This window comes from Caballeronia udeis, from assembly GCF_044909315.1.
Taxonomy (GTDB): domain Bacteria; phylum Pseudomonadota; class Gammaproteobacteria; order Burkholderiales; family Burkholderiaceae; genus Caballeronia; species Caballeronia udeis_A.
In genome coordinates this window covers 1-56,530 of the sequence record NZ_JBIYEB010000002.1, presented here as the reverse complement: position 1 = coordinate 56,530, position 56,530 = coordinate 1, and the positions used below count along the sequence as shown (strand labels likewise).

The 56,530-nt window shown below is 62.1% G+C and carries 54 protein-coding genes (1 of these 54 cut by a window edge); 35 read left to right on the top strand and 19 right to left on the bottom strand.

Features of this window, described 5'->3' with window-relative positions:
* Together ABH944_RS03105 and ABH944_RS03100 are read left to right on the top strand one after the other, a co-directional pair.
* On the top strand, positions 1-825 hold the 3' portion of the coding sequence (locus tag ABH944_RS03105) for a helix-turn-helix domain-containing protein (RefSeq protein WP_404604630.1). The gene continues 243 nt to the left of window position 1, outside the view; only the last 825 of its 1,068 coding nucleotides appear in the window; its start codon lies beyond the left edge, outside the window; its stop codon occupies positions 823-825.
* 638 nt (positions 826-1,463) lie between these two features.
* Positions 1,464-2,318: a hypothetical protein gene (locus ABH944_RS03100; protein WP_404604631.1), complete on the top strand. Its 855-nt coding sequence runs from the start codon at positions 1,464-1,466 to the stop codon at positions 2,316-2,318.
* A 46-nt stretch (positions 2,319-2,364) separates the two neighbouring features.
* Here the strand turns inward: ABH944_RS03100 and ABH944_RS03095 are convergent, their stop codons facing one another.
* The 5 genes from ABH944_RS03095 to kaiC all read right to left on the bottom strand — a co-directional run bounded on the left by ABH944_RS03095 (position 2,365) and on the right by kaiC (position 7,022).
* The gene (locus ABH944_RS03095) at positions 2,365-2,736 is read right to left on the bottom strand and encodes a VOC family protein (RefSeq protein ID WP_404604632.1); all 372 of its coding nucleotides are present in this window, start codon (positions 2,734-2,736) and stop codon (positions 2,365-2,367) included.
* 227 nt (positions 2,737-2,963) lie between these two features.
* Positions 2,964-4,601 (bottom strand): response regulator, encoded by a 1,638-nt coding sequence (locus ABH944_RS03090; RefSeq protein WP_404604633.1) that lies wholly within the window; start codon positions 4,599-4,601, stop codon positions 2,964-2,966.
* Positions 4,602-4,606: 5 nt separating this feature from the next.
* The gene (locus tag ABH944_RS03085; RefSeq protein ID WP_404604634.1) at positions 4,607-4,981 is read right to left on the bottom strand and encodes a circadian clock KaiB family protein; all 375 of its coding nucleotides are present in this window, start codon (positions 4,979-4,981) and stop codon (positions 4,607-4,609) included.
* On the bottom strand, positions 4,978-5,343 hold the full coding sequence (locus tag ABH944_RS03080; RefSeq protein ID WP_404604635.1) for a circadian clock KaiB family protein: 366 nt from the start codon (positions 5,341-5,343) through the stop codon (positions 4,978-4,980). Before ABH944_RS03080 ends, ABH944_RS03085 begins: the two co-directional genes overlap by 4 nt.
* Positions 5,340-7,022 carry a circadian clock protein KaiC gene (gene kaiC, locus ABH944_RS03075; RefSeq protein ID WP_404604636.1) on the bottom strand — a complete coding sequence of 561 codons (1,683 nt, stop codon included), beginning with the start codon at positions 7,020-7,022 and terminating at the stop codon, positions 5,340-5,342. Before kaiC ends, ABH944_RS03080 begins: the two co-directional genes overlap by 4 nt.
* 292 nt (positions 7,023-7,314) lie before the next feature.
* Between kaiC and ABH944_RS03070 the strand changes: the two genes are divergently transcribed.
* The 7 genes from ABH944_RS03070 (at position 7,315) to ABH944_RS03040 (ending at position 15,393) form a co-directional block, all read left to right on the top strand.
* Positions 7,315-8,511: a GAF domain-containing sensor histidine kinase gene (locus tag ABH944_RS03070; RefSeq protein ID WP_404604637.1), complete on the top strand. Its 1,197-nt coding sequence runs from the start codon at positions 7,315-7,317 to the stop codon at positions 8,509-8,511.
* Between the two features lie 188 nt (positions 8,512-8,699).
* Complete coding sequence (locus ABH944_RS03065; RefSeq protein ID WP_404604638.1) at positions 8,700-10,091, top strand: GH1 family beta-glucosidase; 1,392 nt, start codon at positions 8,700-8,702, stop codon at positions 10,089-10,091.
* An 83-nt stretch (positions 10,092-10,174) separates the two neighbouring features.
* Positions 10,175-11,410 carry an ABC transporter substrate-binding protein gene (locus ABH944_RS03060; protein WP_404604639.1) on the top strand — a complete coding sequence of 412 codons (1,236 nt, stop codon included), beginning with the start codon at positions 10,175-10,177 and terminating at the stop codon, positions 11,408-11,410.
* A complete protein-coding gene (locus ABH944_RS03055) occupies positions 11,410-12,354 on the top strand; it encodes a carbohydrate ABC transporter permease (RefSeq protein WP_404604640.1) in 945 nt (314 codons plus the stop codon). Before ABH944_RS03060 ends, ABH944_RS03055 begins: the two co-directional genes overlap by 1 nt.
* A complete protein-coding gene (locus ABH944_RS03050) occupies positions 12,351-13,235 on the top strand; it encodes a carbohydrate ABC transporter permease (RefSeq protein ID WP_404604641.1) in 885 nt (294 codons plus the stop codon). Before ABH944_RS03055 ends, ABH944_RS03050 begins: the two co-directional genes overlap by 4 nt.
* Before the next feature lie 14 nt (positions 13,236-13,249).
* Positions 13,250-14,335 carry an ABC transporter ATP-binding protein gene (locus ABH944_RS03045; RefSeq protein WP_404604642.1) on the top strand — a complete coding sequence of 362 codons (1,086 nt, stop codon included), beginning with the start codon at positions 13,250-13,252 and terminating at the stop codon, positions 14,333-14,335.
* Positions 14,336-14,367: 32 nt separating this feature from the next.
* Positions 14,368-15,393, top strand: coding sequence for a LacI family DNA-binding transcriptional regulator (locus tag ABH944_RS03040; protein WP_404604643.1), 1,026 nt, complete (start codon positions 14,368-14,370; stop codon positions 15,391-15,393).
* A gap of 22 nt (positions 15,394-15,415) precedes the next feature.
* Here ABH944_RS03040 and ABH944_RS03035 read toward each other — a convergent pair whose 3' ends face one another.
* Positions 15,416-16,162 (bottom strand): FadR/GntR family transcriptional regulator, encoded by a 747-nt coding sequence (locus ABH944_RS03035; protein ID WP_404604644.1) that lies wholly within the window; start codon positions 16,160-16,162, stop codon positions 15,416-15,418.
* A gap of 172 nt (positions 16,163-16,334) precedes the next feature.
* On the opposite strand from ABH944_RS03035, the gene ABH944_RS03030 reads away from it, so the two are divergent.
* The 5 genes from ABH944_RS03030 (at position 16,335) to ABH944_RS03010 (ending at position 20,219) form a co-directional block, all read left to right on the top strand.
* Positions 16,335-17,156, top strand: a complete 822-nt coding sequence (locus ABH944_RS03030; protein WP_404604645.1) for an NAD-dependent epimerase/dehydratase family protein — start codon at positions 16,335-16,337, stop codon at positions 17,154-17,156.
* A 93-nt stretch (positions 17,157-17,249) separates the two neighbouring features.
* A complete protein-coding gene (locus tag ABH944_RS03025; protein ID WP_404604646.1) occupies positions 17,250-17,999 on the top strand; it encodes an amino acid ABC transporter permease in 750 nt (249 codons plus the stop codon).
* A complete protein-coding gene (locus ABH944_RS03020) occupies positions 17,996-18,649 on the top strand; it encodes an amino acid ABC transporter permease (RefSeq protein WP_097263269.1) in 654 nt (217 codons plus the stop codon). The genes ABH944_RS03025 and ABH944_RS03020 overlap by 4 nt, the downstream gene beginning before the upstream one ends.
* Positions 18,633-19,361, top strand: a complete 729-nt coding sequence (locus tag ABH944_RS03015) for an amino acid ABC transporter ATP-binding protein (protein WP_404604647.1) — start codon at positions 18,633-18,635, stop codon at positions 19,359-19,361. Before ABH944_RS03020 ends, ABH944_RS03015 begins: the two co-directional genes overlap by 17 nt.
* An 84-nt stretch (positions 19,362-19,445) precedes the next feature.
* Complete coding sequence (locus ABH944_RS03010) at positions 19,446-20,219, top strand: transporter substrate-binding domain-containing protein (protein WP_404604728.1); 774 nt, start codon at positions 19,446-19,448, stop codon at positions 20,217-20,219.
* 81 nt (positions 20,220-20,300) lie between these two features.
* Here ABH944_RS03010 and ABH944_RS03005 read toward each other — a convergent pair whose 3' ends face one another.
* From ABH944_RS03005 to ABH944_RS02995, 3 genes are all read right to left on the bottom strand, one after another.
* A complete protein-coding gene (locus ABH944_RS03005; RefSeq protein ID WP_404604649.1) occupies positions 20,301-21,293 on the bottom strand; it encodes a 2-hydroxy-3-oxopropionate reductase in 993 nt (330 codons plus the stop codon).
* On the bottom strand, positions 21,253-22,038 hold the full coding sequence (gene garL / locus ABH944_RS03000) for a 2-dehydro-3-deoxyglucarate aldolase (protein WP_404604650.1): 786 nt from the start codon (positions 22,036-22,038) through the stop codon (positions 21,253-21,255). The genes ABH944_RS03005 and garL overlap by 41 nt, the downstream gene beginning before the upstream one ends.
* A 185-nt stretch (positions 22,039-22,223) precedes the next feature.
* Entirely contained in the window at positions 22,224-23,135 is a 912-nt protein-coding gene (locus ABH944_RS02995) for a LysR substrate-binding domain-containing protein (RefSeq protein WP_404604652.1), read from the bottom strand.
* Between the two features lie 100 nt (positions 23,136-23,235).
* Between ABH944_RS02995 and ABH944_RS02990 the strand changes: the two genes are divergently transcribed.
* Both ABH944_RS02990 and ABH944_RS02985 read left to right on the top strand, forming a co-directional pair.
* Positions 23,236-24,171, top strand: coding sequence for a DMT family transporter (locus ABH944_RS02990; RefSeq protein ID WP_404604653.1), 936 nt, complete (start codon positions 23,236-23,238; stop codon positions 24,169-24,171).
* 265 nt (positions 24,172-24,436) lie between these two features.
* Positions 24,437-25,987, top strand: a complete 1,551-nt coding sequence (locus tag ABH944_RS02985) for a methyl-accepting chemotaxis protein (RefSeq protein WP_404604654.1) — start codon at positions 24,437-24,439, stop codon at positions 25,985-25,987.
* Positions 25,988-26,003: 16 nt separating this feature from the next.
* Here the strand turns inward: ABH944_RS02985 and bluB are convergent, their stop codons facing one another.
* The gene (gene bluB, locus ABH944_RS02980; RefSeq protein WP_404604655.1) at positions 26,004-26,678 is read right to left on the bottom strand and encodes a 5,6-dimethylbenzimidazole synthase; all 675 of its coding nucleotides are present in this window, start codon (positions 26,676-26,678) and stop codon (positions 26,004-26,006) included.
* A gap of 319 nt (positions 26,679-26,997) precedes the next feature.
* Here bluB and ABH944_RS02975 point away from each other — a divergent pair, with 319 nt between their 5' ends.
* A complete protein-coding gene (locus tag ABH944_RS02975) occupies positions 26,998-28,557 on the top strand; it encodes a methyl-accepting chemotaxis protein (RefSeq protein WP_404604656.1) in 1,560 nt (519 codons plus the stop codon).
* 61 nt (positions 28,558-28,618) lie between these two features.
* On the opposite strand, the gene ABH944_RS02970 is transcribed toward ABH944_RS02975, so the two are convergent.
* From ABH944_RS02970 to ABH944_RS02945, 6 genes are all read right to left on the bottom strand, one after another.
* Positions 28,619-30,964, bottom strand: coding sequence for an EAL domain-containing protein (locus ABH944_RS02970; protein ID WP_404604657.1), 2,346 nt, complete (start codon positions 30,962-30,964; stop codon positions 28,619-28,621).
* A gap of 322 nt (positions 30,965-31,286) precedes the next feature.
* Entirely contained in the window at positions 31,287-32,291 is a 1,005-nt protein-coding gene (locus ABH944_RS02965; RefSeq protein ID WP_404604659.1) for a lysylphosphatidylglycerol synthase domain-containing protein, read from the bottom strand.
* Positions 32,288-33,169, bottom strand: a complete 882-nt coding sequence (gene hpnK, locus ABH944_RS02960; protein ID WP_404604660.1) for a hopanoid biosynthesis-associated protein HpnK — start codon at positions 33,167-33,169, stop codon at positions 32,288-32,290. The genes ABH944_RS02965 and hpnK overlap by 4 nt, the downstream gene beginning before the upstream one ends.
* Positions 33,166-34,587 carry a hopanoid biosynthesis associated radical SAM protein HpnJ gene (hpnJ, locus tag ABH944_RS02955; RefSeq protein WP_404604662.1) on the bottom strand — a complete coding sequence of 474 codons (1,422 nt, stop codon included), beginning with the start codon at positions 34,585-34,587 and terminating at the stop codon, positions 33,166-33,168. The genes hpnK and hpnJ overlap by 4 nt, the downstream gene beginning before the upstream one ends.
* 40 nt (positions 34,588-34,627) lie before the next feature.
* Complete coding sequence (hpnI, locus tag ABH944_RS02950) at positions 34,628-35,896, bottom strand: bacteriohopanetetrol glucosamine biosynthesis glycosyltransferase HpnI (protein ID WP_404604663.1); 1,269 nt, start codon at positions 35,894-35,896, stop codon at positions 34,628-34,630.
* Between the two features lie 424 nt (positions 35,897-36,320).
* Positions 36,321-36,488, bottom strand: a complete 168-nt coding sequence (locus ABH944_RS02945) for a hypothetical protein (RefSeq protein WP_404604664.1) — start codon at positions 36,486-36,488, stop codon at positions 36,321-36,323.
* Between the two features lie 54 nt (positions 36,489-36,542).
* Here ABH944_RS02945 and ABH944_RS02940 point away from each other — a divergent pair, with 54 nt between their 5' ends.
* From ABH944_RS02940 to phnE, 3 genes are all read left to right on the top strand, one after another.
* Complete coding sequence (locus ABH944_RS02940; RefSeq protein ID WP_404604665.1) at positions 36,543-37,418, top strand: phosphonate ABC transporter ATP-binding protein; 876 nt, start codon at positions 36,543-36,545, stop codon at positions 37,416-37,418.
* Positions 37,419-37,480: 62 nt separating this feature from the next.
* On the top strand, positions 37,481-38,452 hold the full coding sequence (gene phnD / locus ABH944_RS02935) for a phosphonate ABC transporter substrate-binding protein (RefSeq protein WP_404604666.1): 972 nt from the start codon (positions 37,481-37,483) through the stop codon (positions 38,450-38,452).
* A gap of 95 nt (positions 38,453-38,547) precedes the next feature.
* Positions 38,548-39,282, top strand: coding sequence for a phosphonate ABC transporter, permease protein PhnE (gene phnE, locus ABH944_RS02930; RefSeq protein WP_404604729.1), 735 nt, complete (start codon positions 38,548-38,550; stop codon positions 39,280-39,282).
* Positions 39,283-39,341: 59 nt separating this feature from the next.
* Here the strand turns inward: phnE and phnN are convergent, their stop codons facing one another.
* From phnN to phnF, 3 genes are read right to left on the bottom strand one after another with little or no spacing between them, the layout of a single operon-like run.
* On the bottom strand, positions 39,342-39,896 hold the full coding sequence (gene phnN / locus ABH944_RS02925) for a phosphonate metabolism protein/1,5-bisphosphokinase (PRPP-forming) PhnN (RefSeq protein WP_404604668.1): 555 nt from the start codon (positions 39,894-39,896) through the stop codon (positions 39,342-39,344).
* Positions 39,893-40,654: a DUF1045 domain-containing protein gene (locus tag ABH944_RS02920; protein ID WP_404604670.1), complete on the bottom strand. Its 762-nt coding sequence runs from the start codon at positions 40,652-40,654 to the stop codon at positions 39,893-39,895. The genes phnN and ABH944_RS02920 overlap by 4 nt, the downstream gene beginning before the upstream one ends.
* Positions 40,651-41,409: a phosphonate metabolism transcriptional regulator PhnF gene (phnF, locus tag ABH944_RS02915; protein WP_404604672.1), complete on the bottom strand. Its 759-nt coding sequence runs from the start codon at positions 41,407-41,409 to the stop codon at positions 40,651-40,653. The genes ABH944_RS02920 and phnF overlap by 4 nt, the downstream gene beginning before the upstream one ends.
* Positions 41,410-41,630: 221 nt before the next feature.
* On the opposite strand from phnF, the gene phnG reads away from it, so the two are divergent.
* From phnG to ABH944_RS02840, 15 genes are all read left to right on the top strand, one after another.
* The gene (gene phnG, locus ABH944_RS02910; protein WP_404604674.1) at positions 41,631-42,122 is read left to right on the top strand and encodes a phosphonate C-P lyase system protein PhnG; all 492 of its coding nucleotides are present in this window, start codon (positions 41,631-41,633) and stop codon (positions 42,120-42,122) included.
* Entirely contained in the window at positions 42,122-42,787 is a 666-nt protein-coding gene (gene phnH, locus ABH944_RS02905) for a phosphonate C-P lyase system protein PhnH (RefSeq protein WP_404604675.1), read from the top strand. The genes phnG and phnH overlap by 1 nt, the downstream gene beginning before the upstream one ends.
* On the top strand, positions 42,787-43,977 hold the full coding sequence (locus tag ABH944_RS02900; protein WP_404604676.1) for a carbon-phosphorus lyase complex subunit: 1,191 nt from the start codon (positions 42,787-42,789) through the stop codon (positions 43,975-43,977). The genes phnH and ABH944_RS02900 overlap by 1 nt, the downstream gene beginning before the upstream one ends.
* On the top strand, positions 43,974-44,843 hold the full coding sequence (locus ABH944_RS02895) for an alpha-D-ribose 1-methylphosphonate 5-phosphate C-P-lyase PhnJ (RefSeq protein ID WP_404604678.1): 870 nt from the start codon (positions 43,974-43,976) through the stop codon (positions 44,841-44,843). Before ABH944_RS02900 ends, ABH944_RS02895 begins: the two co-directional genes overlap by 4 nt.
* Entirely contained in the window at positions 44,840-45,628 is a 789-nt protein-coding gene (gene phnK, locus ABH944_RS02890) for a phosphonate C-P lyase system protein PhnK (protein WP_404604680.1), read from the top strand. The genes ABH944_RS02895 and phnK overlap by 4 nt, the downstream gene beginning before the upstream one ends.
* Before the next feature lie 9 nt (positions 45,629-45,637).
* On the top strand, positions 45,638-46,423 hold the full coding sequence (gene phnL, locus ABH944_RS02885) for a phosphonate C-P lyase system protein PhnL (RefSeq protein ID WP_404604682.1): 786 nt from the start codon (positions 45,638-45,640) through the stop codon (positions 46,421-46,423).
* Positions 46,417-47,550 carry an alpha-D-ribose 1-methylphosphonate 5-triphosphate diphosphatase gene (locus tag ABH944_RS02880; RefSeq protein ID WP_404604683.1) on the top strand — a complete coding sequence of 378 codons (1,134 nt, stop codon included), beginning with the start codon at positions 46,417-46,419 and terminating at the stop codon, positions 47,548-47,550. The genes phnL and ABH944_RS02880 overlap by 7 nt, the downstream gene beginning before the upstream one ends.
* A 330-nt stretch (positions 47,551-47,880) precedes the next feature.
* On the top strand, positions 47,881-49,434 hold the full coding sequence (locus ABH944_RS02875; protein WP_404604685.1) for a class I adenylate-forming enzyme family protein: 1,554 nt from the start codon (positions 47,881-47,883) through the stop codon (positions 49,432-49,434).
* Positions 49,435-49,500: 66 nt separating this feature from the next.
* Entirely contained in the window at positions 49,501-50,667 is a 1,167-nt protein-coding gene (locus ABH944_RS02870) for an ABC transporter substrate-binding protein (RefSeq protein ID WP_404604687.1), read from the top strand.
* A gap of 31 nt (positions 50,668-50,698) precedes the next feature.
* Positions 50,699-51,856, top strand: a complete 1,158-nt coding sequence (locus ABH944_RS02865) for an acyl-CoA dehydrogenase family protein (protein WP_404604689.1) — start codon at positions 50,699-50,701, stop codon at positions 51,854-51,856.
* A 17-nt stretch (positions 51,857-51,873) separates the two neighbouring features.
* A complete protein-coding gene (locus tag ABH944_RS02860) occupies positions 51,874-53,046 on the top strand; it encodes an ABC transporter substrate-binding protein (RefSeq protein ID WP_404604691.1) in 1,173 nt (390 codons plus the stop codon).
* A 51-nt stretch (positions 53,047-53,097) separates the two neighbouring features.
* Positions 53,098-53,970, top strand: coding sequence for a branched-chain amino acid ABC transporter permease (locus ABH944_RS02855; RefSeq protein ID WP_404604693.1), 873 nt, complete (start codon positions 53,098-53,100; stop codon positions 53,968-53,970).
* Positions 53,967-54,926 carry a branched-chain amino acid ABC transporter permease gene (locus ABH944_RS02850; protein WP_404604695.1) on the top strand — a complete coding sequence of 320 codons (960 nt, stop codon included), beginning with the start codon at positions 53,967-53,969 and terminating at the stop codon, positions 54,924-54,926. Before ABH944_RS02855 ends, ABH944_RS02850 begins: the two co-directional genes overlap by 4 nt.
* Complete coding sequence (locus ABH944_RS02845; RefSeq protein WP_404604696.1) at positions 54,913-55,641, top strand: ABC transporter ATP-binding protein; 729 nt, start codon at positions 54,913-54,915, stop codon at positions 55,639-55,641. The genes ABH944_RS02850 and ABH944_RS02845 overlap by 14 nt, the downstream gene beginning before the upstream one ends.
* The gene (locus ABH944_RS02840; protein ID WP_404604698.1) at positions 55,634-56,335 is read left to right on the top strand and encodes an ABC transporter ATP-binding protein; all 702 of its coding nucleotides are present in this window, start codon (positions 55,634-55,636) and stop codon (positions 56,333-56,335) included. Before ABH944_RS02845 ends, ABH944_RS02840 begins: the two co-directional genes overlap by 8 nt.
* Positions 56,336-56,530: the final 195 nt, after the last annotated feature.

Here is a 56,530-nt window from a genome sequence, read left to right as displayed (position 1 = left end):
CTGGTGCATTGCCTGCTTGACGGCGCGTTGGTGTCGACCTTCGGCCGCGACACCCAGCAGGTGTCGCTCGGCTCGGTAATCGTGCGGGACCTCGTGGTTGAAAATATCGGGTTCACCCGCGACGCCCCTATGGTGACACTCACCATCCCGCGCCATGCCATCGACGCGCGCACGGGCGGAGCGCTGCGCATGCATGGATTGTCCTGGGAGGCCACCGACCCTATCGGCCTGCTGATCGCTTCGCATATGCGCAGCCTGGTGAGCGTCGCGAGTTCGATGGACGAAGAGCAGGCTTTGGTGGCCGGCGAGGCTACGCTGGATTTCGTCGCGGCTTGCGTCCTCAGGCGTGCCGAACGCTGGGCGCAATCCGGCGACCCGCGCCTGACTCCGGTGATCCGCGCGCAGGCGCTGAGTTTTATCGAAGGCAATCTGGCGGACATGAGCCTTGGCCCGGCGAGACTGCGTGAAATCCTGAAGGTGTCGCGCACGGCACTCTATGAACTCTTTGAACCGATGGGCGGAGTCGCGGAGTATGTGCGGGCGCGCCGGCTCGACGAAGCCATGCGCCGGCTTGAATCGCCGCTGCATGCGCGCGAACTCATTGGCGCGATTGCCTGTGCGGTCGGCTTCATGAGCGAATCGACGTTCAACCGCGCTTTCAAGGAGCGTTTCGGCTGCACGCCGACAGAAGCCCGCAGACGCCGCGCCGCGGGGGTATCGACGGGCGGTGGCGCCACCGCTGCGGCCAACGCCGCGAGCCGCCAGGGCGAAGCGCGCGGCGTTGGCATCAGGACGGCTGCGACGATCCGCAGCCTGGGTAGTTGACGGGTAGCTGACCGGTAGCCGAGCGCGCGTAAGGAGGGCGTAAGAGCACGTAAACAATTCCTCGACGGCCGAACGAAATGGGCGGAAAGAGTGGACGGAATGAGAGGGAGGCTACGCGCGTCGAGGGCATCATTGCCGGGCTTTCAAGCTGGCGTCGCGGATGGTATCGGCCCCAAGTCGAAGCTGTGAAAAAGGGGCCGGTCAGGTCGCGAATCGTTGGCGGCTCTCGGCGAAAGACCACGCGCTCCCGGTGCGTGTTGCGGGGGTGGCGGACACCTTCGCATGGAACGGACACCAGGGCTCGTCACCCCTTGGGTGTTCACGACGAGCACCACCGCGGCGACTCCGACAGACCCCAACGGCTACGACAGCGCCCCGACCTGCACGGCGCACGGGGTGTGACTACGCCGGGTCGTTCAGCGGCGGCTCGGCAGCGGACGGCGGGGGAAGCGGCGCCCGTCTTCGCGAGTTCAGGCCGACCACGCCTGAACGCTGGAAAGCACAGGAATCGCCGGCTGAGAGAGAAAGCGTCACGAAGACGCTTCCAGGCGAAACACGCGTTGCGGGAGATGCCGGCGACTTGAAACCCGCTGCGTGTTCGACCCTAAACCAAGAATAACGTGACCCCGGGGAAACTCATGTGGCTGTTTGCTTTGTTCCAGGCTGAAACCTTGTTTGGTCGTATCTTCAAGATGGGCGTGTGCGGCGCGGCGGTTGTCGCGGTTTATGCCGGCCTTGCTTCCACACCGCAGTCGAGTGTCCAGATTGCACTATCGCTTGCCGTGATCGCGGCGCTGTGGGTGCATGGTTATCGTGAGAGCAGGCGGTTGTCGTATGCATCGGCGCAATGCGATGCCGAGATCCGCGAGGACGAGGGCCGGATCCGGGTGGCGGGCGGCGGTGTCGATCTCGCATTTCATCTCAGGTCGCGAACGCTGACGGTGAACAAGGTGGCGAAGCGGATTGTCTCGACCGAAGCCCCCGGCGAGTTTCAACGTCTGCGCTCCGGCCGTTTCGAATGGCCGTTCCGGGTGGTGGCGGGCGAGCCCGAGTCAGGGGGGGCGAGCGTTGGCGCCGTGTCCGCGGCTTCAGAACGATGGGTGGGCGAGGCGCAGGCTTCCGCTTCAGGCACAGGTGCCAATACAGCCGCCGGCGCAACTGCGGCGGCGCACGGCGAACGCAAGGTCGACGTGTACTGGATGCACCCGGGTCAGGGTGATCGCCGGCTGTTTTCGGTGACTGGCCCGGCAGGAAAATACGAAGCGGTGGAACGCGCTTTTTCGATCTTCGCGGCATGGATCGATCACGAGGACGAAGCACGGCGCGCGATCGAACGCCGCAACAAAGCCGAGGCGTGGCAACGCGACTGGGAAGCGAAACGGCTGGCGGAAGAACTGGAGCACTCGCGGCGCAGGGGGGACGGCGCCTTCGACGAAACCGATCCGCACCTGCGTGTCGCCGTCACGGCGACAGCGTCGTCGAGAAGGTGGTAACCGAGCCGTCCGTCCGCTTGAAACGCGGACGTCGTGCCGTGTCGTCTTATTGCCCGGAAAGGGCAAAAACGCGCAGACGATGACCGTCCGGGTCCAGCGCGACGAAGGTAAAACCAAAATCCATTTCCGTCGGCCGCTGGATGATTTCCAGGCCGCGTTCCACCCAGTCGGCGAAGAGATCGTGCACGGTGTCGCTGTTGCTCACCGAGAGTGCGAGTTCGCCGCCGCCACCTGCCGCAGCCGCCGCCGGTTCGACCGTATGCTTTGACCACAACCCCAGCTTGAGACCCGACTCCATGATGAACATGGCGAACGTCGGGGAAGATTCGACGGGCGTTTTGCGAAGCAAGCCCTCATAAAAATGGGCGCTGGCGGAAGGATTGTCCACGTACAGGATGATGAAGTCGGGTTCGGTCATGGTGTTCGCTCGCGATGGGTCGGGGGAGGCCGCCGGGATGTGTGGCCGGGAAGTGTGGCCGGGAAGTGTGGCCGGGAAGTGTGGCCGGGAATCCAGCAGGGCCGGCGATTGCCTACCGGTGCTGAAGTTGAACCCATCGTAAGCATTGCTGCTGCCAGTTTTTGTCAGTAGTGCGGGGATAGTTGCCGTGCCTGCCGACCCGCGTGCACGTCGATCCTTTACGAACCTCACGCCAGTGCCGCCGCAACGGCCGCGGACAAATTGCCGATTGAAAAAGGCTTTCGAAGCAGCGAGATATTGTTGCCCATCGCGGCGTCCAGGGCGGAGGTGTCGGCGTAACCGCTCGCGAAAACAATGGGCATCTGCAGACCCTGGGACCGCGCCAGTTTTGCCACCGTAGCGCCATCCAGGTGCGGCATCGCGAAGTCCAGCACCAGCAGGTCGGGCGGATCGCTTGCCATCATGTGGAGCGCGGCGCGCCCGCCCGCCGCCGAGTCCACGCGGTACCCCAGCGCGATCAGCGTTTCGACCATGAAGGCACGAACATCCGGATCGTCGTCGACGACCAGGATCCGCGGCGCACTCCGGTCACTCGCATTGACGATAGCCACCGCCGACCCGTCCGGTGCGGCATCTGCACCCGGCGAACGCCGCAGGAACAAAGACACCCGCGTGCCACGCGGACTGCTCTCGATCTGCGCATGGCCGCCCGCCTGCTGGCAGATTCCATACACTTGGGCGAGACCGAGACCGGTCCCCGCGCCCAGTTCCTTGGTCGTAAAAAACGGCTCGAACGCCCGGGCCGCGACATCGGCGGACATGCCCGTGCCTGTATCGGCGACGCTCAGTTCCACGTAGTTGCCATCGGCGAGATCGGCGTCGTCCACGACCGTCTTCGACACCGTGCTGATGCGCAACACTCCGCCCGAGGGCATCGCGTCGCGTGCGTTGATCGCGAGGTTGAGCAGGGCGAGCTCGAGCTGGGTCGCGTCCGCCACGACCCGCGCGTCGTCGTCGCCGAGTTCCAGCCGCAGGTCGATTCCGGCGCCCAGCGTGCGGTCGAACAGGTCGGCCATGCCGTGCACGAGCTGCGCCAGCACGACCGGTTTCAGTTCGAGTTTCTGCGAGCGCGAAAACGCCAGCAATTGGGAGGTGAGCTTGGCGCCACGGTTGACTGCCCGCATTGCGTTGTCGGTGCAGCGCAGGACACGCTCGGGATCGGACGGCGAGCGCTTCACGAGTTCCAGGTTGCCGTGAATGGCCTGCAGCAGGTTGTTGAAATCATGGGCCAGGCCGCCGGTCAACTGACCGACCGCCTCCATTTTCTGCGCCTGGTGCAGGCGCGCTTCCATCTGCCGTTGCTGCGAGAGATCGGAGATGACCCCGCAGATCAGGCGATCCTGGTCGCGCTCGGCTTCGAGCGCCTTGAAGCTGCAATAGACGGGTGTTTCCCCGTTGGCCGACAGCACCGTGAGTTCGTCGCGGGCAATCCCGGTAGCGCTTTCGCGGATCAGCTGCTGCAGCCGCGCGTGCTGGCCGTCGAGCACAAACGCGCTGAACGCGTGGCCGACTACATGCTCTACCTCGCGGTCAAGCAACTGCACGGCGCGTTCGTTCGCGTAGAGAAGGATGCCGTCGCTGGAGAGCATCACCGCCCCTTCCTGCATCTGCTCCACAAGCACGCGATACGGCCGGTCCGCGCTCTCCAGCGTATAGATGCGGCGGTCGTCGTCGCTGCCGACCACCACGGCGTCCACCGCGCCGCTGCGGATGGCGTCAAGGGTATCTTCCGCTTCCCGCAGCCGCTCGCGCAGCTCCTCGATGGATGCGGTTTCCAGTGAAGCGGAGCGGGATTGATCGGACATACGCGTCAGGGTTTGATGGACACGCCCGAAGGCGCGCTGCCGGCCACGTTCGACACCATTACGCCGAGCGCGGCCAGAACCTTGTTCGAATCCGACAGGTCGCCGATCACCCTTCGCAGCGGCCCCGGACGCAGCTTCACCAGCGTCGGCGCGGCGATGATCTGAGCCGCGATCGCGGCTTCCGGATGCAGGTAGATGTCGATCACTTCAAGCTCGAAGCGGCCCGCCGCATGCGTTTCCAGCAAGCGCCGCGCGTTGTCCACGGCTCGCGTCGAGCGCAGCGTGTTGCCCGTCACGTACAGCCGCAGCACGAGCATGTCCGTTGGCGGCGGGGGTGGGGCGCCGCCTCCGCCGCCCGCTTCGACGGGCAAGGCGTTCACAACCGGACCCTCGGCCGGATATCGAGGCCGACGAGCACGCGCTCGGTATCGGACAAATCGCCGATCACTTTCCTAAGCGGCGCCGGCAGGCGCCGCACGACGGTTGGTATCGCGAGAATCTGGTCCGCGGCTGCAAGTTGCGGGTTCACGCGCAGATCGATGACTTCGATCGAATATTCGCCGGCCAGGTGCGTCGCGCAGAGCAGACGCAGGTTGCGGATGGCCGCCATGGATTTGGGCGTTTCCCCGGCTACATACAAGCGCAATGAGTACGCCGCTGCCACGGGCGTTTGCGCAGCGGGTTGCGTTCGTGCCATGTCCGGGTCGTGTTGCGCCGGCGTGGACGAGTCTTGTTCGGTCATTCTTTCGATCGCCGCAGTTGCGCCATCCGGGTGCGGTCGGCCTCCCGCAGGCGATTGTGTTCTTCGCTTTGCCCGATGAGCGCATCGAGTTCCGACGCTTCAGCGTCGAGCGCCGACTGCAACTCCGCGACCTGCTGCTCGACCGCCTTGCGGCGCCGCGCGAGCTCGCGCTTCTTTTGCGCCACGAGTTCGTCGCGCGCGGCGGATTCGTCGCGTTCCTGCGCTTCCTGTGCGAGCCGTGCGGACCCTGTCAGCACGCCGCCTGCGCCTATATACGCCGGCACCATGGCGATTCCCCCATTGCTGATCTGATACTCGCGAACCTGGTTCGAGTGGTCCATGCCGCGCGATTTCAGCACGTAGACAAGCCGGTTACGCTCGCCATTTGTTTCAATGTGCGATAACGAAATCCAGGTATCCATTAGCGATGAAATGCTGCGGTCGTTTATGCTGGACGCCTGGTCGGTACTGCTAAGACTTGTAAAAACTGCCGTAATGCCACGGGACTTGAGGAGATCGACGAGTCGCAGCAGCGTTGCGTGCACTTCGGATTCCACGCCGCGCAGCGACGAAATCGGGTCGATCACCACGGCAGTGGGCTTGAACAGGTCGATGTCGCGGAACATCCGCGCCAAATGCATTTCCAGCCCGAAAAAACTGGGCCGCGCCGACTCGATCCTGAGCGTGCCGCCCAGGTAGTGCGCAAGATCCACGCCCACTGAGCGCATGTTGCGCAGGATCTGTTCAGGCGACTCTTCGAAGGCAAACCACAGCGTGCGTTCGCCGAGTTTGCAGCGGGCTTCGACGAATTTTGCGGCGAAGGTGGTCTTGCCGGTACCCGCGAGTCCCGACACGAGCACGCTTGCGCCCACGAAATACCCGCCCACGCCGAGCATGGCGTCAAGGTCCGCGATGCCTGTGGAGATCACCTCGCTCGATGTAACGTGCGCCAGCCCGGCCGATGTAATCGGGAGGACGCTGATGCCGGTCGTATCGATGAGAAACGGGTATTCGTTGGTCCCATGTGCCGAGCCCCGGTATTTGACGATCCGCAGGCGCCGTGTAGTGACCTGGTTTTCGACCCGGTTGTCGAGCAGGATCACGCAGTCGGACACATATTCCTCAATACCGTGCCGGGTCAGCTGGCTCGGGTCGCCGGTTCCGCGCTCGGCAGTCACGATAGCGGTGACGCCGCGTTCCTTCAGCCAGTCGAACAGACGCCGCAATTCGGCGCGCAGCAAGATGGCGTCGGGAAAACTGGCAAACAGCGCTTCGAGCGTATCGAGTACGACGCGTTTTGCGTTCACGCTCCTGATCGCATAGTCGAGCCGCACGAACAGGCCTTCGAGGTCGTATTCGCCGGTGTCCTCGACTCCCGCCGGGTCGATCTTGACGTGATCGATGGCGAGCTTTTTCTGATCGATCAGCGACATCACGTCGTAGCCCAGCGACGCCACGTTCGCAGCCAGGTCTTGCGCCGACTCCTCGAAGCTCACCAGCACGCCGGGTTCACCGTACTTCAGTACGCCTTCCACCAGGAAGGTCATGGCGAAAAGGGTCTTGCCGCATCCCGCCGCGCCGCACATCAGGGTGGGGCGGCCCGTGGGCAAACCGCCGAGGGTGACATCGTCGAAGCCGGAAATGCCCGTTGGTGATTTAGGTAACGCTGTTCCGGTCATTGTTTTTCTTCGTAAAGTTGAACGGGAAGAGGACGGGAAAGGCACCAGCCGGTCCAGGCTCGATACCTGCGCCGGTGAGCCGATGGCGACAGCGCATCTTGGCATCGCGATGCGCACTGCGCAATCCAGAAGATCACGGTGGAACAGCTCGCCGGTGCCTCGCGACAGGCGGACATTTTTAGACCCTGGCGCGAGCAACCTGACCCGTACAATTGGGCGCGTTACCGAACCAGGATGCAGAGCACCGAGAGGTAGAATTTTGAACCCTGTTTATGGAGCTTTGCCGCTCACCATGGATGACAGCGACGAAGCCATTGCCCGCGACGTGGCCACCATCGGCCGGATCGGCGCCGTCCCCTCCATGCTGCGGGTGATCTGCAAAAACACCGGCCTCGGTTTTGCGGCGGTGGCGCGTGTCACCGAGGGAACCTGGACCGCCTGCGCCGTGCAGGACAACATTCAGTTCGGGCTGTTGCCCGGCGGCCAGCTCGACGTCCACACCACGCTGTGCAGCGAGTCGCGCGCCACGCGCCAGCCTGTTGTTGTCGACCATGCGAGCACTGATCCGGTTTACCGCGAACACCATACGCCCCGCATCTACAACATCGAGAGTTATATCTCGGTGCCGATCATCCTCCCGAACGGCGACTATTTCGGCAACCTGTGCGCAATCGATCCGCGTCCCGCGCTCGTGTCGGACGCACGCACGCTCACCATGTTCACGCTCTTCGCAGAACTGATCGCCCTGCAACTGGAGAGCGAGACCGAACGCTCGGCGACCGAAGCCGCACTGCTCGACGAGCGGACGACCGCCGAGTTGCGCGAGCAGTTCATTGCCGTGCTTGGCCACGATCTGCGCAATCCGCTGGCTGCCGTGGGCGCAACCGCGGAATGGCTGGCGCGACGCAGCAGCGAACCGGAACTGGTGAGCATCGGCACGCGCTTGCGGGCGACTACGCGGCGCATGTCGCGCCTGATAGACGACGTGCTTGATTTCGCACGCGGCCGGCTGGGTACGGGTATTGGCGTGTCGCTTGCTCCGGCCGACGATCTCGCCGACTTGCTGCGCCATGTGGTCTCGGAACTGCGCGATGCAAATCCGGGACGCGTTGTCCTGGAGCAGATCGCGGTGGACGGCCGCGTCTGCTGCGACCGTGGGCGCATCCAGCAACTGCTGTCGAACCTGCTGGCCAATGCGTTGACACACGGCTCGCCGGACCAGCCGGTGCGGGTGGTGGTGACAGTGGATGCCGGCGCGCTCGCGATCTCCGTTTCCAACGACGGTGCGCCGATCGCGCCCCAAGACCTGGAGAAAGTCTTCGAGCCTTACTGGCGGCCGGCCAGCAGTCAGCCGGGTGGCGGGCTGGGGTTGGGACTCTATATTTGCTCGCAGATCGTCAAGGCGCACGGCGGCACGTTGTCCGTGGGTTCGTCGGCGCAGACGGGGACTTGTTTTGTGGCACGGATTCCGGCGGGTGAGGCGGCGTGAGCGCCAGCCACCAGCGTAAACATCCGCCATTGGGGCCGTAGCGCCCCCTCTCCCTTGCGACGATCGCGTCGTTCAGTCCCCCCAAACCCTCTCCATACAAACCCGTATTGTCCGTGCCAATTCGGCGCTGCTATCGTTCGCAAGCGCTTGTGGAAGCGCTTCCACTCCACCGCTCAAAAGGAGTCCTCGTGGCACTCGACGCATCCATTGTCTCCAGCGATCCGTTTTCTCCTCCTTCCGATTCGGCCCTCTGGCGACGAGACTTTCTGCTCGGCGCGGCCACCGCCTCTTATCAGATCGAAGGCGCCGTCAACGAAGACGGCCGGCTTCTGTCGATCTGGGACACGTTCTCGGCCACACCCGGCAATGTGCTGGCCGGCGACACCGGTGAGGTCGCTTGCGATCACTATCATCGGTGGGAGTCGGACCTCGACCTGCTCTCTACGCTTAACGTGGACGCTTATCGTCTGTCCATTGCGTGGCCGCGCGTGATGGACGAAGCGGGGCGCCCGAATCAAAAGGGCATCGACTTCTACAAGCGCCTGATCGGGCGCCTGAAAGAGAAGGGCCTCAAGACGTTTGTCACGCTCTATCACTGGGACCTGCCGCAATATCTGGAAGACCGCGGCGGCTGGCTGAATCGCGACACGGCGTATCGCTTCGCCGATTACGCCGACCTGATGAGCCGCGAACTCAGCGGTCAGGTCGATGCCTGGGCCACGCTCAACGAACCCTGGTGCTCCGCGTACCTCGGCTATGGCAACGGCCATCATGCGCCGGGCCTCGCGAACGACCGCTATGCGACCCAGGCCATGCATCACCTGCTGCTCGCGCACGGCACTGCCGTGCCGGTCCTGCGGGCCAACGATCCCGCGTCGCTGAAGGGCATTGTCGCGAATGTGGGCCGCGGCACCCCTGACTCCAACAGCGAAGCCGATGTCCGCGCCGCGCATCTCTTCGAAGTCCAGCACAACGCATGGATACTCGATCCGCTGTTGAAAAAGGCCTACCCCAAGGACCTTTTCGAACTATGGCCGGGCACCGAGCCGCTCGTGCTCGACGGCGATATGGAAACCATCGGCGCGCCGCTCGATTTCCTCGGCATCAACTATTACTTCCGTACCAATGTGAAGAGCGATGGCGCGCATGGTTTCACGGAAGTGCCGTTGCCGGGTGTCGAGCGCACGCAGATGGGCTGGGAGATTCATCCCGATGGCCTGCGCGACCTGCTGATCGGATTCAACAAGACCTATGCGTCGCTGCCGCCGATCTATATCACCGAGAACGGGATGGCATCGGACGACAAAGTGGTCGATGGACGTGTCGATGATTCGCAGCGCATCTCGTTCCTCAAGCGGCATCTCGCGGCCGTGGATAGCGCGATCAAAGCCGGCGTCGACATACGCGGATATTTCATCTGGTCGCTGCTGGATAACTTCGAATGGGCCTTCGGTTACGAACGCCGTTTTGGCGTGTTTCATGTCGACTACAAGACCCAGAAACGCACCATGAAACGCAGCGCCGAACTGGTTGCGAAGTTTCTTGAAGAACGTAACACCAAGGCAACCGCCCCCGCCTGACCCGCAGTTCGATTTCAATGCCGAAGCCGTTGGACCAAATGGACTACAGGGCCAAATGGAAGACATAGCCCGGAGGAGACTCAATGAACAGCATGAAGAAACTGGTCGTCAGTGTCATCGCAGCCGTTGCGGCGAGCGGTGCAGCGCACGCGGATCCGTTGAAGGCTACCGTGATCCACTGGTGGACATCGGGTGGCGAATCAGCCGCCATCAAGCAGTTCGCCGATGCCTATAACAAGGCCGGCGGCTTGTGGATCGACCAGGCCGTGGCCGGTGCGGACCAGGCGCGCTCGACTGCAATCAACCGCATCATGGGCGGCGATCCGCCGACCGCCGCGCAGTTCAATACATCGAAGCAATTCCACGACATCATCGACCAGGGGCTGCTGAATAACGTGGACGATGTGGCGGCCAAGGAAAACTGGGACAAGATCTTCCCGCCGTCGATCATTGATAGCATCAAGTCGAACGGGCACTACTACGCAGCGCCCGTGGATATCCACATGCCGGCCTGGTTCTTCTATTCGAAGCCCGCGTTCCAGAAAGCAGGGATCACGAAAGAGCCGGCCACCTACGATGAATTCATCGCGGATCTGGACAAGCTGAAAGCGGCCGGCGTGATCCCGCTCGCGCTCGGCGGTCAGGCGTGGCAGGAGAAGATCACCTTCGACGCCGTGTTTGCCGACGTCGGCGGCCCGGACCTGTATCTGAAGGTATACCGCGATCGCGATGTGAACGCGGTCAAGTCCGATGCGTTCAAGAAGGTGCTGACGCAGTTCAAGCGCCTGCACAACTATATTGATCCGGGCTCACCGGGCCGCAACTGGAACGACGCCACCGCGCTGGTGATTTCCGGCAAGGCCGGCGTGCAGATCATGGGCGACTGGGCGAAGGGCGAGTTCTCCGCAGCCAACCAAACCGCGGGCAAGGACTTCGGCTGCTTCCCGGGCTTTGGTCCGCATTCGCCGTATCTTGTCGCGGGCGATGCGTTCGTCTTCCCGAAGACCGACGACCCCAACGTCGTCAAGGCGCAAAAATTGCTGGCGACGGTCATGACGTCACCGGCTGCGCAGGTTGCGTTCAGTGCGAAGAAGGGCTCGATTCCGATTCGCTCGGACATCGACGATTCGAGTCTCGACATGTGCGCGAAGGAGGGCATTGCGATCATGAAGGACAAGTCGCGGCAATTGCCGAATCCGGAAATGCTGACGCCGCCTGACATCAATGGTGCGTTGCAGGACGTCATCACCAACTTCTGGAACAAGAACCAGTCGGTGGAGGATGCACAAAAGGCCTTCGCCAGCGGGCTGAAAAGCTGATGGCGTCCACGCCCGCGGGCAAGACCCTGCGTGCTCCGGTCAGTCACGCGAAGCGCAAGCCGCTGAGGAAGCGGTTTTCGCTGGCAGCTTATATCGCGTTGTTGCCGATGGTGCTCACCGTGGTGTTCGCCTATCTCGGCACGATGTTATGGAGCTTGCGCACGTCGTTCACCAACTCGCGCACGTTTGCATCGAACAGCTTCGCGGGCGTGTCGCAATACGTACGGCTTTTCAATAACGACAGGTGGATGCTGTCGCTGCAAAACATCGTGGTCTACGGGATTTTGTTTATCGTCCTGTGCCTCGCGATCGGTTTGCTGCTGGCGGTGTTCATCGACCAGAAGGTGATGGCGGAGGGTGCGCTGCGAACGGTGTTCCTGTATCCGTACGCGATGTCCTTCGTTGCAACGGGTCTGGTGTGGCAGTGGATCCTGAATCCGGAACTGGGTATCCAGGAAGTGCTGCACAGGATCGGTTTTACGCACGCGCGTTTCGACTGGATCGTCGATCAGGATCGCGTGATCTATACGCTCGTGATCGCAACGGTCTGGCAGGCGTCGGGACTCGTGATGGCTTTGTTGCTCGCAGGATTGCGCGGCATTGACGAAGAGATCTGGAAGGCCGCGCGCATAGACGGCATTCCACGCTGGCGTGTGTATGTCAGCATTGTCATCCCCATGTTGGGGGCGTCCATTTCAACGGCCTTCATCCTGTTGTTCGTGATGGTCATCAAACTCTACGACGCGGTTGTCGCCATGACGCAAGGCGGCCCCGGCACGGCAAGCGAAGTGCCCGCGAAGTTCATCATGGACTACCTGTTCGGACGCGCGAATCTCGGGCTGGCATCGGCGGCTTCCATCGTTCTTCTCGTTACCGTGCTCGCGATTCTCGCGCCGGTCTTCTATATTCGCAGCCGCGCGCTGCGGCTCAGGGATTCCCGATGAACGCGCCACGCCAGCCGTTAAAACGCAGGTCGCGCTTTACGCCCGCGCGCTTGGGCGTATATGCGTTCCTGCTGACTTCAGCCTTGTTTTTCCTGCTGCCGCTGTATGTGATGCTCGTCACGTCAGTCAAGCCGATGACCGAAATCCGGCTAGGCAATATCCTGTCGCTGCCGGTGCATTTCACCCTGGATGCATGGCGTGTCGCGTGGCAATCGGCCTGTACGGGACTGGATTGCCAGGGCATCCAGGTGGGCTTCTGGAACTCGGTGCGCATTGTCGTGCCGAGTACGGTCCTGTCCATCCTGGTCGGCGCGGTGAACGGCTACGCGTTGTCGTTCTGGAAACCGCGTGGGGCCACGGCGCTGTTCGCCATCCTGTTGGTGGGCGCATTCATCCCGGTGCAGGTAATGGTCTATCCGCTCGTCCGGGTGCTTGCAACGGTGCATTTGTTCAGCTCGTTGCCCGGCATTGTGCTGATCCACACCATCTTCGGCATGCCCGTGATGACCCTGCTGTTCCGCAACTACTACGCGGCTCTGCCGCATGAACTCTTCCAGGCAGCGCGCGTGGACGGCGGCGGTTTCTGGCGCATCTTCCTGCAGCTCATGGTGCCCATGTCCACGCCGATCATCGTGGTCGCCATCATCATGCAGGTCACCGGGATCTGGAACGACTTTATCCTGGGTCTCGTTTTTGCAGGAACCCGGAACCTGCCGATGACAGTACAACTGAACAACATCATCAATACCACGACAGGCGAACGCCTCTACAACGTCAACATGGCGGCGACCATCCTCACGTCCATGGTGCCGCTTGCCATCTATTTCGTTTCGGGTCGCTGGTTCGTCCGCGGCATTGCCTCCGGTGCGGTCAAGGGTTAGTCCAGGACTCATTCATGTCTACAGTCATGTCGAACGTTTCAATCCGCGACCTGGAGATCCAGCTTGGCTCCCATACGATCATCGAGTCGCTCGACCTTGAGGTTGAACCGGGCGAGTTTCTCGTCTTGCTCGGGCCTTCGGGTTGCGGTAAATCCACCTTGCTGCACAGCATTGCGGGGTTGATCGATGTGAGCGGCGGCAGCATCGAAATAGGTGGCCAGGATATGACCTGGGCCGATCCGAAAGATCGGGGTATCGCGCTCGTGTTCCAGTCTTACGCGCTCTATCCGACCATGAACGTCGAGCGCAATCTCTCGTTCGGCTTGCGTATTGCCGGCACGCCCAAGGCGGAGATCGAGCGGCGCGTCACGCGTGCGGCCGAGATGTTGCAGCTTGGCCCGTTGCTCAAGCGCAGGCCCGCGCAACTGTCGGGCGGGCAGCGCCAGCGCGTGGCGATCGGCCGGGCGATCGTGCGTGAAGCGGACGTGTTCCTGTTCGACGAACCGCTGTCGAACCTCGACGCAAAACTGCGCACGGAGCTCAGGCGTGAGCTGAAGCAACTGCATAAGCGTCTGGGCGCCACGATGATCTACGTGACGCACGACCAGGTCGAAGCAATGACACTCGCAACCCGCATGGCCGTCATGCGCGGTGGTGTGATCCAGCAGATCGGCACGCCTGCTCAGGTCTATGCGCATCCGGATAACCTGTTTGTTGCCACGTTTCTCGGCTCGCCCGGCATGAACCTGCTGAAAGGGACGCTGCGTCGCGAGGGCGGTGCCGTGCGGTTTCGCAATGAGCACGTCGACATTGACGTTTCCGCCTATCCGTTTCTGCAGTCACCGCCGGAGAATCAACCGTGCGTGCTCGGCGCGCGCCCGGAGGATGTCTCCATCGATCCGGCGTTCGGATATCGCGGCACGGTGTCGCTGGTTGAACCCATGGGCAATCACCGGGTAATTTGGCTCGATTATCATGGCGCCCAAATCGCGTCGATCGTGCAGGACACGGCGACGGCGGCGGTTGACGAGACCACGGGCTTTTCCATCGACAGCAAGCGTATTTCGCTCTTCGACGAAACCAGCGGTGACCGGCTCTAAGCCAGCATGAAGCCCTTATTCACGGAGTAACAGTGGCAACCCTGAAGGACGTCGCGGTTCTTGCCGGCGTGGGCATGTCCACGGCATCGCGTGCAATTTCCGGCCGCGGACCTGTTTCAGCCGATGCGCTCGCGCGCGTGCAGGCCGCGATTGCCGAATTGAATTTCCGGCCTTCATCGATCGGGCGGGCGCTGTCAACGCAATCGCTCGGCATGATCGGCATCTTCGTGCCGACGTTCTTCGGCCCGTACTACGGCACGATCCTCAAGCAGACCGACATGGAGTTGCGCAAGGTGCATCGCCATGTGGTGGTGGCGACGGGCTGCGGCGACGACCCGCCGCGCGACCAGGCAATTGAAGCGGTGCAGTTCCTGATTGGCCGCGATTGCGATGGCGTAGTGGTGACGAGCCATGACCTGCATGACGACGACCTCGTCAAGATGCATCGCATGCATCCGAAAATGGTGTTCCTCAATCGCGACTTCGCGCAGATGCCGGAGGCGTCGTTTTGCGCGGATCATCACCGGGGCGGGGTACTGGCGGCGCAGACGCTGCTGGCGCACAAACACAAGAAAATCGCCGTGATTTCAGGGCCTTTCCAGGCTTCCGACAATTACGCGCGGATCGCAGGATTCTTCGAAGAGCTCGCGCGCAACGGCATTGACCGGACCGAGGTCCAGTTGATCGAATCGGACTTTTCGCCCGACGGCGGATATGACTCGGCGAAGCAACTGCTGGCGTCGAAGAAAAGGTTTACCGGGCTGTTCTGCGCCAACGACACCATGGCGATCGGCGCCTTGTCGTGTTTGCAGCAAGCGGGCATTTCGGTGCCGGACGAGATGTCGGTAGTCGGTTACGACGATGACTACTCGGCTGCATTCTCCGCACCGGGCCTGACCTCGGTCCACATACCGACCGCCGACCTCACGCAGAACGCCGTTCGATGGTTGCTCAACGAGTGTTACGGGACGGACTACACGATTTATCGCAAGTTTCCCGTGACCGTGACGAACCGTGCGTCGGTCGCCGCTCCAGCCAAACGACTGCGTACGACCTGACGCAACGTGCGTAGCGTAGCGTTCAGATGCCTTCTTGCGCCCGCCGCAGCCGTTCGCGGCTGTTGATCAGATGGAGCCGCATGGCGGTACGCGCCGAGTCGGCGTCACCCCGCTCGATGGCATCGCAGATCTGCTCGTGCTCGCGATTCACGCGGGTCAGATAGTCCGCGTACCGGGCGGGCGGAATCTGCGTGGCGGTGAGGCGGGTGCGGGGGATCATGTGAGTGCCGAGGTGGGTCATGATGTCCACGAAATAGCGGTTGCCCGTGGCATGCGCGATTTCCAGGTGAAAGCGGATATCGGGCGAGATGGTCCCGTTTGCCTCGCCCAGGTTGCGCTCGAAATCATTCAGCGCGCGCCGCATGGCAGCGATCTGCGTTTTATCGCATCGCGCAGCAGCCAGGCCCGCGCTCTCCGTCTCCAGGCTGATGCGCAACTCAAGCACGGCGAGGGCGTCGATGGAACCCGCCACGTCCGCCGGATCGAGCTGAAAGAGCCCTCTGCCCGGCGCCTCGCAGACGAAGGTGCCAATGCCGTGCCGCGTCTCCACCAATCCCGCAGCCTGCAGCTTCGACAGCGCCTCGCGTACAACCGTGCGGCTCACGCTGAAGCGCTGGACCATTTCGGCTTCGGTCGCGAGCCGGTCGCCAACTTTGAGTTCGTCGGTTTCGATCTGCTGGCGCAGCGCATCGACCACTTCGGTCGTCAGGCTGCGCCGTACCGAGTGGTACGCCGGGGTTTCGAAGAGAGCACGAGTCGGTCTCTGCACGGCTACCTCGATTGGGATAATGTTTCGCCAAAGTTGACAAACGAATGTGCGAATGATTATATGCACGCTGTAGTCATATGACAACGTACAATAAAAGCCGGATCAAGCGGCCTATTCGACCGAAAGGAGCATGAAAACTCCCGGTAGCCGCGCTTATTGGAGACAGGCTTACATGGCCAATCAAGAACACGCAGTCCCGTTTAAACGCCTGTTGCTGACCGGCGCTGCCGGCGGCGTAGGCAAGGTCATCCGTTCGCGCGTGGCCTCGTTCGCGGACAAGATCAGGGTCTCGGACCTGTCGGCGGCATTGCCCCCGGACGCGGCGCCGCATGAGGAAGTCATCCCTTGCGATCTCTCGGACAAGCAGGCGGTCGACGCGCTCGTGGCCGGCTGCGACGCGGTCATCCATCTCGGCGGGGTATCGGTGGAACGGCCCTTCGAGGAGGTGCTGGAAGCCAATATCAAAGGGGTTTACAACCTCTACGAAGGGGCTCGGCGGCACGGCGTCAAGCGCATCATCTTCGCCAGTTCCAATCACGTGACCGGGTTTTACCGGCAGGACGAGAAGATCGACGCGCATGCGTTGCGACGTCCCGACGGCTATTACGGCCTGTCCAAATCGTTCGGTGAAGACGTGGCGCAGTTCTATTTCGACCGCTACGGAATCGAGACGGTGAGCATTCGTATCGGCTCGGCGTTTCCGGAGCCGAAGGACCGCCGGATGATGGCGAGCTGGCTCAGCTACGACGATTTGCTCGACCTCCTGCAACGCAGCCTGTTTACGGCGGATGTCGGTCATACCGTGGTCTACGGGATGTCAGACAACGCTGTCACATGGTGGGACAACCGGTTTGCATCGAAGCTGGGGTTCGTGCCGCGTGATTCGTCGGAGCCCTTCCGGGCGAAGATCGACGCGCAGCCGGCGCCCGAGCCCGGCAGTGCCGTAGCGGTGTTGCAGGGCGGGGCGTTCACCACGACCGGACCGTTCGAATAACGTCCGGCTCATGTTCGGCTCATGCTTGAGTAAGCCCGCAAGACTGACTCCAGGCACGCCCCCCGTGCCTGCAACAACCCCGGCATTGCTGCGATGACTTTCTCTCTCGATTTCAGCCCGCTGCTTCCGTACTGGCCCGTCTTCCTGAAAGGCGCCTGGCTGACGTTGAAGATGACGACCGTAGCGGTGTTCTTTGGTGTGATCCTGGGGACGCTGGTGGCGTTCGCCAAGCGCGGCAAGAACCGCCTCTTGTCGCGGCTCTGCTCGATCTATATCGAGGCCGTGCGCAACACGCCGTTTCTCGTGCAGATCTTCCTGCTGTACTTCGGGCTGGCCAGCTTCGGCGTGCGCATGCCGACGTTCGCCGCCGCCGCGCTCGCGATGGTGATCAACATCGGCGCTTATGCGGCGGAGATCATTCGCGCCGGTCTCGAATCGGTGCCGCGCGGGCAGATAGAGGCGGCCGAATGCCTCGGGTTGTCGCGCTGGCGGATCGGCTGGCACGTGATGCTTCAGCCATCCATTGAAAAGGTGTATCCCGCGCTGACCAGCCAGTTCCTGCTGATGATGCAGGCCTCGGCTATTGCGTCGCAGATCTCGGCGGAAGAACTCACGGCAACCGCGAACACCGTGCAATCCGATACCTTCCGTTCGCTCGAAACATACATTGTCGTGGCGCTGCTTTATCTCGCGCTGTCGCTGTTGATCAAGCTGATTGCGTGGGGCGTAGGCGAGATCGCATTCAAGCGCCGGCGGGTCATCCGCCAGGCCGCGGAGCGGGCCGGCAAACCGGTGCCCGATCAAGGACGCATTGATACCGTGATTCCCGGGGGTGCGGCATGACCGGCGGTTTCACTGCGGCACATCTGTTTTATCTCGTGCACTCGATCTGGTGGACGCTCGTGCTCTCTGCGCTGGCGTTCGTGCTGGGCAGCATCGGCGGCTTCGGCGTGATGCTCGCGCGCATTTCGCCGCGCCGCTGGCTGAGCCGTCCGGCGATGGTCTACATAGAAGCCATTCAGGGCATTCCGCTGCTGATCCTGTTGTTCATCGTCTACTTCGGTTTGTCCGTGTATGGCTTCCAGGTGCCCGCACTGGTCGCCGCGGGCCTTGCGCTGATGGTGTACACCAGCGCGTATCTCGGGGACATCTGGCGCGGGTGTATAGACGCCATGCCGAAGCCCCAATGGGAAGCGGCCGAATGCCTGTCACTGACGCGCTGGCAGACCTTGCGCCTCGTGATCATTCCACAGGCGCTGCGTCTTGCGCTGCCGCCAACGGTGGGTTTCCTGGTGCAGGTCATCAAGATGACGTCGCTTGCTTCGGTGATTGGTTTCGTCGAATTGACCCGCGCCGGTCAGATCATCAACAACTCGATTTTTCAGCCGTTCCTTGTGTTCGGGCTTGTCGGGGTTTTCTATTTCGTGCTGTGTTATCCGCTCTCGCGCTGGAGCCAATCGATGGAGAAAAAGCTCAATGTCGGCAATCGTTAAGCTCGCGGAGGTCTATAAGAGCTTCGGCTCGAACCAGGTGCTCAAGGGCGTGTCGCTGGAGGTGGCCAAGGGCGAAATGATCGCCGTGATCGGCGCGAGCGGTTCAGGGAAAAGCACGGCGCTTCGTTGTATCGATCGGCTGGAAACCATCGACCGGGGCACGATCGAGGTATGCGGTATTCGTGTCGATGACCCGAAGGTGGACCTGCACCAGTTGCGCCGCGAAGTCGGCATCGTGTTTCAAAGCTACAACCTGTTCGCCCACCTGACCGTAGAAGAAAACATCATGCTGGCGCTGCGCCACGTGAAGAAACTCGGACGCGACGAAGCGCGCCGCGTGGCAATGGGCGTGCTCGATCAGGTCGGCCTCGCGCAGAAAGCCGATGCGTACCCGGAGCAGCTTTCAGGCGGACAGCAGCAGCGCGTGGCGATAGCGCGCTCGCTCGCGATGTCGCCGAAGGTCATGTTGTTCGACGAAGTGACCTCCGCGCTCGATCCGCAACTGACCGGCGAAGTGCTGCGCGTGATGGAGGATCTGGCGAAGGACGGCATGACCATGCTGCTGGTCACGCACGAGATGGCGTTCGCCAAGCGCATGGCGGACCGGATCATTTATATGCACCAGGGAAAGGTGTGGGAGGTCGGCAGCGGCGGCATGCTTGACGCGCCGCAGACACCTGAATTGCGTACGTTCCTGAACAACGGGCTGTAGTGTGCAAGCCGGGCGCGAAAGAAATCTTTTGAACTGACCATAAGAATGGAGACTGCTTTGAAGACCAACGGATCCAGATTCATCATGCGCGGCTGCGTCGCCGCTTTGTTGCTGGCAGGCGTAGCGCACAGCGCAATGGCCGACCAGCTCGACGACATCAAGAAGGCGGGCAAGATCCGGGTGGCGATTGCAATGGGCACGCCGCTCTTCAGCTACGCCGACGCCAACCTTCAGCCCGCGGGATCGGATGTGGATACGGCTGCGGCGCTTGCAAAAGACCTGGGCGTGAAGCTCGAGCTCGTGCAGATCACGAATGCGGCACGGGTGCCGACCTTGCAGGCCAAGCGCGCGGATCTGGTGATAGCGGATCTGTCGATCACGCCAGAGCGTGCGAAGGTCGTCGACTTCTCGATTCCCTATGCGGTCATCACGATCATTGTGGGCGGGACGAAAAATGAGACCGTCAAGAATTACGAGGACCTGAACGGCAAGACAATCGGTCTTACGCGTGCCACCGTCAACGACACCATCACGACGCAAATGGCGAAGGGCGCGCAGATCCAGCGCTATGAAGACGATGCCACGCTGATCACATCGGTCGTAACCGGGCAGGTCGATATCTTCTCCAGCACGCCGTCGAACCTGGCCGAGATGGTCAAGCGCGCGCCGAATCGCAATCTGGAATTGAAGTTTCCGCAGAAGGATTTCGACCTGGGGATTGCGATGAACAAGGACGAGCCGAAGCTCAAGGAGTGGGTCAATAACTGGGTGAGCACGAACCAGAAAAACGGCACGCTCAATGCGATCTACAAGAAGTATCACGGCCGTGATTTGCCGGCGAGCGTGACGAAGGGTTAAGCCTGCATCGTATGAAAAAAGGCATCGCGGTGTCGATCGCGATGCCCATTGATTTCGTCAACTTATTCAGACGAACGCAGATCAGGCCGCCGGTGTCTGACCAATCTCGTGATTGGCCAGGTACTCCAGCGCGCGGACCATGCCGGAGTGGTCCCATGCCTTGCCGCCATGCGCGGCGCATGCATTGAACAGCGCCTGGCAAGTCGCGGTGTTGGGCAGCGACACGCCAAGCGACTGCGCCGTCGAGAGCGCGAGATTCAAATCCTTCTGATGCAACTCAATGCGAAAGCCCGGATTGAACGTGCGTTTGGTCATGCGCTCGCCATGCACTTCCAGAATGCGCGAGGAGGCGAAACCGCCCATCAATGCGGTGCGCACTTTCTCCGCATCCACACCGGCCTTGGACGCCAGCAACAACGCTTCGCCCACCGCTTCGATCGTCGCCGCGACGATCACCTGGTTCGCCAGCTTGCAGATCTGTCCCGCGCCAACTTCTCCGATCAGCGAGACGTTTTTCCCCATCATGTCGAAGAGGGGTTTCACGCTGTCGAAGGTGGCTTGTGAACCGCCGACCATGATCGTCAGCGACGCAGCTTTTGCGCCGACTTCGCCGCCCGAGACCGGCGCGTCCAGATAGTCCGCGCCGCGCTCGCGTACCTTCGCCGCGAACTCGCGGGTCGCGATTGGCGAGATCGAGCTCATGTCCACCACGACCTGGCCTTCGCGCAACGCGGCGACCACGCCGTTCTCGCCGAACAGCACGCGCTCCACGTCCGGCGTATCCGGCACCATGACGAAGATGACGTCGGCTTGGCGCACGACCGCGGCCGGGCTGTCGCACGCGGTCGCGCCGGCCTGGGTCAACGTCTCCGGTACGCCGCTGCGGGTGAATGCCGCCAGCGCCACGCCGTTCTTGATGAGGTTCTCGGCCATGGGTTTGCCCATGATGCCAAGACCGATGAAGCCTGCTTTCTGCATGTCAATCTCCACAAGTTGTCCGGGTGCGTCCTGCTGCCTTGCTGCTTCTGTCTTGCTACTTCTGCATGAAATGTTTCTGCACGGCTTGGGCGGCATTCCTGAGCAGGCCCATGTCGGCACACACCGCGATCACCTGGCAGCCCATTGCCAGATATCGTTCGGCGTCGGCCTGCACGGGCGCCAGTGTGCCGCTGGCTTTACCCGCTGCACGGGCGCGCTCGAAGACGTGGGCAATGGCCTGCTGCACGTCCGGGTGATTCGGATTGCCGATGTGTCCATAAGACGCCGCCAGATCCGACGGACCGAGGAACACGGCGTCAACGCCTTCGACGGCAAGGATCTCATCGATTGCATCAACCGCCGTCCGGCTTTCGATCTGGACCACGACGCAAATGTTGTCGTTCGCGGTGCTTAGATAGTCGCTTACGGTTCCGTAGCGATTCCCGCGATGACCCACCGACACCCCGCGAATCCCCTGGGGCGGATAGCGTGTGGCCGCGACGGCGCGGGCGGCGTCGGCGGCGCTGTCAACGAAGGGGATCAGGAAGTTGAAGAAGCCGCTATCAAGCAGCCGCTTGATTACCACGCTGTCATTAGCCGGCGGCCTGACCACCGGGGCGCTGCGGCTGTCCTTGAGGGCCATGAGCTGCGGGATGAGGGTGAGGACGTCGTTGGGCGCGTGCTCGGCGTCGAGCAGGATCCAGTCGAAGCCCAGCATGCCGAGCAGTTCGGTCGTGATCGGGCTGCCGAGCGAGGCCCAGCATCCGATCCGGGTTTCGCTCTTCAGGACTGACTGGCGAAACGTGTTGGGTAAAGGCTGGTAAGGCAAAGACGGTGTCATGGCTAGGTTTCCTCCGGCTTGACGCCTTGAGTTGGACGGTGAAGTATCCCGGCAATCTCATACGTTATCAGACGTCATATTACATCGAGGCTTTTCGGAACTGCAAGTGCCTTGGCGGGTTGAGGATCCCACTCACGCGTATTCCCCTACCCGCCTGCCATGAGCGCCGTTCTTCCGCCGTTGCTCTAGCGGCCCACACGACCCTGCGCGGGCGGCACCTCAGCCTCGGCGAGCAGCCAGTCCCTGAACAGGCGCACCGGTTCACGTAGCTTGGCGCCACCCGCGTGCACGATATAAAACGCCTTCTCCAGCGGAAGATGGGCGTCGAAGGGTTCGATCAACGTACCCGCTGCAATCTCCGCTTCAACGAGCAGGGCGCTCGTGATCAAGACCCCCTGACCGTGGACGGCGGCCTCGACCGCCAGCAAGGTCTGATCGACATGAACGCTCGTAATGGCCGCTATGTGACCGTGATCGAGTCCGGCGAATGTGGTCAGCCAGGCGTCCCAGTTCGGGTGGAACGTGTCGCGCAGCAAGGTCGCACGGGTCAGGTCAGCGGGGCGCTGCAGCGCAAGGCGTTGCGCGTACTCCGGGCTGCAATACATATGCGATGCATCGGCGCAAAGCAGCCGGGCTTCCAGGCCCGGCGCTTTGCCGTCGAAATGCCGGATAGCGAGATCGAATGGTTCGGACTCGAAAGCTGCCAGCGCCGTGGACGAACTCACGTGCAGGGCAACCGACGGATAGCGTGTCAGAAAGCGCGCCATGCGCGGGGCAAACCACTTTGCCGCGAAGCCCGGCGGCATGGTCACCCGGACCCCCTGGCTATGACGTTCACGCAGACCAACGCTGGCCCGCACAATTTCGCGCAGGGGAGGCAACACGCTTGCCGCGTATGCAAGGCCGTCCGCGGTGGGCTGGATTCGCCGGATGTGCCGGGTGAACAGCGCAACCCCCAGCCATTCCTCGAGATGCCTGATCTGCTGGGCGACGGCGCCCGGCGTGACGGAAAGCTCATCGGCTGCACGAGAAAAACTATTCAATCTCATAGCAGCTTCGAAGGCACGCAATGCATTCAAAGGAGGGTTGACGTTCATGGCGTAGTTTTTCTATTTCATGGAGAAGATAAGATCAGTTGTAGCGGTTTTGGTCGATGGAGACAATAGCCTCCCCAATCGACCTCTTCACACAACCGCCATGAAATATGCCGCCTACGTTGCTTTCGCCCTGCTCGGCGTGATCTGGGGCACCAGCTTCATCTTCACCAAATGGGCCGCCGTCTGGATTACCACGGGCCAGATCGTGCTGCTGCGTGTGCTGTTCGGTTTTGTGCCGGTTCTCGTCGCCGCGCTTGCAAGCCGCTCGCTACGATGGTGGCATCTGCGTCACGCGCATCATTTTCTCGTGATGGCCCTGCTTGCCACAATCGTCTATTACTTCGCGTTTGCGCAGGGGACCGCGTTGCTGCTCTCGAGCGTTGCGGGCATGCTCAGCGGCGCCATTCCGCTATTTTCGTTTCTTGCCGCATTGATATTTTTACGCGAGGAGCCGCTGAACAGCCGCTGCGTGGCAGGGATGCTCATGGGTTTCGTGGGTGTGCTGCTGGCTGCCCGGCCGTGGACCAGCGGGGCATCGCAGGTCAGTTTGCCGGGTGTGCTCTATATGCTCGGGGGCGCGTTCAGCGTGGGCTGCTCGTTCGTGTATGCGCGCAAGTTCCTCAGCCCCCTGAGCATCCCGCCGGTTGCGCTGTGCTGCTATCAGATCGGCACCGCGCTTGTCATCTTGCTGCTGGTCACGGACATGCACGGCGCCATGCGCATCCTGAACGACGGGCGGGCATCGCTCGGACTTGCGCTCGGCCTTGGTCTCACGGGCACCGGGATTGCCTACATCCTCTATTACTTCATCGTGCAGCGTATGGGCGCAATGGCCGCTGCCGGCGTGACCTACATCCCGCCGGTGGTCGCGTTGTTCATCGGCTGTGTGCTGGCAAGCGAGCCATTGCGTTTGCTCGATGTGATCGCAATCGCGGCGATCCTGCTGGGCGTGTTCATCCTGCAATCGGCCCGGTCCGGACGTCAGGCACAGACGCCCGCGATTGCGCGGCCAATACGCTGCGGGAAACAAGCGTAGCGGGAAACGCGCGACTGCGGCGATGACGGGCCAGTCGCCTTACGGCGAGCCAAGCGTGTTGCCACGCTTATAGCGAGTATTTTTCGAAGCGTCGTCCGGCGCCGTCTTGCTCCCGTCCGAGCCTTATAAAACAAGGCTTTCCGACACCTTGCCGCCATTTTCTCCACCCGGCTGCCTGCCTAAATTTATCCGCCCGTGGGCCGTAAGGAGAGGGTCGGCACGGGCCGATGTCCTCGCGCGCAGCGGCGCATCGTATGGAGATTCGATGAAAACAGCGGTAAGCATCAAGGCATGGCTCAGTATCCTGGTGGCGGCATTCGCCACCATGTTGGCCGCGACGGGCGGCTACAGCATTTATGCCGCGCGCACGGCCGACGCTTCCATGCGCGCCCTCTACATGCAGGACACCCACGGACTGGACCTGCTCGCCAAGGACACGATCCGCTTGCTGATCGCGCGCACGGCGTTGCAGGACTACGACCCGCGCGCAGGCAGTGCGGAGTCGGCGGCGTTGCTGCGTGACGCCCAGGGCGCTATCAACGGTGCGAACGACGCATGGAAAGCGTTTGCGGCACTTGCCGGCGGCCATGAAGAACAAACGCTCGTGCAGACCGCGAACCATGCACGTGAGCAGCTCGTCCAGCAGACGCTTCTGCCGGCAGTGGACGCGCTGGAATCGAAGCGTGTGAGCGATATCCGCGAGTTCAACGAGAACCAGATCAAGGATGCGTTCAACGCCTACGATGCCGCGTTGCAACCGCTTGTCGCCATGGAGTTCGAGCACGGCAAGGCGCGTTTCGAGGCCTCGCAGCAACGCACGGACACGGTCATGTGGATCTCCGCGGCGCTGCTTGCGGCCGGGCTCCTGCTGGCGTTCCTCTCGCGTGTCGCATTGGAGCGGATCGTGATCGTGCCGTTGCGGGCAGCAGTGGCGGCTTGCACGGAGATAGCCGGAGGCAACCTGGCGACCCGGCTCATCGCGCGCCGACGGGATGAAATCGGCTGCCTGATACAGGGGTTATCGACGATGCAACAAGGCTTGAGCGCGATAGTCGGCGGCGTACGAGACGGCACGGAACAGATGGCCGTGGGGACACGCGAGATTGCATCAGGGAACATGGACCTGTCGCAGCGGACCGAGGAGCAAGCGGCTTCGCTGCGGGAAACGTCAGCCAGCATCGGGCAACTGACGAGTACGGTACGCCAGAACGCCGACAGCGCGCGGCAAGCAAGCGGACTTGCGCAAACCGCGTCGAAAACCGCCAGTCACGGCGGTCAGGTCGTAGCCGACGTGGTGTCGACCATGGACGGCATCAATAGTAGTTCGAAGCAAATTTCGGAGATCATCGGGGTGATCGAAGGCATTGCGTTCCAGACCAATATTCTTGCATTGAACGCGGCGGTTGAAGCCGCGCGCGCAGGCGAGCAAGGGCGGGGATTCGCCGTGGTGGCAAGCGAAGTGCGCGCGTTGGCGCAGCGTTCAGCCGGGGCCGCGAAGGAGATTCGCGATCTGATCACCACGTCGGCGGAGCGTGTCGGCAACGGCTCGGCGCTGGTCAGGAACGCGGGCAGTGCCATGGGCCACATCATCGTCGCGGTGGGCCGCGTCACGGACATCATGCGGGAGATCACGGCGGCGTCCGAGGAACAGACCACCGGCATTGAGCAGGTCAACATCGCTATTGCGCAGATGGATCAGGTGACGCAGCAAAACGCCGCGCTGGTCGAACAGGCCGCCGCCGCGGCGGCAACGCTTGAAACGCAGGCGGCGCAGATGAACGCGGCCGTCGCGCTGTTCACGCTCACAGAGAGGTAGCGGTACCTGAAACCGCTCACGCTTCCCGGCCGGGAAGCGTGTCCGGCCAACGGTTCTCCTCCACGCAATTCGATGTGGGTACGCGCCTGGCCCAGCCTTCTGCCTGCAGCATCGGTTCGTCGTAGAAATGCTCTACATGGCCGATGCACAGAATGGCGACCGGCTTCGCGTCCGCAGGCATATGCAACAGCCGTTGAACCGCGCTTACGTCGAACAGCGACACCCAGCCCATCCCGAGGCCTTCGGCGCGCGCGGCCAGCCAGATGTTCTGGATAGCGCACGCGACCGACGCCAGGTCCATTTCGGGCAGCGTCCGGCGGCCGAAGATGTGGCGCTCGCGATTCTCCATCAGGCCCACGACCACGACCTCGCCGCAGTCCAGGATGCCCTGGACCTTGAGCCGCATGAATTCGTCGCTGCGCTCGTTGAGCGCCTCGGCGGTGGCGCGCCGCTCGGTTTCCACGACGTCGTGCAGCGCAGTGCGCAGGTTCCGGTCCGTCACGCGGACGAAGCGCCAGGGCTGCATGAAACCGACGCTCGGCGCATGATGCGCGGCGTCGATCAGCCGCGCCATCTGATCGGCGGCAACGGGGACGTTGGTGAAGTGCCGCATGTCGCGGCGTTCGTGGATCGCGCGGTACACCGCGGCAATCTCGGGCTCGGAAAAACGCTTGAAGGTCGAATCAGTCATACATCCATGCTTAAAAAAAGTGCCCCAGGGGCGAACGAGCAGGTGAAGGAAGTCGCGGCGCGCTGGTGTCTATCGTCAGGAAACGGCGTTTTCCCAACCCGCGTCCGCCGCCGCATGACTCACGCACCACGAACGCGCACCGATGTCGTTATTCACCACATCCGCGTCGTCTTCCGATAAATCTTCGCATCGCAGGTTGCCGTTATCTGGTCAATCGACGCTTGATTCCAGTGGTTCCCTTCACGGTTCGCCCCAGATATCCGGAGGATACAGACCTGTTGCGCCGCGTACTACCGCGATGCAGTGGGGACTAGCCCTTATGCGCAAACACATGACTATTCGCGGCGGCCTGGTCGCGACAATCGCCATTTACACCGTCTTGCTCATCTCGGTCATCCTGGTGGGCATCCTGGGTCTGTACGGCAGCAATTCGGCGCTGAGGGAGATGTATCGCGACGATACCGCGTCGGTGCTGCACCTCAAGACCAGCTCGGAGCGCTTGCTGTTGCTGCGCGCCGGATTCGGCGAAGTCGAGCAACTGATCAGCGCCGGCAAGCCCGCCCAGCCCGAAATCGCCCGGCAGCATGCGCTGCTGAACGAGAGTAACAAGGAGCTGGAAGCTTTCCGGAAGCTTCACGAGCCGGTGCCGGCGGAGAAGGTGCTGATCGATGCGATGCAGGCGCGGCGGGATCAACTGCTGGCCCAGGTGTTCCAGAAGGCGCTGACCGAGCTCGACCAGGATAACCTGGTCGATTTCCTCACGACCCAGCGAGAAGCGCCGCCCGCGCTTTTCTCCGATTATCAAAGCGCGCTGACCGCGCTGGAAAATTTCCAGGTCGAACGGCAGAAAGCCCGCTTCGACACCACCGATGCGCGTTTCGAAACCATGCTCTGGACGCTGGGCGCCGCCGCGGTCGTCGCGCTTTTCATCGGCTTCTTCGCGCAGAGAATATTGACCCGGGCGATCGTGCGGCCGATCGACATGGCCGTCGATTATTTCGGCCGGATCTCCGCCGGCGACCTGACCAGCACCGTGACGGTCCAGCGCAACAACGAGATGGGCTACATGCTTAACGCGTTGAAGGGCATGCAGGAAGGGCTCGCGCAGACGGTGCGGAAAGTGCGGTCGAGCGCGGAAACGATCGTGCGCGACGCCCATGCAATCTCGGGCGGCAATCTCGATCTCTCGGCGCGCACGGAGCAGCAGGCGGCGTCGCTTCAGGAAGCTGCATCGAGCATGGAGCAGTTGACCGCGACGGTCAGGCAGAACGCCGACAACGCGCGCAACGCCAGTGAGCTCGCTGCGGGCGCGTCGGATATTGCGTTGCGCGGCGGGGACGTGGTGAACCGCGTGGTCGCGACCATGGACGCGATCTCGGGCAGTTCGAACAAGATCGTGGGCATTGTCGGCGTGATTGAAGGGATCGCGTTCCAGACCAACATCCTCGCGCTGAATGCGGCGGTGGAAGCTGCCAGGGCAGGCGAGCAGGGCCGGGGGTTCGCGGTCGTTGCAAGCGAGGTGCGAAGCCTTGCGCAACGTTCGGCATCGGCGGCAAAGGAGATCAAGGAACTGATCGGCACTTCGGCGCTCAGCGTGAAGGACGGCAGCCAGCTCGTGGCGCATGCCGGCGCGACCATGGTCGAGGTCGTGGAAGCGGTCAGGCGCGTCAGCGCGATCATGGCGGAGATCAGCCTGGCTTCGGGCGAGCAGACCACGGGCATCGAACAGGTCAATGTGACGGTGGCGCAAATGGAAGAGATGACGCAGCAGAACTCGGCGCTGGTGGAAGAGGCGTCGGCGGCTGCGGTGTCGCTGGAAGAACAGAGCCGGCAGTTGAATGATGCGGTAGCGCTGTTCCGGTTGAAAGCCACCGCGTGAAAGGGCGGTTTTATATCCGGTACGCCGGGTCTGCCTTATAGGGCTACTCCATCATAGAGGGCTACTCCATCATCGGCCACGCCAGATGCGGCGACGCCCAGTCCAGCTCGCTGCCGACGACCATCACGCGTTCGTCGCACATGAACGCCATGGTCACGCCGACCGACGCGCGCCCGCTGGTCAACGACAAATACGGCTGGCAGAACACGGCCGTTCCCATGTTCGCCACCGCCTTCCAGTAATACTGCCGATGATCCCATCGCCCTGATTGCGCAGCGAACAACGGTCCAAGCCGAACGTCCGCGGCCGACCCCGCGCGGCCGATAATCTCCTGGCCCAGGATGCGGCCGGTATTGTCGAGAACAAAGCAGCGCTTGCACAGTTCCAGCTTCGCCATGGGGGCAATGGCGTCGCTGATGCTCGCGCCGTTCATCAACGCCGCGGCCGCCGTATCGAGCATCGCGAGATAAGGCGCCAACTGAGCTTCGAAGCGCGCAGTGCGCACGATCCGGCCTTCGGCAATCACATCGAATGCGTGATCGATGCGCCGCGTGACTGCCGCCGACGAGGGCAGCGTGGCGCTCGGTCGGCCCAGCAGGAATCCTTGCGCGAAATCGACGTTGGATTCAACCGCCAATATGAGCTCCTCGGTCGTCTCGATCCCTTCCACGACCACCAGCATGTCCGCCCGATGCAGCAGCGAAACAATGGTGGGGAGGAGAGGCTGATCAGAGGCACGGCTCTTCGCGCGGATCAACTCGCCATCCAGTTTGACGAAGTCCGGCTGGATGCGCAGCAGGCGGTCGAGGTTGGAGTGGCCCGTGCCGAAGTCATCGACTGCAATCAGGAAACCGCAGCCGCGATACCGCCACGCCGCCAGCGCAAGCTCCTCCACATCCACGCCCTCGGACTCGAGAATCTCGAGCACGACGCCGCGGGGATCCAGCCCCGCTTCGAACACGATGGCCGCCAGCGTCTGCTCATAACCTGCCTGGATGAAAGTGGACGGCGCGACGTTCAGGAACAGCCAGCAGTCGAGCGGCAAGCGTTTGCGCGCGTTCGCGAGATGAAGGTGATGGGTCAGCGAGTCCAGGTCCGTGATGCCGGGATTCGACTGCGGCGCGAACAGCTTGTCCGGCTGCAGCGGCGTGCCGTTCCGGTCGAAGCCGCGCAACAGGGCTTCGAAACCGACCTGCTTCTGGTGCGACAGACTGTAGACCGGCTGATAGTGCGTGAAGAGATCGAACGCACCCCAACGCGTGACCACGACCGGCTCCTCGTCCACGCGCGTCTCGTTGTCTTCATCAAGAGCAGTCGCGCGCACGCGCTCGACCCGTCTTGCCTGCTCGACGAATACCCGGTTATGGCCCGCGTGTTTTGCGCGCAACAATGCTTCGTCCGCGCGGTCGAGCAGTTGGGTGACGTTCTCATTCGGCCGGCGATGAGCCACGCCGAAACTGGCGGTGAGAAAACCGTCGGGCCGCAGGATCGTCGCTATGAGAATGCGCAGCGTGTCGGCCAGCGCGGACGCCCGATCGGGCACGGACGCTTTGATAAGCACCGCGAACTCCTCGCCTCCAAGCCTTCCGATCACCGCGTCCGCAGGCACGGCGTCATTCAGCACCCTGGTGACTTCCAGCAGTGCTTCGTCGCCTCGTGCGTGGCCATACTGATCGTTCAGGGACTTGAAGCGGTCGATGTCCAGGAAGATCACGCTGACCACTTCATCGTGAGCTTTCGTCTCGCTCAGCATCTGTTCCGCACGCTCGAGAAAGGTGCGGCGATTCAGGAGTTGGGTCAATGGATCGGTCGCGGCGAGTGCCAGCAATTTCTCTTCGAGCAGGAAGTGGTTGAGCCGGAACCAGTAGAAGCAGAAATGAAACGTGGTTGCCGTCGGGATGCCGATAGCGACCCACATGGCGCACAAGACGTAGTCGTCATGCGTGAAGGGCACCGCCATGACAAAGGGCAGTCCGGCGAGATAAAACGCGATCGTTCCCAGGATGAAATGCCGCGGCGTCAGCCACAGCGGCGCCGCGCAGATCGGAATGACCATGCCGGCCGGCAACATCCAGAAGAGCGGTTTTTCGACGCCTTCGACGTTGATCACGATGCCGATCTGCAGCACCACGACGTAAAGCACGCCGATCAGGCCGAATATGAACGTGGACGGCGCCTTCGGGATTGCCGCGACGAGCAGCAACATGGCCAGCGCGCATGTCAGGCGCGGCCAGAGCGGCAGGTAGGTACCGGTTACGTGCGAGCGGGCGGTGACGAAGATCAGGAACGCCACCACGGTAAAGGCCATGGTGACGGTTGATAACGGCCGTTGCTGGTCCATCGAACGGCGGTGGAAACAGACCCTGAGCGCGGGGGTGATAGTTGGCGGAAGCAGGGAAGTGAGCATGTTCTCGGGTATGTTTTAGCAGCCTTATTAATTAATGAGGCTGTCGGCTGTGCCGGGCCGAGTTGTATGAGCTACCGCGGGTGTCAAATCACATGATCCGATTATCGTCGGATGAAATGGATTGTCTTACCTTGCGCGGCTGCGCTCAAGAGAATGTTTACCCAAACGTATTCTTTCGGAGACTAAGGCGCCTGCGTGGAAGAGAGAAAGCCCTATTCGTGCGCTATGCGATTACCGCAGGCAAAGCGATGCCACGGTTGTCCGGTATTGCAGACAGTTCGGCAATCAGGCCGCCCCGTTCGATAAATTCGCTTTCAATTATTCAGGTCAGTCGTGAGCGGCTATTGCGGCCGTTGCGGCCGTTGCGGCGCATTTCGGCGACTTGCCAGCCGGCGAGCGCGATGCAGCCAAACAGCACTTCACGCATCCGTTTCACCAGCGCGAGCGCGATGGCCGCTTGCCGGTCCACGCCGGCCATGTGGGCGAGCACCATGATCGCGGCCTCCTGCACGCCCAGCCCCGCCGGCATGAAAAACGCCGCGTGACGGACTGCTTGAGTGAGCGCTTCCACGGCAAGCGCGCTGGCAATCGATACCGGATGGCCGAAGAATGCGAGTGCCCAGTACACCTCGAGTGAACCGAGCATATAACCGCCCAACTGCCACGCGAACGCGCAGGCAAGCAAGCCCGGGCGCTGCATCAGCGCGTCTATTTCGCGGTCGAGCCGCGCGCCGTCCAGCTTCGACAGGAACCGGCGAGACGGTCCGAGCCAGCGGGCCGCGTGCCTTTCGAGTGCCTGAAACAAGCCGCCGCGCCTGACCAGGATGAAAAACACAATGGGAACCGGCAACGAGAGCAGCAACGCAAGGCCGATTAGCCGCGTGCCCGCAAACGCATGAGTGGTCGCCACGAGCAGCAACAAGCCCAGTGCCGAGAACGCATATTGGACGACCACCGTCACCAGCACTTCCACGATCACCGATGCACTGACGCGATTCACGTCGGCGACATACCAGTGCGCAAGCCGGATTCCCACCAGCTCGCCGCCAACGCCCGCTGCCGGCAGCAGGCGGCTGACCGACTCGCGCACCGTGGCTATCCACCACAGGACGGGCAGCGGCGCGAGGCGGCCGAGAAGAACCCGCCATCCGCATGCATCGAGTAACAAGGGCAGTGCGTGGAACGGGACGAGCCAGAGCATGGTGATGCCGGCTTGGCGGATTCCCCGCAGCACGTCGGCGAAACCCTCATGCACGGCGAAAGCGCTCAGCACGCCGATGGCGAGAGGCCAGCGCGCCCACGCGAGCCAGCGCAGCGCAGCGGTCATAGGACGCGCAACGCCGGCTTGACGGCCGACGTAGTGACCGGGAACACGTCGCGAAAGCCGCCGCGCGGCAGGCCCATGGCGTCCATTGCGGCAGCCACGCGTGGCGAGACCAGTGCAGCAAGCTCGTCGCCGTGCCGGTAGTCCGTCATGGAAGGCGTGAGCGCGTCGTCACCCGGCATGGCGGGATGGCAGTAGATCTCGGTCACGCCATCGGGGAGTGTGCCCAGCGCCTTGATGAAGGCTGCTTCGTCCATTCGTCCGCTCTGCGCGAGACCCGCTACGTGATCGTTATGAGCAATCCGGCGCCGGTCCAGGCGGGCCCGCACCAGCGAAATCCAGGGCCGCAATAGAAGCGGTCCGCCCGCCTCATAAGGCAGGCGCATTGCCGTCATGCCGTACTCGCTGCCTATCTCGAGCAGGAGCGACAGCACCGTCGGATGAAGATGGAAATGCTTGTGCGTATTGACGTGATCGAGCGGCAGCCCGGTCGCGGCAAACGCTTCGAACTGCGCGCGAATTTCATGAGCCAGCTGAGCCCGTACGCGGGGGAGAAAGAAAAAGCGCACACCGTCGCGCACCATCGCATTGCCGAAACGTCCCTGCTCATCAACGAGCTGCGCAATCTCGCTGCGCGGCGAGCTCGCCCGGCCATCGGCGAGGACAACATGCAAACCCACGCGTAAAGTCGGCAGCCGCCGCGCGCGCTCGACGGCGTCGGCAGCGGCGTCACCCGCGACCATCAGGCTGGCCGAGGTCAGCACGCCGTTTCGATGAGCACGCTCGACCGCGTCGTTCACGCGTGGGTGCAGTCCGAAGTCATCCGCGGTCACAATCAATGCACGTCGGGCCGGCCCGGTCGCCGCTTGCGACCGGCTCATGCTTCGTGGGTGCGCAGGAAACGGAAGAACTCGACCCCTTCACGCAAGCGCCGCTTCATCATCTCCCAGCTCATCAGCATTTCGCGCACGATCTCCCAGATTTTCGACGGCCGGAAATAGAACTGTTTGTAGAACCTTTCCAGCCCGTGATAGATCTCTTCACGCGATAAATGCGGATAGCCGATAGCAGCCAGTTGCACGCCTTCCGCACTGACCAGATTGATGACCTTGTTCTCCTCCAGCCAGCCGTTGTCCACCGCTTGCTTGTAAAGCGTGGTGCCCGGATAGGGCGCGGCGAGCGACACCTGGATGGTATGCGGGTTGATTTCCTTCGCATAACGAATGGTATTCTCAATCGTCTCCCGGGTTTCGCCGGGCAGGCCGAGAATGAAGGTGCCGTGAACCTTGATGCCGAGCTTGCGGCAATCTTCGCTGAAGCGCCGCGCCATGTCCGTGCGCAGCCCCTTCTTGATGTTCAGCAGGATCTGGTCGTCGCCGGATTCATAGCCCACCAGCAACAAACGCAGCCCGTTCTCCTTCATGATCTTGAGCGTTGAATATGGCACGTTCGCCTTCGCGTTGCAGGACCACGTGACGCCGAGCTTGCCCAGCCCCCGCGCGATCTCTTCCACGCGCGGCTTGAAGTCGGTGAAGGTGTCGTCGTCGAACATGATCTCCTTCACCTCGGGCATGTTGTCCCTGATCCACTTCACTTCTTCCAGCACGTTCTCGACTGAACGCGTCCGGTAACGGTGACCTCCCACGGTCTGGGGCCACAGGCAGAAGGTGCAGCGTGAGCGGCAACCGCGGCCCGTATAGATCGACACATAAGGGTGCGACAGGTAGCCGATGAAATAGTTGTCGATCTTGAGATCGCGCTTGTAGACCGGCGCGACGAAAGGCAACGCGTCCATGTCCTCGAGAATGGGACGCGCCTCGTTGTGCTCGATCGAACCGTCGGCAAGGCGGTAGCTCAGGCCCTTGATCTGTGCGAAGGGTTTGCCTTCGGACACTTCAAGGCAGGTGAAGTCGAATTCCTCGCGACAGACGAAATCGATTGCATCGCTTGCGAGCAGCGAATTGAGTGGATCCACCGCTACTTTCGCACCCACCATGCCGATCAGGAGCGACGGTTTATGCTCCTTCAGCTTCTCGGCGAACAACGCATCGCTTGGGAACGAAGGTGTGCTCGTATGGATGATCACCAGCTCGTAAGCCTCGGCGATCCGGAGAGTCGCGTCCACCGTCAAGCCGTCGGCGGGGGCATCGAGTACCCGGCTGCCCGGCACGAGCGCGGCGGGCTGGGCGAGCCAGGTCGGGTACCAGAACGAACGGATCTCGCGCTTCGCCTGGTAGCGCGAACCCGCGCCGCCGTCGAAACCATCGAACGAAGGGGCCTGCAAGAACAGCGTTTTCATAAGTTGCTCCTGAAACTTGGACTTGCCGTATGGAATGCCTTTATTGGTTTGCTTCGCGATTCGCAACACGCCCCGGCCCGGGGGAGGTGTCGTAACGCTTGTCGGACACGTCCGTCAGATTGACCTCCGGTGTGACAACCTGCGGCACGATCCGGATGCGGGCTCCCCGCCAGATGACGTACGAGCCGAACGCCGCCGCGATCCATTCGGCGGACAACAGCAGGTCGCGCAACGGAATGAGCGGCAGGTCGCGCCAGAACGAGCGCCAGTCGCGGGTAGTTCTCCAGTGCAGGAGCAGCCGTGCGCTGAGGCCGAACGACGTGCTCAGGTCGACGATCATGTCGGCGGTGGAGTCGGCAATCGCGCCGCCGCTCCAGTCGAAACCGAGGCCCAGCAGCCAGCTGGTCAGCAGCCACGGCGACGTGAACGTGATGAAGAGAAACGCGAACCCCAGCGGGTTGATCGAGCGGATGGTGCGCAGCCAGCGGGTCTCGCGCAGCCAGAGCGAGGGCAGGTCGCGCTCGGTCACATCCGTCGTGACGGTGAGCTCGGACACGTGCGTGCGCAAGCCGAGCTCGCGCACGTATTCGGCCAGCCAGAAATCGTCCGCAACGCAATCCTTTAGTTCATGAAAACCGCCGATTGCGTCGAGGGTTTCGCGGCGCAGCGCGAGCGTTGCGCCGAAACCGAAGCGGCGCGCGCCGGCCGCACGCGCCACATGCACCGACGGCACGAACCATTCGTCGATGAAAAGCGCACCGAGCCGCGCCCACACTTCGCCCACCCGCCGCGCGCGATAAAGGCAGGTGACCAGGCCTACCTGGCCGCAGAGCGGAGCGGCGACGGTGTGCAGATAATCCGGTGGGACCGCAATGTCGCTGTCCGCGATCACGATGACTTCGTGGCGCGCGTGCTGCAGAAGATTGATCAGGTTACTGACCTTGAGGTTGACGCCGTGCACGGAGTCGTTGACGACGAGCGTGATGTCGAGCGTCGGGTACGCCTCACGCAGCCGGCTCACTACCCCGACGGCAGGGTCGGCCGCCGATGACACGCCAAAGAGCAGTTGAAAGTGCGGATGCGTCTGCTTGCAGAACGTTTCCAGGTTGGCGTAAAGACGTGGCTCGAGCCCGCATAAAGGCTTGAGCACGCTGATGGTGGCGGGCCTCGCCGGCTGGCCTGCCGCGCGCGTCATGCCCCAGGGCCGGGAGCCGTGACGCATGAGTGCTGCGACCGTTATGTAGACGGATGAGAGGCAGCAGAGGCCAATCAGCATCCATTCGATAACGGGTAGCGGCGTCCAGGTCATGCTATTCCCCTGCATCTATCGGTGGCCGGTCACGCTCAGGCAAGACAGGCCGGTTAGCGGGATAGTGGACCGAGCTGTCTGATTCGAGGATCACCTCCCGCTGCGGTCGATGTTCGAGCGTAGTTGTGTGCCGGTGTGGTTCCGGCGGATGGGGCGCTGTCATCCCGCGGTCATTCTGGCGTCACCCCGCAGTCATCCCGCAGTCATCCCTAACGCTGTCGTCCGTAAATATATCTTGCACTGATTCGAGTCATCAAATGAAATCTGTCACGGCATTACTGACAAAATCATGGGTGAATGATTTCACTTCGCTTGCGCAAAAGAAGGCACTGTTGACACAATTGCGAGGAAGGCGCTAGGCGCAACAATCAGGCTAAGGCGATGCAACAGGCGATACATCGTGCCCTTTTCACTGCACGCGTCTTCAGCCATAGAGGGTGGTTTCTTCATAAGCATGTTCCACGCTGCGCAAGATCGGCTCGTACCCGCAATTCCGGTCGAACCCGGCGGTGTTACCGTTGCTGTTTCGATCGCTTTGATTCGTGTATTCATCTAGACGTCTTGCAAGCGTCACTGCTACGTCATGTTGCATTCCTAGAATCCGTCGCGAAAGATGTAAGGTTTGAAATGCGATTGTGAGGAAACCATGGATGCAATTCACATTGAACGTCTCAGCAAGACGTTCGGCAATGGCCGCAAGGCACTCGACTCCATCGACCTGAAAGTGGGCGAAGGAGAAATGATCGCGTTGATCGGTGCATCGGGCTCAGGAAAGTCCACACTGCTGCGGCACATTGCCGGCTTTACAGCATCCGACCCGGCGCCCTCGCACATCACGCTGCTCGGCCGGCCCATCCAGCAGAACGGCAAGGTCGCGAGCGAGGTTCGTCGGATTCGCCGCGATGTCGCCTTTGTTTTTCAGCAGTTCAATCTCGTAGGACGCCTTACCGTGCGTACCAACGTCCTGCTTGGCGCGTTGTCGCGGGTGCCGTTGTGGCGGCGTCTCGTCGGCCGGTTTCCTCGGGTCGAGCATGATCTGGCGGCGGCGTCGCTCAGTGCAATGGGCATTGGCGACCACATCAGCGAGCGCGCCAGCACCTTGTCCGGCGGCCAGCAACAGCGCGCCGCGCTGGCGCAGCGAGCCCGCATTGTCCTCGCCGACGAGCCTATCGCGTCGCTTGATCCGGAGTCGTCGCGGCGTGTCATGGAACTTCTCCAGTCACTGAACAAGGACCACGGGTTGACCGTGGTGGTGTCCTTGCATCAGATCGAAGTCGCGATGAAATACTGCGCGCGAACCGTGGCGCTGCGTGATGGCCGCGTGGTCTACGACGGCCCGTCGGCCAGTCTCACACCCGCTCTGCTGCGCGATCTTTATGGCGCGGCGGCCGAAGAACTGCTGCCCGACACGGAGATCGCACGGCGCGATGCGGCCAAGCCAGCCGACCTTGCCGCGGCGCGCCTGGAAGGTGCGTCGGCCCGCTCGGCCGCGTTCGCATCGGCGTCCGCTGCCAGGTCCTGAACCTGCGCCCTGATTGTATTTTGCCCCCCGTTTCAGAATTTCCCTAAACCTGGACTCATTCGATGAAATCAGCCCGTTTTCTTCTGGCCGGCGTGGCCCTTGCCGCCTGCTTTGTCACGCAGTCGGTGCACGCCGAAACGCTTGACTTCGGCATTATCTCGACCGATAACTCGTCCGCGCTCAAAGAGCGCTGGCAGCCGCTGATAGACGACCTCAACAAGCAGACCGCCCTCGACGTCAAGCCGTTCTTCGCAACCGACTATGCCGGCATTATTGAAGGCATGCGTTTCAACAAGGTGCAGATAGGCTATTTCGGCAATGCTTCCGCCATTGAAGCGGTGGATCGTGGCAACGGCGAGGTGTTCGCGAAGGTGAAGTACAAGAGCGGCGAAGCGGGCTATTACTCGGTGCTGATCACGAATGTGAACAGCAAGTGGAAGACCATCGATCAGGTATTGAAAAACACCCGCGAGATCAACCTTGGTTTTGGGGACCCGAACTCGACCTCGGGCACGCTCGTGCCATCGTATTACCTGTTTTCGAAGAACGGTATTTCAGTGCGCAACGACTTCAAGAACGTGCTGCCGTCGAATCATGAAGCCAACATGCTTGCTGTGGTGAACAACCGGGTGGACGTGGCGACCAATAACACCACCACCATGGCGACGTTGAAGAAGGAGCATCCCGAGCGCTTCGCACAACTGCGGGTGTTGTGGACGTCCCCGCTGATTCCGTCGGACCCGCTGGTATGGCGTCGCGACTTGCCGCAGGCCACGAAGGACAAGCTGCGCAATTTCTTCGATCACTACGCGCAGAGCGATCCGCGCGAGAAGGCGATCATGGACGCGATCACGGGCTACGCAGGCTTCGAGCCTTCCTCCGATGCGCAGCTCGTGCCGATCCGTCAAATGGCGTTGTTCCAGAAAAAGCAACAGGTGCAGAACGACGCGCATATCTCGGACGCGGACAAAAAAACGCAACTCGCGGCGCTTGACCAGAAGCTCGCGCAACTGGATAGCGTGGCGGCGAAGTGAAGCACGACGCTGACGCGCATTCCCTCGACCGCGCGCGGGGTGGGCCGGTGCCGCTGAAGCTGGAACCGCGGCAACCGAAGCGAAGCTGGTTGTCCATGTTCGGATGGCTCGTGGTGGTGGCGGCGCTAGGACTTTCCTGGCCGCGCGCCGACATGCGCCCGCTTGATCTCTTCAGCGACTCCGGCAACATGGTGCAGTTCGGCAAGGACTTCTTTCCGCCGGACTTTTCCGACTGGCGCACCTGCATTCACGAGGTGATCGTCACGCTGGCGGTGGCGGTGTGGGGTACGGCGCTTTCGCTGGTGTGCGCCGTGCCGTGCGGGCTGCTGTCGGCCTGCAACATTGCGCCGGTATGGATAGCGCAGCCGGTGCGCCGCCTGATGGACTCATGCCGCGCGATCAACGAGATGGTCTTCGCGATGCTGTTCATTGTCGCGGTGGGACTTGGGCCGTTCGCCGGCGTGCTCGCGCTTTGGGTGCATACGACCGGCGTGCTGGCGAAGCTGTTCGCTGAAGCCGTTGAAGCGATTGATCCACGGCCCGTTGAAGGCGTGCGTGCGACGGGTGCGGGCAGTCTGGATGAAGTCCTTTATGGCGTGCTGCCGCAAGTCCTGCCGCTGTGGATCTCGTACGCGCTGTACCGGTTCGAGTCGAATGTACGCTCGGCGATGGTGGTCGGCATGGTCGGCGCGGGCGGGATTGGTGTTGTGTTGTACGAAGCGATCCGCTCGTTCAACTATGCGAAAACGTCGGCCGTGCTGCTGATGGTGATTGTGATCGTGACACTGATCGATCTGGGGTCGGCGTGGCTTCGTGAACGCGTGATCTGAACTCTGAACTATTGGCCGGCTGGCTGCTGGCGGGCAATGGTGCGCCGGCCAATAGTTCATCAGCGCTGCTGCTGACTGATTGCGGCCAGCAACTGCTGACCTGCTTCGGACAGCAAACCCGAATTGTCGATGGTGATGAGCCGCGCGTGCTCGGGGAGCAAAAGCGAAGGACGGCGCGCAAGCCGCGCTTCCATCTGCCTTGAATCTTCGCGGCCGCGCCGCTCGAGCCGAGCCGCAAGCACCGCGGGGCTTGCGTGAATGTGGACGAACTGCGTGAACGGATAACGCTCGAGCGCAGCCGGCGCATGTTGGCGCGATCCGTTAACCACGACCGGCAATCCGCGCGCGAGCCACGCGTCGATCTCGACGCCGATGCCGTAGTGCAGTCCGTGACTTTCCCAATGCAGCGAGAACACGCCGCTGGCCAGACGTGCGGCGAATTCCTCGCGGCTCAGCGCCACATGGTTCTCGCCGTCGGAAACAGGGCGCGTGATGTAGCGATGCGCGAACATCACCTGTGCGCCAATGCGTTCACGAACGAAGCCGAGCAGCGAGTCCTTGCCGGCGCCTGACGGCCCCATCACGTAGATCAATCGACTGGTTTCCGTGCTCATTCAAGGGCCTCGGAGCGAGCATGGGTGAAGGGCAGGCGCTGCCAGAGCGTGAACGGCGCACCCGGGCGCGGCTGGACAAAAAGCGCCGCGCCGTGAAAGGGCAGCGGTCCGAGCGCAGCAGCGCGGCTTTGCCACAGAGAGACAATGGCCGCACGCGCTGAAGCTGAATCGAGTGCGTCGGATAGCGTCATGTGGAAGCGGAATTCATCGAGCACATACGGGTAACCCCATTCATGCAACAGGGTCTGCTGCCGTTCGCTCAAGCCGGATGCAAGGCGCCGCTCGGCGTCCTCCGCCGAAGGACGTGCGCGCAGCGAGGCAAGCGCATACAAAGCGCTTGCGGCGATCCGGCGGATTGCCTCGTCGTCATCGGGCTGTCCGGCTCGCAACGCGACGAAGCGGCCCATCTCGACGGCAGATAAAGGGGCATCGAAGGGAGCAATGTGACTCGCCCATTCGCGAGCTACGGACAAGACCTGCTGCGGCGTTACCCCTTCGGCCGTATGGAAAGGCGCGACGAGCGTTCCATGCCAGCCATACCGGCGCGGAGATCCGGTGAGCCCCGCAACGGTCTGTCCGAGCGCGGCAATTGCTGGCTCCAACGGTGCTTCGATCAGGCTTCCGGTCTCGGCATCGCGCCCCAGCCATTCGGAGCCCGCGCGCCACCATGCGGAAGAGGCGGGCGGTGCGTAGTAAAGTGCGATGCGCGCATCGGGTGTCCAGTCATTGGGTGCGGCGTCGTTGGTTTCGCCGCTCATACGCCGTCCTCGACCAGCAGTTGCACGCGGTCGGCAGCGAAGTGGGTAATGCCATATTTAACCGGCACGCCGGCTTCGTCGACATCCACGCTTTCAACCCACATTACCGGTTGCGCGCGATTGACCTGCAAGCGCCGGGCGACTTCGGAGCTAGGCAGGACGCAGCCGATACGGCTCCATTTGCGGGTGTAATCGACTACGCCGAATTCCGCCAGCGCCGCGCTGACGCCTTGCACGCCCGCCAGCACGCCGGGCAAGTCGGTGAAACGCATGGCGGGAAACCAGCTGCGTGCATAGGTCAGCGGCACATCGTCGGAATCATGCCGGGTCTCGATCTCGTACACGAACGTCCCGGCACGAATGGAGAGCGCTTTCGCGGTGACCGGGTCGGCCTTCACCTTCTCGCTGGAGAGAACCACGCCCACGGATGCCTGGTTGTTGCGCCGAAGGTTTTCTGTAAAGCGCGTGCGACGGCCGATCTGATAGTCGATCGCACCCGGCTGCACGAATGTGCCGCGGCCCTGTTCGACGCTCACCAGCCCCGTGGCGGCCAGCCGCAACATGGCCCGGCGCACCGTGTGCCGGTTGACGTCGAAACGCCGGGCGAGTTCGGCCTCGCTGGGCAGGCGGCCATCTTCGCCGAAGCTCTTCGCCGTGATCTCCGCCGAGAGAATCTGTTCGATCTGACGCCATACCGCGATGCCCGCACCGCGTTCCACGGCCAGGCCCGGCGTGCCAGTTTCGTTAGATGTCATGTCGCTGTCATTCCTGTCGGTTTGAATATCGTTTTCGGCATTGTAGTGCGCCGCCGATGGCGAAAATGTGAAAGCAGGGCGCCTGGGAAGAATATTTATCCGGTTGCACAAACGTCTAGACGACCGGATGACTATTCTAGTACCGTTCAGGCTGAACAGGACGACGAAATCACGGACGCGGCTTGGGTCTCAAGCGCGCCCTTTATTGACGAGGAAAGACCATGAGTACATCTGAGCCGACGCCTGCGCCATCCGGCCCCGCGACGCGGCGGGAGTGGCTGGCCATCCTGGCGCGCACGCCGCGAGCCTGCATGAAGGACGCACTTGATACGGCACTGGACGGCACGCCGCCGCCCGAATTCGACTGGCTGCGCGCACCTGATATCGGCCTTGCAATGGTGCGGGGACGGGTTGGCGGCAGCGGGGACGCGTTCAACCTGGGCGAAGTGACCGTGACGCGTGCGACGCTGCGCTTGCGGGTTCGCGAGGGACGCGCCGCGGTGGGTATTGCGGTTCACATGGGACGCGACAAGGAGCGGGCAACGCTTGCGGCGCTCGCCGACGCATTGCTGCAGACGCCTGCTTTCGAAGCCCGGATGCATGAGCACTTGCTGGCGCCGCTCGCTGCGCGCATTGCGGAAAGTCGGGAGCAAAAGCGAGCCCGGGCGGCGGGTACGAAGGTGGAATTCTTTACGATGGTAAGGGGCGACTGATGTTACCTGACAAGCTTTCAAGCAACTTTCGTGGCGCGGACGCCGCGGGCATCGACCTCGCGACCTTGACCCCCGGTTTCAACGACACCGTCCATGATTCCCAGGGCGTGTTCCGCGCATTGCTCAACGCGCTTTCGCGGCCCGGCAAGATCGTCTCGATCGACGCGGTACTGCCCGGTCTGGATCAGGACGGCAGCACGGCTGCGGCCTATGTGCCAATGGCCGCGTTCGCTGCGCTGCTCGCCCTGGCTGACTACTCGACGCCGGTGCTGCTGCAGCATGAACATCGCGGTTTGAGCGACGCACTGCGTTTTCACACGGGCGCACCGCTGACGCATGATCATGCACAAGCGGTTTTTGCCTATCTGCACGACGCACAATCCATGCCGCCGCTGGACGCATTTTCCCTCGGTGACCCCGAGACACCGGAGAGCGCCGTCATGCTGTTCATCCGCGTGGACTCGCTTGATGACGGCACGCCGATGACCTGGCGCGGCCCCGGTATCCGCGATACGCAGACGGTCCATATCGCGGGCGTGCCGGCTTCGTTCTGGCATGAGCGCGCGTCATTGGCGAACCAGTTTCCTTGCGGTATCGACTGTTATTTCGTGCACGGCGGCTCGGTGATCGGCCTGCCGCGTACAACACGCGTGGAGGTGGCCTGATGTACGTTGCAGTCAAAGGCGGAGAACGCGCTATCGAACGTTCATGGGACCTGCTTGCCGCCAACCGGCGCGGTGATGAATCGATCGCTGAACTGGGTGTCGACCAGATTCGCGAGCAGCTCCAGCTGGCGGTTGCCCGCGTGATGACCGAAGGTTCGGTCTACGATGAAGAACTGGCCGCGCTCGCGATCAAGCAGGCAGCGGGCGATCTTGTGGAAGCCATTTTCCTGCTGCGGGCGTATCGCACGACGCTGCCGCGCTTCGGTTATACGGTGCCGCTCGATACGGAAGCCATGCTTGTGGAGCGGCGTATTTCGGCTGCGTTCAAGGACATTCCGGGCGGACAGGTGCTGGGCGGTACATACGATTACACCCAGCGTCTGCTCGACTTCAGCTTGCTGGCCGAAGGTGGTCCACGCACGCCCAATGTCAGCCTTCCAGGCGCGCCCGCACCGCAACAGGAGGCAATGCCGCGCGTGCTCGCGCTGCTCGACAAGGAAGGGTTGATCGAGCAGGAAAAGAAGCACGCTGACGCGCCCGAACCCGGCGATCTTTCGCGCGAGCCTCTGATGTTCCCCGTCGAGCGTCCGGTCCGTTTGCAGAATCTGGCCCGCGCCGATGAGGGTTTCCTGCTGGCTGTCGGCTACGCCACGCAGCGCGGTTATGCAAACTCGCATCCGTTCGCCGGCGAGATTCGTTACGGAGAGGTTGCCGTCGAACTGGAGCTTGAAGAGTTGGGATTCGCGGTCGAGATAGGCGATATCGACATCACCGAGTGCCAGATGATCAACCAGTTCGCGGGCAGCGGCGACGTGCCGCCGACGTTCACGCAGGGGTATGGCCTTGCATTCGGCCACTCGGAACGCAAGACCATGGCCATGGCGCTGGTCGACCGCGCTCTGCGCGCACAGGAACTGGGCGAGACCGTTTCGTCGCCGACGCAGGACGCGGAATTCGTGCTTTATCACAGCGACAACGTGGAAGCATCGGGCTTCGTGCAGCACTTGAAATTGCCGCACTACGTCGACTTCCAGTCCGAACTCGAGTTGCTGCGGCGTCTGCGTGCGGGCATCGAGAAAGAAGCGCAGCGCGAACGTGTTGCTCAGGAAGAGTATCAGGCTCAGCAAGCGCAACGAGGGCAGCAGGCGCAACAAGCGCAAGCCGAGCCCAGCGAGGAGAACGCAGCATGAATGCGCGTATCGAAGAAAGTGCCATGGCTGAAGGCTATAACTTCGCCTACCTCGATGAACAGACCAAACGCATGATCCGTCGAGCGCTGTTGAAAGCGGTTGCCGTGCCGGGTCATCAGGTGCCGTTTGCATCGCGGGAAATGCCCTTGCCGTATGGCTGGGGAACGGGCGGCCTGCAGGTGACGTCCGCGATCATCGGACGCAGCGACACGCTGAAGGTGATCGACCAGGGCTCCGATGAAACCACCAACGCCGTGAATATCCGCCGCTTCTTTGCGCGCACGGCCGGCGTGGCGACCACCACGCGGACGGTGGAAGCATCAATTGTCCAGACCCGTCACCGGATTCCCGAAACGCCGCTGACCGAAGCGCAGATCCTGGTGTATCAGGTGCCGATGCCCGAGCCGCTGTTCCGGCTCGAACCTCGCGTGACCGAGAGCCGCAAGCTCCATGCGCTGGCGGACTACGGGCTGATCAACGTGAAGTACTACGAGGACATCGTGCAGCACGGCAGCATTGCGACCACCTACGATTACCCGGTGCTCGTGAACGATCGTTATCTCACTTCACCGTCACCCATTCCCAAGTTCGACAACCCGAAGATGCACATGAACCCGGCGCTGCAACTGTTTGGCGCGGGCCGCGAACGCCGCATTTATGCGATCCCGCCTTATACGAAGGTACGGAGTCTCGACTTCGAGGATCATCCGTTCACCATTCAGCACTGGGACCATGAGTGCGCGTTATGCGGTTCGCGTGAGAGTTTCCTCGACGAAATGATTGTGGACGACGCCGGCGCGCGCATGTTCGTGTGTTCGGACAGCGACTACTGCCAGGAACGTCGCGCAGCACAGGAGGACGCATGAATCTTTCAACACCCGCACTTCCTCTGCTCACCGGCCGCGGACTCACGAAGCTCTATGACGGCCGCGGCGGATGCGTCGATGTGGACATCGACATTTACCCGGGCGAAGTGCTTTGCATCGTCGGCGAATCCGGTTCAGGGAAATCCACCTTGCTGAACGCACTGGCGCTGCGAACCCCCGTGAACGAAGGTGCGTTGCACTATCGCACCGTGGAGCATGATGTGCTCGACCTGTTTGCGTTGCCCATGCCGCGCCGCAGGATGCTCGCTCGTACGGACTGGGGTTTTGTGCACCAGAATGCGCGTGACGGGCTGCGTCACGGTGTGTCGGCCGGGGCGAATATCGGCGAGCCGTTGATGGCGAACGGGGCCCGCCACTACGGGCGCCTTCGTGAAACAGCCTCCGACTGGATGAGCCAGGTCGAACTGGATGCCGCGCGTATTGACGAATTGCCTTCCGCGTTTTCGGGCGGCATGCAGCAGCGGCTTCAGATTGCGCGCAATCTTGTTACGAAACCGCGCCTCGTATTCATGGACGAGCCTACCGCGGGGCTGGATGTCTCCGTGCAGGCACGGCTGCTGGACCTGCTTCGCACATTGACGGCCAAGCTTCATCTTGCTGCCCTGATTGTCACGCATGATATTGGGGTTGCGCGTTTGCTCGCGCATCGCCTGATGGTGATGAAGGACGGGCGAGTGGTGGAGAGCGGACTGACCGACCAGGTGCTCGATGACCCGCAACATCCCTATACACAGACGTTGGTTGCGTCCGTGCTGCCAGTTTGAGGTACGAGAATGAATGCCAATGCCGATCTTTCCAATGAGCTTGCGTTTGCCGAACGCGCGGCGCTGATGCTGCGTGCGCGAGCGGTGGAGAAGACCTTTACGCTGCATCAGCAGGGTGGCGTGCGCATCGCTGCGCTGGGCGGTGTGTCGCTCGATGTTGAACGAGGCGAGTGTGTCGTGTTGTCGGGGCCTTCGGGTGCCGGCAAGAGCACGTTGCTGCGCTGCATGTACGGTAACTATCTGCTCACGCGCGGCACCGTTGCCATCCGTGATGAAAGCCGCACGTCGAAATACCTGTCGTTGTCCGATGCGCTGCCGCACGACGTGATTCGCTTGCGCCGTACCACCATGGGTTATGTGAGCCAGTTTTTGCGCGCTATCCCGCGCGTGTCGTCGCTCGATCTGGTCAGCGAGCCGCTGATCTCCCGCGGCATGAATGAAGAAGAAGCACGGGCACGCGCCGGCGCGCTGCTCGAACGCCTCAACGTGGCGCGGCGTCTGTGGACGCTGGCACCGGCCACGTTCTCCGGCGGCGAACAACAACGCATCAATATCGCGCGCGGGCTGATTGCTGAACAGCCGCTGCTCCTGCTCGACGAACCCACGGCGTCGCTCGATGCCGAGAACCGGCAGGTGGTGGCGGACCTGATCGTGGAGGCACGCGAGCGAGGCGCGGCAATCGTCGGCATTTTTCATGACGAGGACACGCGCGAACGAGTTGCAACCCGACTGATTCAACTCAACGCTCCCGCCGGGCAGGCGGCAACGACTACGGAAACCTTGCAGACATGTTGATCAAAAACGCGCGCATCGTCACTCGCGATGAAGAGTTCACAGGCGTAATACGAGTAGCCGAGGGCCGTATCACCGAGGTGGCTCCCGGTACGACGTCGGTTGCGGAAGCGGAGGACTGGGGCGGTGATTACCTGTTGCCCGGACTTGTCGAACTGCATACCGACAACATCGAAAAGCATATCGCGCCGCGGCCGGGTGTATTGTGGAACCACGACGCCGCCATCCTCGTGCACGACGCCCAGGTCGCAACAGCCGGTATCACGACCGTTTTCGATGCGCTCGGGATCGGTTCGCGTGGAGGCGTGGGCGTACGCGGCAAGGAAATACAGACCAATTGCGCGCGCTCGATCGAGCGGCTGTCGGGAAGCGGCATGCTGCGCGTCGAGCACTTCCTGCATCTGCGATGCGAAGTGGCGGCAGCGGACGTGCTTGAAGTATTCAACGGGCTGGTTTCGCATCCGCTGTTGCGCCTCGTCTCCGTGATGGACCATACGCCGGGGCAGCGCCAATGGCACGATCCGGTCCAGTGGCGCCGGTATCAGGAGCGTCACGGCAAATGGACCGACGAACACGCGAGCACGGTGCTCAATGAACTGACCGACGACCAGCAGAGGTACGCGCGGGTTCATCGCAGCGAGATCGTTGCGCGTTGCAAGACGCTGGGTCTGCCGCTTGCGAGCCACGACGACACGTCGGTCGAGCACGTGCTGGAAGCAGTAGAGGACGGCGTCGCCCTCGCCGAATTTCCGACGACGCTGGCTGCGGCACAGGCGGCAAGGGATCACGACATTGCGACGATCATGGGCGCACCGAACGTCGTGCGCGGCGGCTCGCACTCGGGCAACGTATCCGCGCTCGAGATGGCACGTGCCGGGTTGCTCGACATCCTGTCGTCGGACTATGTACCGTCAAGCTTGCTGACCGCCACGTTCGATCTCGTCGACAAGGCCGGCTGGTCGCTGCCGCAAGCCATTCGCACGGTATCGTGGGCTCCCGCCAAGGCGGCCGGCCTGACGGATCGTGGTGCGATCGGCCTGGGGCTGAGGGCCGATTTCGTGCGGGTCGCCATGGCGGATCGCTTGCCGGTGCCGCGCGCCACGTTCCTTGAAGGCAGACGCGTAGCGTGATTGCCGGTGCAGGACCGTTGTATTGATTGCTGACTCCGGCTCTGCGCCGGTGCCTTTGGGCAACCAGAGGCAGCTACAGGCAGTTCGTTCGGGCAGCATGACGGCGCGATGTTTGCGCCGCCATGCTGCCCGAATCTCGTCCTCCTTCCTGAGTCACACTGCATGCTCAAGAATAAGAAAGGGCAAACCCTTCCGTAAAAACACCAACTTCAGCCGCGCCGAACCCCAGCTTCATCGAAAACTAATTGTTGGCTCCGCACGCCTGAACCACACTGGCATCCATTCCAGCCGGGCGTTTTCTGCCGGGCACAGCAACAGGGGCAAGGGACAATGACAGCAGGCGGGCAAGAGGCGCGCGGGCAGGGCTTGGGCATTCACCAGAAGATCAGCGACATCCCACGTCAATGGGCACAGGCTACGCCAAGCGGGATCGCCATTCGTGAAGACACGGACTTCGTCACCTTCGGGCGGCTGTGGACCAATATAGGAGCGGCCATGCATTTCCTGCGCGAGCAGGGCGTGGGTACGGGCGACCGCGTGATGATCGTTGCCGAGAATTGCACGGCGGTGATCACGCTGTTGTTCGCGTTGTCCGAACTCGGTGCGTGGCCGGCCATTGTGAACGCCCGGCTTTCGGAGCGAGAGATAGAGTCGATCCGCGCGCACTGCACTCCGCGGCTGATGCTGTTCATGCATTCGACCTCGCCCGACGCGGTGCGCCACGGTGTTCGTTATCGCGCGCGGGAAATCTCGCCGCCGGGACTCGGCCCCCTGATGATGGGCGCATCCGACGAAACGAGCGTCCGCGAGGAAGCATCGCTCGCCCGTGAAATCGCCTTGCTGATCTATACGTCGGGCACGACCGGCATGCCCAAGGGCGTGATGGCGACACACCGCGGCTTGCTGCACTTCGCACGGGTATCGGCCAACTCGCGCAACATGAGCACCAGCGATTGCGCGTATGCGGTCATGCCGATGTCGCACATCTTCGGCCTCGCCACGCTCCTGCTTGCGACCTTCCAGGCCGGTGCGAGCCTGCATCTCTCCGCGCGCTTCAAAGCTGAGGAAGTGCTTGCGGCTCTTGCCGCCGGCGAGATCTCCATCCTGCAGGGCGTGCCGACCATGTTCACGCGCATCGTCGCTTATGTGCGCGAGCATGCGGTCGAGGTGAGTGCACCTGCGCTGCGTTACCTGTACACCGGCGGCGGCCCGCTCGATCCGACCTTGAAACGCGATGTGGAGGCGCTGTTTGGACAGCCGTTGCATCACGGCTACGGCATGACCGAATACGCGGGTTCTCTTTTCATCACGCGGATGGACCGTCCGCGGCAGGATTGTTCATCGGGGGAGATCGTCGAGGGGGCCGAACTTCGCGTTGTCGATCCTCAAGGCGAGGACATGCCGGCGGGCGAGCCCGGGGAGCTCTGGGTGCGCGGCCCGGGCGTGATGCATGGCTATTATCGCGCGCCGGAGCAGACCGCCGAAGCATTGCGCGAGGGCGGCTGGCTGAACACCGGCGACATCGGCCGGTTGGACCCGGACGGTGCGCTCTTCATTGTCGGCCGCACCCGCGACCTGATCATTCGTTCGGGCTTCAACGTGTACCCGATCGAAGTGGAGTCGGTGATCAACACCTATCCTTCGATCCGGCAGTCCGCGGTTGTGGGCCGTGCGGCTGCCGATGGTAACGAGGAAGTCGTCGCGTTCGTGGAGATAAAAGACGGCACGACCTTCGACGCCGATGAACTCCGGCGGTATGTCGACGAACGCTTGTCGGCCTACAAGAGACCCTCCGCGATCATTCACATCGACACCATTCCAACCACCGCCAGCGGCAAGTTGCTGAAGCAACGGCTGCGTGTGCTGGCCGCGGAGCAGGACTGATCCAGTGCTGGAAACGTAGCAGGACTTCGAAGAACAACGCGCCCATGAAGGCGCCCCGGAGGAGACATGAAACACATTGCAGCGGCTGCGTGCCTGTTGCTTGGAACGCTGTCGGCTCATGCTGCCGAATGGCGCGTAGGCGTGGAGTTGCCGTTCACTGGACCGCTCGCGCAAGCCGGTACGGAAATGTACAGGGGCGTGCAGGTTGCCGCCGATATCTACAACCGGCGCAACCCGCAGAATCATGTCGTGCTGATCGCCATCGACGACGAATCGAATCCGGCGAAGGCCGTGGCGGCCGTGGAAAAGCTCGCGTCGCAGAAGGTCGTCGCCATCGCGGGGGCTGCCAACTCCAACTGCGCGGGACCTGCTTCGGAAGCGGCGGACAAGGCCGGGATTGTGTACATGACCTCGGGCGGCACCAGCGACGACATGGTGTCGCGCGGTCTGAAGACCTTCTTCCGCGTGAGCAACACGCCGGGTTACGCGAAGGGCATGATCGGTCTCTTCGACAAGCTCGGTGTGAAGTCGGTATCAATCGTGTACTCGACCAGGGACGCCACCAGCGACCTCGCCAAGCAGCTCGATATCGCGTTGAAAGCCAAGGGCGTGGCCACGACCCTGCATGCCTTTGATCCTTCAATGACGGACTTCAAGCCGGTCATCAACAAGATCAAGCTGCAGGATAAACCGGACGCCATGGCCATGATCGGGTATGAGAATGATTATGTCGGCATCCTGCGGGCGTCGAAGGTGCTGAAGCCGCAGCTCAAGGCCATTGCCGCGCCCTGGGCTTTCGCGAGTCCAAAGATGGCGGCTTCATTCCCCGACCTCGTGCCGAACGTGTACGGCGCAACGGTGCTTGCCTCACCGGCGGATTACCGGTCGGCTGACCAGAAGGAATTCTCCGAGACCTACAAGCGGCTCTTTAACACCGAGTCCAACTATCAGTCGCAGACCTCGTTCGCCTATGCGCAACTGCTGTTCGACGCCATTGCGCGCTCTGACAAAGCCGGCACGCTCGCGAAGGGCGGCCTGGCCGATGCACTGCGCAGCGAGACACCGGCAGCGGGCAACGAGTCGTTCCTCGGCAAGGTCAGCTTCGACGCTCGCGGTGACAACCCAGGTTATGTCGCCCATATGGGTCAGTTCAAGAGCGACGGCAGGCTTGTGGTTGTCTCCCCGGCGGATTACGCCACCAGTAAGCCTCAGTACCCGGGCGTTCCATGGTGATACGGTATCCGAAACAATATAAAGAGCGGCCATGATAAGAGATCAGGAAACACTCAATATTCTGCTCGACAACGTCTCGCGCTTCGTGCGCGAGCGTCTTGTCCCGAACGAGGAGCGCGTGGCCGAGACTGATGAGATTCCGGCCGATGTGGTGGCCGACATGAAGTCGCTCGGTCTTTTCGGTCTCACCATCCCGGAGGAATATGGCGGCCTCGACCTGACGATGGAAGAGGAAGTCCGGGTGATGTTCGAGCTCGGCAAGACCTCGCCGGCCTTCCGGTCGATCATTGGTACGACTGTGGGGATTGGATCGCAGGGAATCGTCATCGACGGCACGCAAGAACAGAAAGCCCGGTGGCTGCCGAAGATGGCGACCGGCGAAGTGATCGCGAGTTTTGCGCTGACGGAACCGGAGGCGGGTTCGGATGCGGCGTCGTTGCGAACCCGTGCGGAACGTGTCGGGGACCACTACGTGATCAACGGCACGAAACGCTACATCACGAACGCGCCGCAAGCGGGCATCTTCACCCTGATGGCCCGAACGAACCCGGACGATCTGCGCGCCGGTGGAATAACGGCTTTCATTGTCGAGGCGAATAGCCCCGGTATCAGCTTCGGCAAGCGCGACAAGAAGATGGGGCAGAAGGGCGCGCATACATGCGACGTGATCTTCGAGGACTGCAAGGTCCCGGCTGAGAACATCGTTGGCGGCAAGCCGGGCGTTGGTTTCAAGACGGCCATGAAAGTGCTTGATAAAGGCCGTATTCATATTGCTGCCATCTGCGTGGCGACCGCGCAGCGGATTCTTGACGACACGTTGCGCTACGCGATGGAGCGCAAGCAGTTTGGTCAGCAGATCGCTGAATTCCAGTTGATCCAGGCGATGCTCGCGGACAGCCAAGCCGAGCTCTACGCGGCACGTTGCATGGTTCTGGATGCGGCGCGAAAACGCGATGCGGGCGAGAACGTCAGTACGGAAGCCTCATGCGCAAAGCTGTTTGCGTCGGAGATGGCCGGACGGGTCGCCGACCGTGCGGTGCAGGTTCACGGGGGAGCAGGCTATATGTCGGACTACGGCATCGAGCGTTTTTACCGCGATGTACGCCTGTTCCGGATCTACGAAGGCACCAGCCAGATCCAGCAGATCGTGATTGCCCGCAACATGATCCGCGCTGCCGCCGGACGATGAAAACAACGAGAGAGACAATGAGACAGCGCTTTTTCACCTGGATGACCGGGACCGCCGGCGTCGCGGCATTGGCGTTCGCGCCGGTCGTGTTCGCGGCTGAATTGCCGGTCGGCGTGGAGCTGCCCCTGACGGGTGGCATGGCGCGCGCGGGTAATGCGCAACTGGAAGGCATCAAGGTCGCCGCCGATGTGTTTAACCAGCGCGGCGGGAAGAACATCGTCAAGCTCACCGTCATCGACGACGAAGCGCAACCCGCCAAGGCGGTATCCGCGGTAGAAAAGCTCGCCTCGCAAGGGGTATTGGCGATCACCGGCGGTTACGGTTCGAACGCGGTGAGCCCGGCGTCGGAAGCATCGGAGAAAGCGGGGCTGGTGTACATCACCTCGGGCGGGGTTGATAGCGCGATGACCTCGCGCGGCCTCAAGAACTTCTTTCGCATCGGGCCTGCATCGGGATACGCGAAGGCCGTTGTCGGATTGATCGGCGACATGAACGTGAAGTCGGTGTCCATTGTCTCGTCGACGAAACAGGCCACGTCGGATCTCGGGCAAGACGTCACGGCCGCATTGACCGCGAAGGGGATCAAGGTTACGCGACATGCGTTCGATCCGGCCATGACCGACTTCAAGCCCATCGTCAACAAGATCAAGCTGCAGGACAAGCCCGACGTGATGTTGATGCTTGGTTACGAGAACGACTACATCGGCATTCTGCGTGCGGCGAAGGTGCTTAAGCCGCAGCTCAAGGCGGTGGTCGGCGCATGGTCGCTCGCCACCCCGAAGATGGCGGCCGAGTTCGGCGATCTGGTGAACAACACGGTGGGCACGGCCATGCTGCCGCATCCGGTGCGGTTCGCTTCTAATGACGGCCGCGCGTTCGTCGCTGCTTATACAAAGGCCTATAACAAGGAGCCGGACTATCTGGCGGAGTTCTCGTATGTGCAGTCGATGCTGCTGTTCGAAGCGCTCTCCCGCGCCTCCGACAAGAACACGCTGAAGAACGGCGGCATCGCGAGGGAACTGCGGTCGCAGTCGTTCGACACGCTGATTGGACCCGTCAAGTTCGACGAGCGCGGTGACAATCCGGCGTTCCTGAACAACATGGCGCAGATCCAGGACGGCAAGGTGGTGATCGTGTGGCCGAAGGACAAGGCCACCGGCACGCTCAGGTATCCCGCGCTGCCGTGGTGAGACGAAAAGCAGGGCCGTACCGACGTTTCAACGCCATGTGAAGGAAGCACCATGACAGATCTGATCTTGCAGTCGCTGTATTCGGGCGTGTTGATGGGAGGCGCGTATGCGCTGGTTGCGCTCGGTCTCGCGCTGGTGTTCGGCGCGATGCGGGTGATCAACCTGGCGCACGGCGAGCTCGTGCTGCTCGCCGCTTACATTGCCTATTCGTTCGAGAGCCGGCTTGGTATCAATCCCGTGTTCGCGATTCCGCTGGCCATTCCTGTGGTGTGCGCGGCGGCCGCTGCGGCGTATTACCTCGTGAGCCGGATCAGGCAGGACCGCGAGCTCAATTCGCTGATCCTCACCTACGGGCTTGGCATCATCCTGACGAATGCGGTGCTGCTGGTCTGGAGCGCGGACGTTCGCTCGACGAATTCACCGTGGCTGCAGGACAGCGTGAGTATTGGCAGTGTGATCAGCATGCGCAGCGAGGTGTTGTCGTTCGGCATCAGCGTGGTGCTGATGGGCGTCTTGTGGTGGTGGCTGTCGTGTTCATGGTATGGGCGGGCGGTGCGGGCCATATCGAGTAATCGCGATGCCGCGAAGCTGATGGGCATCAATCCCGGCAGGATCGAACTGGTTACGTTCCTGGTGGCGGGCGTGCTGGCCTCGTGCGCCGGTGTCTCGATCTACGCGAGCAGCGCGATCCAGCCTTCCATTGGGGAAGCGCTTACGGTAAAGGCGTTCATCATTACGGTGCTGGCGGGTGTGGGGTCGATCCCGGGGGTGTTGCTTGGCGCGATGCTGCTTGGGATTGCCGAGGCGCTGACGGTGACGCTCTACAGCTCCGCCATGCAGGAACTCACGGGCATGGTGCTGTTCCTGCTCGTGCTGTATGTGTTGCCCAATGGTCTGTTCGGTGTTGCCCGGAGGCGTGGATGAACCGCATCGCCCTGACTGGAATTGTATTGCTCGTGCTGTACGTGGGCGTGCCCCTGGTGGTTGGGCATGACTTGTACCTGATGAGCCTGACGGTTGCGTCGCTCACCATCGCGGGCGTGGCGTTGGCGTGGGCGCTGCTTGGCAATCTTGGCGGCATGGTGAGCTTCGGGCATAACGCGTTCTTCGGCGTGGGCTCGTACGTCTCTGCGTTGCTCGTGCTCAAGGTGGGCTGGCCCGTGTTCCCGGCCATGCTTGGCGGGGGACTCAGCGCCGTGGTGGCGTCGCTTGCCATGTTGCCCGCGCTGCGTTTGAAGGGACCGTATTTCGCGCTGGCGATCCTGGCATATGCGCAGATCTTTCGTATTCTTGCCACTGAGATGTCCGGTGTGACCGGAGGATCGGGCGGCTTATCAAGCATTCCCGGCCTGCCTAAAGTGTTCGGCTTTGATTTTTCTACAAAGACTGGCGGCTATCTGGTGATCCTCACGCTCGTGCTGGTCTTTGCGCTTGCGTATTACTTCCTGCGGCGCAGTTATGTTGGCCTTGCGCTGCGTGCGATGCATGAGTCCGAGGACGCCACGCGGGTGGTTGGCGTGAATAACGCGATGCTCAAGACCTGCATGCTGATGTTGTCCGCTTTCATGACCGGGTTGGTCGGCGCGTTCAACGCGCACATCATCAACTTCCTTGAGCCGGACTACGCGTTCAACGCAACGTGGGCAGTGGTGCCGATCATTGCGGCGATCTTCGGTGGTTACCGGACTATTACCGGACCGTTGGTGGGTGCGGTGGTGGTCTATCTCGTCGACCAGTTGTTCCTCAAGGACATTTTGCCGACGGGGCATCAGATCGTGCTGGGCGTGCTGCTGGTCGGCATGATCATCCTGAGCCCGGCGGGGTTGACGGCGCTGGTCTTCAAGAAGCGTAAAAAGCGAGACGCGTATGCCGCAAGCTGAACTCGAACTGCAGAACGTGACTATTCGCTTTGGCGGCATTACTGCTGTCAACGATGTGTCGATGACCGTGGGCACGCGCGATCTGGTGGGTCTTGTCGGACCCAACGGCGCGGGCAAGACCACGCTGTTCAACGGCATCTCCGGGCTGGTGAGGCCGACCCAGGGCACGATCCGTTTCGATGGCGCCGACATGCTCAAGACCTCGCTGCACAGGCGGGCCCGGCTGGGGATTGGCCGTACGTTCCAGGTGCCGCAACCCCTGCACGAGCTGACTGTGCGCGAGAACTTGATCGTTGCGCAACGGTTTGGTGCGGGACGTGTGGACGAGGCCCGCATAGATGAAATATTGGGGTTTCTGGGGCTTCAGGACAAGGCGGACCGTAACGCGGCGACCGGGCTTGCTCTGACCGAATTGAAGGCGTTGGAGGTGGCCAAGTCGCTGGCGACGCAACCCAAACTCTTGTTGCTTGACGAAGTGCTGGGCGGTCTGGAGACGGCGAGCAAACGCCGTTTCATGACGATGTTGCGTGAGGTGCATGAGCGGTACCAGGTGGGCATCCTGATCATTGAGCATGACATTGAGACGGTGATGAGTCTTTGCGAGCGTGTCTGCGTGCTGAACTTTGGTGAGCTGATTGCGGACGGGCCGCCGGCGGAGGTGTTTCGTGATCCGGCGGTGGTGAAGAGCTACACGGGCGAGGTGGTTGATGCTTGAAATCAGCGGCGTGCGTGCGGGTTACGGCGCGATCAATGTGCTGTGGGATGTGTCGCTTGAGGCGAGGCGTGGGGAGGTGACTGTTATTGTCGGGCCGAACGGGGCGGGGAAGACAACGTTGCTACGCGCGATCATGGGCTTGCTGCCGTTGCAGCGTGGCCAGGTTGTGTTTGACGGCCAGCCGTTGAAAGCGCTTGCAACCTGGAGCTTGCCGGAGCGCGGGGTGGTGATGGTGCCGGAGGGCCGTTTGATTTTCCGCGACATGTCGATTGAGGAAAACCTGATGATGGGTGCGTTTCCGAAGACCAAACGTGCTGCTGCTAAAACGCAGCTTGAAGAGGTGTTCGCATTGTTTCCGCTGTTGAAGGAGCGGCGCCATCTGCCGGCGGGCACGTTGTCGGGTGGTCAGGCGCAGATGTTGGCGCTTGGGCGCGGGTTGATGTCGTCGCCGCAATTGATGTTGATTGATGAGCCTTCGCTTGGTCTTGCGCCGGTGATTGTGCAGGAGGTATTCGAGATTCTTGGCCGGCTGAAAGCGGAGGGTCGCACCATTGTGCTGGTTGAGCAGAACACCAACATGGCGCTGCGCTTGGCGGACCAGGTGTATTTGATGCAGGGTGGCAAGGTAACGTTATCGAAGCGGGCGCACGAGGTGAATGTGAATGCGTTGCATGACATGTATTTCTCGCGCTAGGGAGAGGGGGCTGATACTTGTTTGTGGGCGTTGGTGCTTGCCCGAGAGCACTGGTGGCGAAGCGTGTGCATGTCAGGATTCGCGAGAAGGAGGGGTTCAAACATCCGTGGCTCTGGCGAGCACCGTGCTTTTGGGGCACCTATGAATGGGAACTGCACGCTGTGGACACTTAGGGTAGAGCGGTTAAAGCGTTTT

Bases quoted from the DNA above. Each gene is read 5' to 3' on its own strand.
- ABH944_RS03100 (WP_404604631.1), top strand. From the start codon at position 1,464: ATGTGGCTGTTTGCTTTGTTCCAGGCTGAAACCTTGTTTGGTCGTATC.
- ABH944_RS03095 (WP_404604632.1), bottom strand. From the start codon at position 2,736: ATGACCGAACCCGACTTCATCATCCTGTACGTGGACAATCCTTCCGCC.
- ABH944_RS03090 (WP_404604633.1), bottom strand. From the start codon at position 4,601: ATGTCCGATCAATCCCGCTCCGCTTCACTGGAAACCGCATCCATCGAG.
- ABH944_RS03080 (WP_404604635.1), bottom strand. From the start codon at position 5,343: ATGACCGAACAAGACTCGTCCACGCCGGCGCAACACGACCCGGACATG.
- kaiC (WP_404604636.1), bottom strand. From the start codon at position 7,022: ATGACCGGAACAGCGTTACCTAAATCACCAACGGGCATTTCCGGCTTC.
- ABH944_RS03070 (WP_404604637.1), top strand. From the start codon at position 7,315: ATGGATGACAGCGACGAAGCCATTGCCCGCGACGTGGCCACCATCGGC.
- ABH944_RS03060 (WP_404604639.1), top strand. From the start codon at position 10,175: ATGAACAGCATGAAGAAACTGGTCGTCAGTGTCATCGCAGCCGTTGCG.
- ABH944_RS03055 (WP_404604640.1), top strand. From the start codon at position 11,410: ATGGCGTCCACGCCCGCGGGCAAGACCCTGCGTGCTCCGGTCAGTCAC.
- ABH944_RS03050 (WP_404604641.1), top strand. From the start codon at position 12,351: ATGAACGCGCCACGCCAGCCGTTAAAACGCAGGTCGCGCTTTACGCCC.
- ABH944_RS03045 (WP_404604642.1), top strand. From the start codon at position 13,250: ATGTCTACAGTCATGTCGAACGTTTCAATCCGCGACCTGGAGATCCAG.
- ABH944_RS03030 (WP_404604645.1), top strand. From the start codon at position 16,335: ATGGCCAATCAAGAACACGCAGTCCCGTTTAAACGCCTGTTGCTGACC.
- ABH944_RS03025 (WP_404604646.1), top strand. From the start codon at position 17,250: ATGACTTTCTCTCTCGATTTCAGCCCGCTGCTTCCGTACTGGCCCGTC.
- ABH944_RS03020 (WP_097263269.1), top strand. From the start codon at position 17,996: ATGACCGGCGGTTTCACTGCGGCACATCTGTTTTATCTCGTGCACTCG.
- ABH944_RS03015 (WP_404604647.1), top strand. From the start codon at position 18,633: ATGTCGGCAATCGTTAAGCTCGCGGAGGTCTATAAGAGCTTCGGCTCG.
- ABH944_RS03010 (WP_404604728.1), top strand. From the start codon at position 19,446: ATGCGCGGCTGCGTCGCCGCTTTGTTGCTGGCAGGCGTAGCGCACAGC.
- ABH944_RS03005 (WP_404604649.1), bottom strand. From the start codon at position 21,293: ATGCCGCCCAAGCCGTGCAGAAACATTTCATGCAGAAGTAGCAAGACA.
- garL (WP_404604650.1), bottom strand. From the start codon at position 22,038: ATGACACCGTCTTTGCCTTACCAGCCTTTACCCAACACGTTTCGCCAG.
- ABH944_RS02995 (WP_404604652.1), bottom strand. From the start codon at position 23,135: ATGAACGTCAACCCTCCTTTGAATGCATTGCGTGCCTTCGAAGCTGCT.
- ABH944_RS02990 (WP_404604653.1), top strand. From the start codon at position 23,236: ATGAAATATGCCGCCTACGTTGCTTTCGCCCTGCTCGGCGTGATCTGG.
- ABH944_RS02985 (WP_404604654.1), top strand. From the start codon at position 24,437: ATGAAAACAGCGGTAAGCATCAAGGCATGGCTCAGTATCCTGGTGGCG.
- bluB (WP_404604655.1), bottom strand. From the start codon at position 26,678: ATGACTGATTCGACCTTCAAGCGTTTTTCCGAGCCCGAGATTGCCGCG.
- ABH944_RS02975 (WP_404604656.1), top strand. From the start codon at position 26,998: ATGCGCAAACACATGACTATTCGCGGCGGCCTGGTCGCGACAATCGCC.
- ABH944_RS02970 (WP_404604657.1), bottom strand. From the start codon at position 30,964: ATGCTCACTTCCCTGCTTCCGCCAACTATCACCCCCGCGCTCAGGGTC.
- ABH944_RS02965 (WP_404604659.1), bottom strand. From the start codon at position 32,291: ATGACCGCTGCGCTGCGCTGGCTCGCGTGGGCGCGCTGGCCTCTCGCC.
- hpnK (WP_404604660.1), bottom strand. From the start codon at position 33,169: ATGAGCCGGTCGCAAGCGGCGACCGGGCCGGCCCGACGTGCATTGATT.
- hpnJ (WP_404604662.1), bottom strand. From the start codon at position 34,587: ATGAAAACGCTGTTCTTGCAGGCCCCTTCGTTCGATGGTTTCGACGGC.
- hpnI (WP_404604663.1), bottom strand. From the start codon at position 35,896: ATGACCTGGACGCCGCTACCCGTTATCGAATGGATGCTGATTGGCCTC.
- ABH944_RS02945 (WP_404604664.1), bottom strand. From the start codon at position 36,488: ATGCAACATGACGTAGCAGTGACGCTTGCAAGACGTCTAGATGAATAC.
- ABH944_RS02940 (WP_404604665.1), top strand. From the start codon at position 36,543: ATGGATGCAATTCACATTGAACGTCTCAGCAAGACGTTCGGCAATGGC.
- phnD (WP_404604666.1), top strand. From the start codon at position 37,481: ATGAAATCAGCCCGTTTTCTTCTGGCCGGCGTGGCCCTTGCCGCCTGC.
- phnE (WP_404604729.1), top strand. From the start codon at position 38,548: ATGTTCGGATGGCTCGTGGTGGTGGCGGCGCTAGGACTTTCCTGGCCG.
- phnN (WP_404604668.1), bottom strand. From the start codon at position 39,896: ATGAGCACGGAAACCAGTCGATTGATCTACGTGATGGGGCCGTCAGGC.
- ABH944_RS02920 (WP_404604670.1), bottom strand. From the start codon at position 40,654: ATGAGCGGCGAAACCAACGACGCCGCACCCAATGACTGGACACCCGAT.
- phnF (WP_404604672.1), bottom strand. From the start codon at position 41,409: ATGACATCTAACGAAACTGGCACGCCGGGCCTGGCCGTGGAACGCGGT.
- phnG (WP_404604674.1), top strand. From the start codon at position 41,631: ATGAGTACATCTGAGCCGACGCCTGCGCCATCCGGCCCCGCGACGCGG.
- phnH (WP_404604675.1), top strand. From the start codon at position 42,122: ATGTTACCTGACAAGCTTTCAAGCAACTTTCGTGGCGCGGACGCCGCG.
- ABH944_RS02900 (WP_404604676.1), top strand. From the start codon at position 42,787: ATGTACGTTGCAGTCAAAGGCGGAGAACGCGCTATCGAACGTTCATGG.
- ABH944_RS02895 (WP_404604678.1), top strand. From the start codon at position 43,974: ATGAATGCGCGTATCGAAGAAAGTGCCATGGCTGAAGGCTATAACTTC.
- phnK (WP_404604680.1), top strand. From the start codon at position 44,840: ATGAATCTTTCAACACCCGCACTTCCTCTGCTCACCGGCCGCGGACTC.
- phnL (WP_404604682.1), top strand. From the start codon at position 45,638: ATGAATGCCAATGCCGATCTTTCCAATGAGCTTGCGTTTGCCGAACGC.
- ABH944_RS02880 (WP_404604683.1), top strand. From the start codon at position 46,417: ATGTTGATCAAAAACGCGCGCATCGTCACTCGCGATGAAGAGTTCACA.
- ABH944_RS02875 (WP_404604685.1), top strand. From the start codon at position 47,881: ATGACAGCAGGCGGGCAAGAGGCGCGCGGGCAGGGCTTGGGCATTCAC.
- ABH944_RS02870 (WP_404604687.1), top strand. From the start codon at position 49,501: ATGAAACACATTGCAGCGGCTGCGTGCCTGTTGCTTGGAACGCTGTCG.
- ABH944_RS02865 (WP_404604689.1), top strand. From the start codon at position 50,699: ATGATAAGAGATCAGGAAACACTCAATATTCTGCTCGACAACGTCTCG.
- ABH944_RS02860 (WP_404604691.1), top strand. From the start codon at position 51,874: ATGAGACAGCGCTTTTTCACCTGGATGACCGGGACCGCCGGCGTCGCG.
- ABH944_RS02855 (WP_404604693.1), top strand. From the start codon at position 53,098: ATGACAGATCTGATCTTGCAGTCGCTGTATTCGGGCGTGTTGATGGGA.
- ABH944_RS02850 (WP_404604695.1), top strand. From the start codon at position 53,967: ATGAACCGCATCGCCCTGACTGGAATTGTATTGCTCGTGCTGTACGTG.
- ABH944_RS02845 (WP_404604696.1), top strand. From the start codon at position 54,913: ATGCCGCAAGCTGAACTCGAACTGCAGAACGTGACTATTCGCTTTGGC.
- ABH944_RS02840 (WP_404604698.1), top strand. From the start codon at position 55,634: ATGCTTGAAATCAGCGGCGTGCGTGCGGGTTACGGCGCGATCAATGTG.